The sequence below is a fragment of the Mesorhizobium sp. M4B.F.Ca.ET.143.01.1.1 genome (assembly GCF_004792275.1).
Lineage (GTDB): Bacteria > Pseudomonadota > Alphaproteobacteria > Rhizobiales > Rhizobiaceae > Mesorhizobium > Mesorhizobium abyssinicae.
Genome location: NZ_SRSR01000005.1, coordinates 388,916 through 445,600, shown reverse-complemented (window position 1 = coordinate 445,600; position 56,685 = coordinate 388,916). Strand labels below are relative to the sequence as shown.

Here is a 56,685-nt window from a genome sequence, read left to right as displayed (position 1 = left end):
CGTCGAGGACAGAGCCAGCTTTGAGTCGAACGAGTACACCGCCACCTTCAACGCGCCGGAGCCCCTCAGATGACTGCCAATGTACAAAAGCCTCGTGAATTCACCGGCAGGCACATGCTGGTCATCATCCTGGCCTTTTTCGGCGTGGTCATCGCAGTCAATCTGACCATGGCAACGCTCGCCAGCACAAGCTGGACTGGCCTCGTCGTCGAAAACACCTATGTGGCGAGCCAGCAATTCAACAAGAAGGCCGAGGAAGGACGGGCGCAGGCAGCACTTGGCTGGACCGGCAAGCTGACCATCGCATGGGGCGAAGTTCGCTATGGCCTCGCCGACGTCGCCGGCAAGCCGGTTCCCTTGCACGGCGTCAAGGTGCTGTTTCGCCATCCCGCGTACGAGAAGGAGGACAAGTCGGTCACCCTCGCACCCGCCTCGGGCCAGGAATTCGCAGCCCAGCACATGCCGAAGGACGGCGTCTGGATTGTCGAAGTCGACGCCGACGCCGGTCTGGACAAACCGTATCGCGACGTCCGCCGGATCATGATTTCCAATGGAGCGCTGCAATGAGTTGTTGTGCACCGGGCGCCGAAATGGCGCTTGATCTGGTCAACACCGGATCGGTCCTGCCGTCCAGCCAGGAGATCAGGCTGGCGAGCCGATCGCTTGGCGATGATCTTCACCAGACCGATCTTTCAGTACCGACGGTTCATTGCGCAGGCTGCATCCAGACGATCGAGACGGCGCTGGGAAAGCTCGATCGCGTCGAGAGCGCCCGCGTCAACCTGTCGACGAAACGGGTCTCTGTCCGGTGGCGTGGTGACGAGGTCCCACCGTTCGTCGTCGCGCTTGGGCGGCTAGGCTACCAGGCGCATCTCTTCCCTTCCGAGGTCGGCGACAAGGACAGGACGTTATCGGATTTGATCCGCGCGGTCGCGGTTGCCGGCTTTGCGGCGGGCAACATCATGCTGCTTTCGGTCTCGGTCTGGTCCGGCGCCGAAGGTGCTACCCGCGACCTGTTTCACTGGGTCTCGGCGCTGATCGCCATTCCTGCCCTCGCCTTCGCCGGCGGCATCTTCTTCCGTTCGGCCTGGAATGCTTTGCGCCATGGCCGCATGAATATGGACGTGCCGATCGCGGTCGGTGTTTCGCTCGCCTACGCCATGAGCCTCTACGAGACGATCAACCATGGCGATCACGCCTATTTTGACGCGTCGGTATCGCTGCTGTTCTTCCTGTTGATCGGCCGCACGTTGGATCACGTGATGCGCGAACGTGCCCGGACCGCTGTGAAAGGCCTGTCCCAGTTGGCCGCACATGGCGCCATGGTGCTGCGCAGCGACGGCGCGCGCGACTATTTGCCGGTCGGCGAGATCGAACCAGGCATGCGGTTGTTGATCGCAGCCGGTGAGAGGATCCCCGTCGACGGCAAGATCATCCAGGGAACGTCGGATCTCGACTGCTCGCTGGCCTCAGGCGAAAGCACGCCGAAAAACGTGGCGCCGGGCGAAGCAGTTCAGGCCGGCGTGCTCAATCTTACCGGCCCGCTGACGATTGAGGCGACAGCCGCCGCGAAGGATTCGTTTCTGGCGGAAATGGTTCGTCTTATGGAAGCCGCAGAGGGCGGCCGCGCGCATTATCGCCGGATCGCCGATCGCGTTTCAGCGCTCTATGCCCCGGTGGTTCATCTCACAGCCTTCGCGACGTTCCTTGGCTGGATGGCGGTGACCGGCGACTGGCACCGGGCGATAACCATCGCCATTGCCGTTCTGATCATCACCTGCCCGTGCGCGCTCGGCCTCGCCGTACCGATCGTTCAGGTGGTCGCCGCGCGGCGCCTGTTTGAGAACGGCATCATGGTAAAGGACGGTTCTGCCATGGAGCGCCTGGCGACGATTGATACAGCGGTGTTCGACAAGACCGGAACGCTCACGCTCGGCCAGCCCCGGCTGGTCAATGCATCGTCGATCGATCCGGCCATGCTGGCAGTCGCGGGAGACATGGCTACGCATTCCCGCCATCCTTTTTCAAAGGCCATAGCCGGTTTTGCCCATCCCGGCGGGCAGTACAAATTTGATGCCGTCACCGAGCATCCAGGGTTTGGAATCGAAGCCACTGGAGCCGGAAGCACCTGGCGGCTAGGCCGACGCGGATGGGCTGGATGGAGAGCCCGGACCGGTGGTGAAGGCAAACATGGCGGAACCGTGCTGACAAAAGACGGGTTCATTGTCGCGACCTTCGATTTTGAGGACGCGCTGCGCGCAGACGCCAAGGCGGCGATCGGGCAATTGAGCCATGCCGGGGTGTCAGTGGAAATGCTGTCGGGCGATACTGCGGGTGCCTGCGGTGAAGTCGCAGAAATGCTGGGTGTCAAGGACTTCGTTCCGTGCCTGCTGCCATCCGGCAAGGTCGAGCGCATCGAGACCCTGGCGAAAGACGGACACAAGGTTCTGATGGTTGGCGACGGCCTCAACGACACGCCGGCGCTCAGCGCGGCGCATGTCTCGATCGCTCCAGCTACCGCCGCCGACATTGGCCGCAATGCCGCCGACTTCGTATTCCTGCGCGAAAGCCTTCTGGCAGTGCCTCTCGCGCTGGACGTCTCGCGCAAGGCGGGACACCTGATCCGCCAGAACATCGCGATTGCGATCGTCTACAATGCGGTGGCAGTACCAATCGCCATCCTCGGGCACGCCACGCCTTTGTTAGCGGCGATTGCCATGTCTGCCTCATCGGTGCTTGTTATTGGAAACGCATTGCGCTTGCACGGCTTCGGGGCGAATGCGACGCTGCAAGTTATTCAAAAAGTCGGACGCTCCGCAGTCAGCTATTCGGCATAATCCTCGTGACGACGTTGCTCTATCTCATACCAGTGGCCCTTTTTCTGGGTGCACTGGGTGTGTCCGGCTTCGTCTGGGCATTGCGAAGCGGTCAATACGAAGATCTCGACGGAGCCGCCGAGCGGATACTAATTGATCGGGACGACAAACCGGAACGCTGATTTCAATCCGCTGTGCATAAGATGCGCGGATCGCGCTCGTCAGTCGAGCCGGCTCGGTCGGGAACAAGCTGTCCATGCTCCATGCTCCATGCTCCATGACCATCTTGACCTAAGCTGCACACTACATTTGTGAAAAGCCTCTGTCGTGCGAAGGACTGCCTCCCATTGCACCCAGTATGAGGCGGCTGATGCCACGAGAGTACCTCGCGTGGCCGGACGAGAGCTTGGCCATGTGCGCACGGGTTCCAAAGTGGAACGTCACGGTCGATCACCTGACCGTGAACCGCCAGTGCCGATTGGTCATGTCTGGCTGATCCAGATCAGGGTCATACTCATCGGTGTGTTCTATTGACCAGTCTTCGACGGAGAAATGCATGACTTACGGAAAGATTGGTCGTCATTATCAGCACCTTCACGGTTCTGGGTTTTCTGTCGTGTGGTCGGCCATGCCTTGTGCTTACGGCGCAGCCATTAGCTGACCGGCGTCGTGTGTATCTCGCTTGCTGGCTGACCATCCGCGTGGCTGCGCGGACACGGGGGCCGATCAACAGCTTTCGCCTTTGATGGGTTGTGTGCGTCGAAAGTGGCCTTCTTTGGGCTGACTTCGTAGAAATGTTCCAGGGCTCGCATCCAGCGCCGAAGATCCTCGTGATGTCAACGTGCTGCGGAGCATCATCGGGGTTGGGACGTGCGTTTTCGAGATCGATCAACCGTCCGAAGTTGATCATTGGTTCGAGTGACGCGCGCTATTTCGACGACTATGTCGCCGCGTGGGCTTTGCTCTATCGGCGACTGAATTGCAAGGACATCGACATCGAAGCCATGCAGCAGGTTCTTGATGAGATATGCGCGGTCGTGGATAAAAGTTTCCGCTACCTTGGCTGGGATGACGAGAGAGAGCGCTACGTTCGATACCCTCGCAAGAGAGCCCGCTTCGACGTCGTGGAGCGTGAGTAGTATGCGCAAGGGTTCCAGGTGGAATGTGGCGATCGATGCGGCGCGGCCGTGGCTGACCAGCGTCGCGAGTGTCTCGCTTGCTGGCGGCGATCTGCGCGGCTGCGCGGCCAAAGGGCGGGATCGGTTAGCCGCATCCACCTCTGAGCGCTTTGAGTGCTTCGTTGCCGATCGATGCGAATCTCCCGGCCCAGCGCCTTTAGGCAATGCGGCGGCCACGGAGCTCATGTCACTCGGCTCAGTTCCACCGTTACACGAGGATAGGCGACCGGATGGCGGCACGCTGATGGGCTCTGACGATAATTTTGACATCGTTGTCGTTGGAGCCGGCCCGGTCGGCCTTTCGTTCGCTGCGTCGCTTGCCCAAAGCGAACTCAAGGTGGCAGTTGTTGAACAGAACACATTCGATAGTCTGGCGAATCCGGCTTTCGATGGTCGCGAAATCGCGCTGACCAACGCTTCGATCAGAACCCTTCGCGAGCTCGGCGCCTGGGATGTCATCCCGGCTTCGGACAAATCAGCACTTCAAGGCGCGCGCGTGCTCAACGGCTCGAGCGCATTCGCTCTTCGTTTCGATCCTCCCAGCAACTCTGGAGAACCGCTGGGGGTTTTGGTTCCAAATTGCCGGATCCGCGAGGCGCTGTTCAAAATCGTCCGCTTGCAGGATCGCGCCCGGCTGTTGTGCGGCCACTCGGTCGTCGATGCAACAAACAGCCAAGAAGGAGCAGTCGTAACGCTCTCTAATGGCGCGCGTTTAACTGCTCGGCTGGTTGTTGCCGCGGATTCGCGTTTGTCCGCCACGCGTGATCTGCTAGGCATCGGCGCCGATATCAACCGGCTTGGCCACTCGATGCTGATTTGCCGAGTGAGGCACGAGCGCGCCCACCACCAGATCGCCATCGAATGGTTCGATCACCATCAGACGATAGCGATGTTGCCCCTCGCGGAGGGCATGTCGTCGCTGCTGCTCACATTGCGCTCAAACGAGGCCTATAGACTGCTTGCCTTCGATGATGATTTGTTCCTGTCGGAGTTGACGAAACGGTGTCGAGGGCGCCTTGGAAAAATGACCTTGGCAAGCAAGCGCCACACCTATCCGCTGGTCACGACCTGGGCGCACAAATTCCGGGCGCCGAGCGCCGCACTCATCGGCGACGCTGCCATCGGCATGCACCCGGTGACCGCTCACGGATTCAACATCGGTCTCAGCAGCCAGAAGCAACTCGCCCGTGGAATCATGACTGCGTGCCGCGACGGCCGCAATGTTGGCGACCCCGACATGCTGCATATATACGAAAGGCGGCTGCGCCTGTCGGCGGCGCCGCTCTACCATGCAACGAACATATTGATTGGACTCTACTCCAGAGACCACCTGGCGGCACGGCTTGCAAGGCATCTGGGGCTTCGCTTTGCCCAACATGTTCCCCTTGTCCGGCATGGGATATCGGCGGAGCTCCAGCGGTGATACTGCACCAGCAGTCGCATTTTTGCGCGTGCTGGGCGAGCGATGGGAGAGAGTGCATGATGCACCGGAGTAATCCTGCTCCCCGACGCTGATCTCCGATTGAAGAATTAACCCGTCCTTCAGGGGGGCTGCATAGGCTGCGGACAAGCAGGAGTAAGCAAGCTGACCCGTCCAGCCTTGGAAAAGAAGATCCGCTGGAGGCGAGAATCCTTCAGGACCAGCTCGCTGATCTGAGGGCAGGCCTTTTCGTCTCAATGCCGATAAGCATTGTGCTGTCCGGGCTGATTTTGACCGTGCAGGCCCTTTCCGGGAACGGTCTTGCTGGCGCGGCCTGGTTTTCGGTCGTTAATGCGATAAATGCCGCCCGCCTTGCACTCGCCCGTCATCAGCTGAAGGAACCCGGAGTCCAGGATGATCTGACACGGGTTTGGCTGCGGCTTCGCTGGTTTGGCAGGCTTGCTCTTCTGGCGGGATTCACCTGGTCATTCCTTGCCATCCTAACGGCTGGATACACGACGTCTCAAGCATCGCTGCATCTAATAATTCTGGCGGGCATTTCAGCTGGCGCGGTCACGTACGGCAGCTCATATGCTGCGGCAGCGATATGCTTCATCACACCGCCACTCCTCATTGCCGCCGCATGTTTGCTGACGAAGGGAGCCCCGGAAAACTACATTCTGGCTTTTGCCGTCCTGCTTTTCGAGGGCGGCCTGGTTCGATCCTCGTTCGTTGGACAAGCGCGCTTCCGTGACGCGAGCCGCCTGAGACATCAAGCCGAGCGGCTTGCCGCGGAAATGGAGCGCAATTCCAGGGAGGACCATCTTACCGCGCTCCTCAACAGGCGGGGCCTCGAACATGCAATCGATCAGTTTGAGAACACCGATGGACCCTTTGTGGCCATGCTGATTGATCTGGACGGGTTCAAATCTGTCAACGGTACCTACGGTCACAGAACGGGTGACGAGCTGCTTGCCAGGATCGCCCGCCGAATAGAGGAAGAAGCACCGGAGGGCTCAACGCTCGCCCGCATCGGTGGGGATGAATTCGTGCTGGTTTTTTCTTCGCGAAAGAATTCTCCTTCTCCCACCAATCTCGCGTCCAATCTCATAGCCAAGCTTGCTCGCCCCTATCCTGGGATCGCATCCGTCCGCATTGGAGCGTCTATAGGAATCTACTTGGCTGAAAACCCCGGACTGACGGAAATGTTGTTGCGGGCCGACATCGCCCTTTACACAGCTAAGCGCCGCGGCAGGAATGAATTTTGTCTGTTCGGTGCCGAGCTAGCCCGGGAACTGCAACGCCGCCAGTCAATCGAACGCGATCTTCATTCGGCGATAACGATGAGAAGCTTGGTCGCTTGGTTTCAGCCAATCGTAAGACTCGAAACTGAAGCGTCGTCGGTTTTGAAGCCTTGCTAAGATGGTCTCACCCGCTTCACGGTCCCATTTCTCCGCCCGAGATCATGACAGCGGCACGCGAAACTGGAATGCTTCAGCTGCTAACTCAAACGGTATTCGCCGACTGTTGCGCTCTTATCGAGGGCTTGGTCAAAGCTGACCGTCGTGATGTTCGTGTGGCGATGAATGTTTCACCGCGCGAGTTGGAAGCTGGCGATATTGACGAGATGATTCTTAATGGTCTGGCGGCAAAAGACCTCCCTGCAACGATGTTCGACATCGAGATTACCGAAGAAGCCCCAGTGGATCCGGACAGAGTGGATGAAAAGCTCGGCCAGCTTTCACATGCTGGCATTTCTATCGCGCTCGAGGACTTCGGCACCGGTTTTTCGACGTTGGCATCGCTCAAGGACAGTCGGATCAGGAAAGTGAAAATAGATCAGGGCTTCATTCGCGGCTTAGCCAAGTCCCGGGAGAATCGGCTGCTTGTCAAAGCGGTGATTGACCTTGGTAGGACGCTCGGGATCGAGGTCATGGCCGAGGGCGTTGAAACAGAGGCAGATCGGCAAACTCTGTACAAGCTTGGCTGCAGAACCGCGCAGGGCTTCCTGTTCTCTAAGGCAGTGCCTCTCCATTTGGCACTTGATTCGGTAGTAAAAGAGCACGCGAAGGAGTTGTGACCGGCCTCTCCGTCCGTGCTGCTCGCGGAACTTTCATGTGGGGTGGACCTGACGCGCGAAAGCCGTTTCGGACGGTAGAGTTATTACGGGGGCGAAACTGAGCACGTGGTTTGGATAGCAGCAATCCGGTCCACCGGCGCACATGCAGCGGCTTCATACAAGCGTTCAAGTTGCGAGATGAGCTTGAGTGAACGACGTCGGAGAATTGCGTCCCTTGGACGCTGGTTTCGCGGTTCCCGTAGGATTCGATTACGGGAAGCGTTCTTGGCTGCTTCTCGGCTCAGCGCTCATCTGGATGAACAACGTACCCGCGGTCAAGGTTTTCGCGACCTCAACCCAGTCACCATCCCGCAACAGCAGCGGTCGGGTCCTGATCAAGCGCTCAGCCTCAGCACAGGTGCTGGAGCAACGGTAGAGCGCGGAAAACGTGTATCGGAATGCGCTGGCTCACCATAGGAAGCTGCCACGGCATGTCGAATGTCCCCAGGGGGCGGGACCGTTCCCTTGCATTTGTCTCGATGACGGGCTCTCAAAGCTAAAGCCAAGAGAGCTTTATAAAAATCGCACCCGATCGGCTGCGCAACGACGACCAGCTGAGGCCCGATCGGGTGCTAAGGTCGTGCCAAAAAAGGCGCGTCACTGTCGCATTTCTAGCCGGCTTGCGATCGGACGTCATCTCTTGGCGATCGTTGCCCCTTCTCTCAAATGCGCTTAGCGGCGCCGACGGCGAATAGCGCAAGCTTTTCCACCCGTTTCTACTCCACTACCGAGACTCGTCACCAACCTCCTTTTATTCGCTTCCATATGGCCCATCCTGTCTCCAATCGAGGAGGAGCGCGAACATGGGCCAAGCCGTAGAACGTCTCAGTCTCGGGAATTCTTCTGCTCGCCAAACTGCCGTTGTCACCGGCACCATATTTGGCAGGGTGACAGTGAACGACAAGATATCAGGCGTTCTTGTCTGGGCTGAACTATGCTTGCAAGCCATAACCCAAAAATCGCCGATCCCTTTGAATTCGAGCCGGATGAATGGGTGTTTCAAAATTTTTGGCGGTTTTAGGCAGAACCCTCCGATGGCCCGCGTACCGGTCAAGCTTCGTGAGCACTTTAGGTTCGTCGATCAGGCATAGGTTTGTATCCCATGCCACATGCTGGCCGTTTGCCTAGTTCGGAAGCCCTCGAGAGGCGTTGCTCGTCTTGGTATGGCGTCGCCCCTTTTTCCGATCCATCGGCCACGGAGCTAGAATGCTGTCTAGCTGTTGCCGCCTACTTGGTCATCCGGCATGGAGATGCCTATATACCGACCTTCGAAAGGCTGGAATACGAGGTCGAACAAATGCGGCGGAAGCTCGGAAATCGCGAGCGAGCGCAGCGCGTGCTGGCCACGCTCAACCTAAATGGCTCGGACAGCTGGAGCCGTGAGGTTGGTTCTCAAGGCCTGGATGGCGCCGCAATCACATTCGCCCGGGCGGGGTAAAAGCGATTTTTTGAAGCCACTCGCGCTTTTGCGCTAACGAAGGTCCCGCGCCGTATTTGGGCCGGATCCATTTGTGGCCCATCAGAGAAGCAATTACCTTCTCCGGCGCCTCAACTGCCGTCAGCCGGTCCTCGAAAGTGTGTCGCAGGCTATAAAGACTATGCTCGGAAGTCGGCAGAAGTTCCTTGCTGGCGAGCACCTTGTTGACGAGCGCTGAAAGTGACGCGGCCTTGTCGCGATAACGAGGAAAGCCGTCCGGATGGAGCTTGATGGCTGCAAGTGCGCCGCCAACCAAGGGAATGTCACGGGCTGAATGACCGGTCTTCAAGCGACGGCCATTGGGGCGCACCCGCACATGCGGGATTTCTTGATCGAGGTGGATTGTTTCGGTGGTGAGGTTTGCCGCTTCAGAAAGCCTGAGTCCGGTATCGGCAATCACATAGATTAGATGGCGGGCTTCGTCATTGAGTCCGTCGAGCGCGCCTTCAGCGAGTATCTTCTCCTGAATGAACTCCGCTGTGAACGCAGCGCGTTGCCCGGGGACGGCGCCGGAAAGACGCAGGTTTCGAAAAACCGGCTCCAGCTTGAGCTGGTGAGTCAGATCGACGACGCGCAGCATTTTCGAAACATGGCCGATGTCCTTGTTGGCCGTACCGATATCAAGTCCATCCTCAACGATCCGCTTTTGCCACCACTCGCGGAACGCGATTGCGTCGTCCCGAGTGAGGCTTGCGATCTCCTTGTCGCCAATGACTCCAACCAGATTGGCAACTGCGCGCTTTTTGGGGTTACGCCATTTCTTGATTTGGTTAGGCGACATGGTCAGCAAGTTCTGTTGCTCGATCGTCTCGAATTCCTTGATAAGACCGCTCAGGCGGACCGCTGGCCGCTTCTCCCCACCCATGACGGCCGAGACGTCCTGCGCGTCCTCGATCGATTTTTTGTCGAGGAGCAGCTTGATACGGGCCATGAGTTCGTCGAGCGGCCCCGCTGCTAGTTCCTCGTTAGAGCGATAGGCCAATCCAAATGACCGCGCGCGCTTCCTCGCGGCTTCGAAACGCAGCCCCGCCTCGGCGGATTGGCCTTCCCGCAGTCTACGCCAATACGCCTCCAGCCCCGCGCCGAGGCTTTGCACTGCATCTCGCGCCCGTACACCGCGGGGATCGTCAGCCACGGCGACGCCCGTGGAAATGCGTACTAGGCAGCGGCGATCAAACGCCGCGAATTCCTTCGGCACCCTGCGGACGAGATACCAGATGCCTTCACGTTTATGCGGCTTTGGCGCTGCGGAACGTCGCATTATCTTTCTCTAATGTTACACAGTTTGTTACACAGTCTAAGATAAGTTTCGCTTCGCGCTGGTCAAGCGCAACAAGGAAGCTTTTGAAAGGAAACGATTATTATGGAAGCTAAATGGCGGAGAGGGAGGGATTCGAACCCCCGATGCCCTTGCGAGCATGCCGCATTTCGAGTGCGGTGCATTCGACCACTCTGCCACCTCTCCGCGGTCATGGTCGGCCGTTGCCGGCGCGGCGCACTAGATAACGACTGGACGTAAAGGTTACAAGGCCAAATCTGCCGGATGTCAGGCTTCTTTGACGTGGTGTCGATTTGGTCACGGCCAAGCGCTTCCCGCGGGGCGGCCAGGTGGCCAGTCGGCGGCGTCAACGTTCGCCTATCACATGGACGACGGCGGCCGGCCTGGGCGCCGCTAACCGCCCGACGTTCATGGTGTCGGCCACTGGCCTTGACTTTGACCGGACCTTCGGTTAGGGAACGCGCGCAATCGGCGTGGAGGGGTCTTCCGCGCCGCTTGTTTTTTGAACCCGCAGACTGACAAAAAGACGGCCGAACCGCTCGATGCGGTTCATCGAGGCCGACCGAACAGCGAAAGGCAAAAAATGTTCGCAGTCATCAAAACGGGCGGCAAGCAGTATCGCGTCGCCGCCAACGATCTCCTGAAGATCGAGAAACTCGAAGCCAAGGTCGGCGACATCGTCGAGATCGGCAATGTGCTGGCGCATGGCGAGGGCGAGAACGTCACCTTCGGCGCGCCGTTCGTCGATGGCGCTCTGGTCACGGCGGAAGTCGTCGAGCAGGGCAAGAACCGCACCGTCATCGCTTTCAAGAAGCGCCGCCGGCAGAATTCACGCCGCAAGATCGGCCACCGCCAGCTTCTGACCACCGTCAGGATCGCCGAGATCCTGCTGGGTGGCGCCAAGCCGTCAAAGAAGGCCGCCGCCAAGCCGGAGACCAAGGCAGAGGTTGCCGCCGAGGCGAAGGCCGAAGCCGCTCCGAAGGAGGCCAAGGCCAAGAAGGAAGCCGCTCCGAAGGCGGAAGCCGCTGCCGAGGCCGCCGCCGCGCCGCTGTTCAAGGCGCCGAAGGGCGAGCCGGACGACCTGACCGTGATCAAGGGCATCGGCCCGGTCGCCGCCAAGGATCTCAACGAGCAGGGCATCATCACCTTCGCGCAGCTCGCCAAGCTCTCCGACAAGGATGTCGCCAAGATCGACGAGCACATGCCGTTCAGCGCCGACCAGATCAAGGACTGGCGCGAGCAGGCCAAGGAGCTGGCGAAGAAGTAAGGCGGAGCCGGCGAAACGATCGCCGGATCGGACTTGAAACGGAACGCGAACGCGTTCATAAGACCATTCAAACGCCCCTTGAGGCGTATCGGAGTTAGTTAGATGGCACACAAGAAAGCTGGCGGTTCGTCGCGCAACGGTCGCGACTCGCACTCCAAGCGGCTCGGCGTGAAGAAGTTCGGCGGCGAAGCCGTGATTCCGGGCAACATCATCATTCGTCAACGCGGCACCTCGTGGCATCCGGGCACCAACGTAGGCATGGGCACGGACCACACCCTGTTTGCGCTCGAAGCCGGCGCAGTCGCCTTCAACAAAAAAGCCAACGGCCGAACCTACGTCTCGGTGAACCCGATTACCAAAGCAGCGGAGTAGCCGGTTCCGCACCACAACACCGGCACCCATCTCGGGAACCGGTGTCTGGCCAGGCCAGGAAAAGGATCAGGGGAGATGGGTTTCCATCTCCCCTTTTTCTTTGCCTGGAGGACTGAAAATCGTTGCCGAAGCGGAAGACACGGACGACGAAAGTTACGCGATAGACTGCCCGGTGCTGGCCACCGAGCGGCTGGTGATGCGCGCCCCGCGCGACAGCGATGTCGGGCAACTGGTGGCGCTCGCCGACAACCGTCACGTGGCCGAGATGCTGGCCCGCATGCCGCATCCCTATGGCGAGGCCGAGGCTCGCGCCTTCCTGGCCATGGCCTCATCGCGCCGCGCGGGCATCGTCTACGCGCTGACGCTTGCCGGCACCGGCACTTTCGTCGGCTGCGCGGGGCTCAACACCACCGATCGCGGGCTGGAGCTCGGCTACTGGATCGGCGAACCCTACTGGAAGCGCGGCTATGCGACGGAAGCCGCGCACGCGCTGGTCGACCTCGCCTTCCAGAACACCTCGACCCAGGTGCTGCACGCCTCGACCCGGGTCATCAATCCGGCCTCGCGCCGGGTCATCCACAAGTGCGGTTTCCAGTATGCCGGCCAGGGCATGCTCAACTCGATCGTCGCCGGCCAGGTGCCGGTCGAGCGCTACCGGCTCGATCGAAAGACGTGGACCAGTCTGCGCAACTGGGTCCACTTCTAAAGATGGGCCGATATTCAGGCGAGGCTGGCCTGCGAACGGCGACTTCCTGCGCTTCCGGTGCTCACGTGCTTCAAGCACGCTCCGCTCCGGGTCTCGGAAGTCACCATTCTCGGCGCAGCCTGACCTGAATCTCGACCCATCTTGGGCGCATCTGAGGGCGCTCAGCCCAGCTCGACCCATACCGGCAAATGGTCCGAACCCACCGCTTGCCGGTCGACCCACGAGCGCTTCAGCGATCTGGCGAGCGAGGCGCTGGTGAAGATGTAGTCGATGCGCTTGTGGCGGCTCGCATCGTCGGGCCGTTTCGGGTCGACCCAGGTGGCGAGATCCGGGACGCCGAGGCGCTCGGCGACGTCGACGGCGAGGTCGGCGGTCAAGGGCATGCCGAATTCGTGGTCCGGGCGGCCGGCAAGCTCGGCATATTCCGCCGAGCCGGGCAGCATGTTGAAGTCGCCCATGACAATGAAGGCTTCCGGGTAGGGCAGGTCCGGCAGGCCGATCTCGGGAATGCCGGAAAGACCGCCGCCCTCCAACGCATAGTTCAACAGGCGCTGGCGCAGGAAGCGGATCTGGCTCTGGCGCTCGACGGGGCTGCGATGGTCGAGGTGGGTGGAGTAGAAGCGGATGAAGCCGAGCGGTGTCTCGATCAGCGCCTCGAGCGCGCCGCGCTGGAAGTTCATCGCTTCCAGGCTGCGGCTGCGCGGCAGAAGAAGGTTGCGCGACAGATGAATGGGTGTCTTCGACAGCACCATGTTGCCAAGCTGGAAGGTGGTCGTGATGGCGCGGCCGGCCTCCAGGCGCGAGGAGATGTTGACCTCGAAATTGCTGCCATAGGCGGCAAAATAGTCGGGCAGCGCCTCGCCGAGCTCGGCCACCATGTCGCGGTTGTTGTTCCTGGGGTTGTTGCGGGTGACCTCCTGCAAGGCGATCACATCGGCGCCGCGCACGGCGTCGGCGATGCGGGAGACATCGTAGCTGCCGTCGAGACCTATGCCGTACTGGATGTTGTAGGTGACAAGCTTCATTCCCGCGCCCCTCCAGCTCCGCCCGCCAACAGTGCTACCGCGTCCCTGGCAAAAGGGCATCCGGCGCTTTAGTCGCAAACCGCCCTCGCCCTTCGCCTCGCTTGATTGGACCGGGTCTGCGTTTCCCGGAAACGGCGACCCGCCCTATCTCGTTCTTCCTACGCAATTCCGGACGGAAAACCGCTCACACTTTTCCTGGAATTGCTTTAGAGCAATCCCGCAAGCGCAATAGCAGAAACCCGAAGATCCGATGAAATTTCTCGACCAGGCAAAGGTTTATATACGCTCCGGCGACGGTGGCGCCGGCTCGGTGTCGTTCCGGCGCGAGAAATTCATCGAGTTCGGCGGACCGGATGGCGGCGACGGCGGCCGCGGCGGCGATGTCTGGGCGGAGGCGGTCAACGGGCTGAACACGCTGATCGACTATCGCTACCAGCAGCATTTCAAGGCCAAGACCGGCATGCACGGCATGGGCCGCAACATGACCGGCGGCAAGGGCGCCGACGTCACGCTCAAGGTGCCGGTCGGAACCCAGATCTTCGCCGAGGACAATGAGACGCTGATCTGCGACATCACCGTCGTCGGCCAGCGCTTCCTACTCGCCAAGGGCGGCAATGGCGGCTTCGGCAACCAGCATTTCAAGACCTCGACCAACCAGGCGCCGCGCCGCGCCAATCCCGGTCTGCCGGGCGAGGAGCTCAGCATCTGGCTGCGGCTGAAGCTGATCGCCGACGCCGGCCTGGTCGGCCTGCCCAATGCCGGCAAGTCGACCTTCCTCGCGGCCGTCACCGCGGCCAAGCCGAAGATTGCCGACTACCCCTTCACCACGCTCTATCCCGGCCTTGGCGTCGCCCGCATCGACGGTCGCGAATTCGTCATCGCCGACATCCCCGGGCTGATCGAGGGCGCGCATGAGGGCGTCGGCATTGGCGACCGCTTCCTCGGCCATGTCGAGCGCACGCGCGTGCTGCTGCATCTCGTCTCCGCCCAGGAAGAGAATCCCGGCAAGGCCTACAAGACCGTGCGCGCCGAGCTCGAGGCCTATGGCCATGGGCTGGCCGAGAAGGTCGAGATCGTGGCGCTCAGCCAGATCGACATTCTCGACGCCGAGGCGCGCAAGAAGAAGACGGCGTCGCTGAAGCGCGCCGCCGGCCGCGCGCCGCTGCTGTTGTCGGCCGTCACCGGCGAAGGCGTGGAAGCGGTGCAGCGCGCGCTGATGGCTGTCGTGGCCGAGGCCCGCGACGCGGTTCCCGCGCCCGTCGACACGCGCTGGCAGTGACCATGCAATCGCTGAAGAAATACCGGCGCATCACCGTCAAGATCGGCTCGGCGCTGCTCGTCGACCGCGGCACGGGGCTGAAGCGCGACTGGCTGGATGCGCTCGCCGACGACATCGCCGGGCTTGCCCATGGCGGCGCCGAGGTGCTCGTCGTCTCGTCGGGCGCGATCGCGCTCGGCCGCACGATCCTTGGCCTGGGAAAGAGAGCGCTGAAGCTTGAGGAGAGCCAGGCGGCGGCGGCCGTCGGCCAGATCGCGCTGGCCGGCGCCTGGTCGGACGCGCTCGGCAAGGGCGGGCTGAAGTCCGGCCAGATCCTGCTCACGCTCGGCGACACCGAGGAGCGGCGGCGCTACCTCAACGCCCGCGCCACGATCTCGACCTTGCTCAAGATGAAGGCGGTGCCGGTCATCAACGAGAACGATACGGTGGCGACCTCGGAAATCCGCTATGGCGACAACGACCGCCTGGCGGCGCGTGTGGCGACGATGATGGGCGCCGACCTCCTGGTGCTGCTCTCCGACATCGATGGGCTCTACACGGCGCCACCGGCCAGGGACCCGCAAGCGAAATTCATCCCGGTGGTCGACCGCATTACCCCCGACATCGAGGCGATGGCGGGCGCGGCCGCCTCCGAGCTGTCGCGCGGCGGCATGCGGACAAAACTCGACGCCGGCAAGATCGCCAACGCGGCCGGCACCGCCATGGTCATCACGTCGGGCACCAGGCTGTCGCCGCTGATGGCGATCGAACGCGGCGAACGCGCCACTTTCTTCAAGCCGAGCGCCAATCCGGTGAAGGGCTACAAGACCTGGATCGCCGGGCAGCTCGAACCGGCGGGGCGGCTCACCGTCGATGCCGGCGCCATTGGCGCGCTGCTATCGGGCAAGTCGCTGCTGCCGGCGGGCGTCAAGCTGGTCAGCGGCAATTTTTCGCGCGGCGATACGGTGGCGATCCTATCGCCCGAGGGCCGCGAGATCGCGCGCGGCCTGGTTGCCTACGATGCCGCCGATGCCGTAAGGATCGCAGGCCTGAAGACGGCCGAGATCGAAACCGTGCTCGGCTACGAGGCGCGCTCGGCGATGATCCACCGCGACGACCTTGTGGTGAGCCATTCGAGTGATCAAGTATTGGCCGTTGATCAAGTATTGGCCGGCCGAAGCGGAGGATGAGCCATGCTGAAGCTGCATGAGAAATCCCGAGACGACACTGCGGCGCTGATGGCCGATATCGGCCGCCAGGCGCGCGCCGCAGCCCGACCGCTGGCCATTGCCACCACCGCCGCCAAGAACGCCGCGCTTGTCGCCATGGCCGAAGCCATTCTTCGCAACGAGCAGGCGATTCTCGACGCCAACGCCATCGATGTCTCGAATGGCGAGGAATCCGGCCTTTCCGGTTCCTTCATGGACCGGTTGAAACTGACACCGTCGCGCATCGAGGCGATGGCCGACGGCATTCGCGAGATCGCCGCGCTAAAGGATCCGGTCGGCGACGTGATCGCAGAATGGGACCGGCCGAACGGACTCCATATCGAGCGCGTGCGCACGCCGCTCGGCGTCGTCGGCGTCATCTATGAGAGCCGGCCAAATGTGACGGCCGATGCCGGCGCGCTCTGCCTGAAGGCCGGCAATCCGGTGATCCTGCGCGGCGGCTCGGATTCGCTCAACTCGTCCGCGGCGATCCATGCCTGCCTGGTCGAGGGGCTGAAGGCGGCCGGCCTGCCGCAGGATGCGATCCAGCTGGTGCCGACCACCGACCGCGCCGCCGTCGGCGAGATGCTGAAAGGCCTCGGCGGCAATCTCGACGTGATCATTCCGCGCGGCGGCCGCAGCCTGGTCGAGCGTGTGCAGAGCGAGGCGCGGGTGCCGGTCTTTGCCCATCTCGAAGGCATCTGCCATGTCTATGTCGACCGCTCTGCCGGTCTCGACATGGCGGTGAAGATCGCCGTTAACGCCAAGATGCGGCGCACCGGCGTCTGCGGCGCGGCCGAGACGCTGCTGGTCGACCGTGCTGCGGCGGGAACGCATCTGGTGCCGATTCTCGAGGCGCTGCGCGCGGCGGGATGCGAAATCCATGCCGATACCGAGGTGCTGAAGGCGTTCTCCGAGGCCAGTCCCGCGACCGATGCCGACTGGGTGACCGAGTATCTCGACGCCATCATCGCGGTGAAGCTGGTCGATGGCGTCACCGGCGCGATCGAGCATATCGAGCGCTTCTCCTCGCACCATACGGAGGCGATCCTGGCCGAGGACGCTGAAGCGGTGGAGCGCTTCTTCAACGAGATCGATTCGGCGATCCTGTTGCACAACGCCTCGACGCAATTTGCCGATGGCGGCGAGTTCGGCATGGGCGCCGAGATCGGCATCGCCACCGGCAAGATGCATGCGCGCGGACCGGTCGGCGTCGAGCAGCTGACCTCGTTCAAGTACCGCGTGCGCGGATCGGGACAGGTGAGGCCTTGATGCTATTTGCCGCTAGAGGTTGAAGCTTGCGCCCAGGCCCCCCTCTCTGGCCTGCCGGCCATCTCCCCCTCAAGGGGGGAGATCAACTTGCGCATAGGGCTTCGCCAATCGCCTACGTCATAAGATTTGCGCCTGCGGACAATCTGCCGATCTCCCCCCTTGAGGGGGAGATGCCCGGCAGGGCAGAGAGGGGGGCCTAGCACCGTGCTTTCGTCGCCTCAGCCCGCCGTCCCCGCGCACTATCTGCGCATGCCGCATGCCGGCAAGGGCGTTGCCGTCGGCCTGTTCGGCGGCTCGTTCAATCCGCCGCATGCCGGCCACGCGCTGGTCGCCGAGATCGCGCTGAGAAGGCTGGCGCTCGACCAGCTGTGGTGGATGGTGACGCCGGGCAATCCCCTGAAGAGCACGCGCGAGCTGGCGCCGCTGGCCGAGCGGTTGCAACTGTCCGAGCAGATCGCAAAAAATCCGAAGATCAAGGTCAGCGCTTTCGAGGCCGCTCACCACATCCGCTTCACCGCCGACACGCTGGCGCTGGTCAAGGCGCGCAATCCCGGCGTCGACTTCGTCTGGATCATGGGCGCCGATTCGCTTCGCGACTTCCATCGCTGGCAGCGCTGGCGCCAGATCGTCATGACCTTCCCGATCGCCGTCATCGACCGCCCCGGCGCGACGCTGTCCTTCCTCTCCTCGGTGGTCGCCAAGACCTTCGACTACGCCCGCGTCGACGAGGGTGACGCGCCGCGCCTTGCCCGCATGAAGGCGCCGGCCTGGACCTTCATCCACGGCCCGCGCTCGTCGCTGTCGTCGAGCGCCATCCGCAAGGCGGCAAGGAGCTGAAACGTCCCTTTTCCCCAGAAGGGGAAAGTTCGGCCATGTCGCTTTTGCGGCGGCCTTTCGCCGGCAGGTCGGCGATGCTGCGTGAATGCTGGAGAAGAACCGCACCACCATCGAGCCAGATGACGGCAAGCAGCCGGCGCCGCTGATCGCCATTGCCAGCGTCGTGGCGTCGATGGCGCTGATCGCGATCGGCAACGGGCTGATGTTCGCCTTCATCCCGGTGCGGCTCGGCGCCGACGGCTTCGATCCGACCTGGGCCGGGCTCATCGTCACCGGGCTTTCGGCCGGCGGGCTCGCCGGCTGCATCCTGACCGGGCCTCTCGTCCGGAGAGTTGGTCACGCCCGCGCGTTCATGGTGCTTTCGGCGCTGATCGCGCTCTCCAACGCGGCGATCGGCGCCGGCCCGATCCCGCTCATCTGGATCGCGGCGCGCGCGCTCTACGGTTTCGCCATCTGCGGTCTGTTCATCGTCGCCCAGAGCTGGCTGAACGATGCCGTCCCCAATGCCATACGCGGCCGCGTCATGGCGGTGTTCTACGTCGCCTATGTCGCCGGCCTCGGCGTCGGCTATGCGACGCTCGCCGCCATCGACATCCGCACCGCGGCAGCGCCGCTGATCGGCATTACCTTCACGGCGCTGTCGATCCTGCCGGTCGGCATGACGCGGCTGGCGCAGCCGCCGCCGCCGCAGGCGGCTTCGGTGGCGCTCGGCCGCGCCTGGCGGATCTCGCCAGTCGGGGTGGCGGGCATGCTCGCTGTCGGCGGCCTGTCGATGATCATTTCCGGTTTCGCGCCGATCCATGCCACCGCCAAGGGCTACAGCCAGGCGGACGTGGCGCTGCTGTTGTCGGCGATGCCGGTCGGCACGCTGATCCTGCAGATACCGCTCGGCTGGATTTCGGACCGGACCGACCGGCGCTATGTGCTGATCGGCGCGGCACTGCTTGCCCTCGTTGCCAGCCTGCTCGCCATCGCCTTCGACGGCGGCGCGCTGGCCGTTCTGCTCGTGGTCTATCTGATCTGGGATGGCGCGTCGGAATCGATCTATTCGCTGTCCAGCGCGCATGCCGCCGACCGCGCCGGCAAGGACGATCTGCTCGCCCTGTCGAGCTCGATGCTGTTTGCATGGTCGCTGGCGGGGTTTGTGGTGCCGGGCATCGTGACAGGGCTTTCCGCGGTCTACGGCACCGGGACGTTCATCTATGTCGGCATCGTCATCGCCTCGGCGTTTTGCCTGTTCGTGTCGTGGCGGGTGCTGGCGGCACGGCCGGTACCAGCCACCGCGACAGGCAGCTTCGCGCCGATGTGCGCGCAGGCGCCGCTGCCGGTGGAACTCGCCTTCGCGCCGGACGAGCAGCCTCGCCCCGGCAATTGAGGCGCGTTGTCGACGGCTTGCGCTACTGCCTGGTTGAGGGCGGTTCCTGGTGCGATGCTTCCGGTGGCGGCACCGGGACGGAAATGCCTTCGGTGTCGAAGGCCTGCTTGGCGCGTTTCGTGAGATCGATCTGGGTGGCGAAGAAATCGGCGGACGAAGTCCAGTAGCGCAGGCTGATGGCGACGCCGCTGTCGCCGACCGTGGCGACGAAGGCGATTGGCGCCGGCTCGCGCCTGACGCGCCGCTCGGTGGCGGCGACGGCGAGCATCGTCTTTTGCGCGAGGTCGATGTCGTTCCAGGAGCCGATGGTCAGTGTGACGTCGCCGCGGCGGACGCCGTTGCGCGTATAGTTGCGCACCGGCTGGTTCCACAGCGTCGAATTGGGCGCCAGCACATAGACGCCGTCGACCGTCCGCAGCCGGGTCGCGAACAGGCCGATCTCCTCGATGGTGCCGGAAATGGGGCCGACCTCGACATACTCGCCGATGCGAAACGGTCTCAGGGCAAGCAGCATGATGCCGGCGGCGATGTTCTGCAGCGTGCCCTGCAGCGCCAGGCCGATCGCCAGGCCGATGGCGCCGATGGCGGCTATGATCGAGGCGGTCTGCACGCCGAACTGGCCGAGCACCATGATGACGACGAGGATCAGGATGGCGTAGCGGACGATCTTCGAGAAGAAATGGCGCAGCGTCGCGTCGAAGCCGTGGATGTGACCGAGGCCGGCGAAGATCGAGCGCTCGGCAAGGCCGGCGACGAGATAGCCGACGACCAGCAATATGACGGCGCCGACGGCCGAGAAGGAGTAGGAGACGATCAGGCTGCTGAGTTGCGCGAGGCCAGCCTGCACGGAGAGGAGCGTGTCCTGGGGATCGATCGGCATTGTGGGAAATCCGGTTGGTGGGCGAGCCGATAACCCATGTGGACGCCATGGGTTCCCGACTTTTTTCCCGCTTTGCGGAACCAAGCGGAGGGGGTCGCGTTGGCGAGCGCGGGGCCACCGTCTTGAAACTGCAACGGAACTCTGCCTATCTAAGTGGTGTCACCTGATGTCACGGGTGATTTGGTTGTTCTTGCTGCGAAAGGAAAGACACTGAGAACAGCACTGCGGAAGAAGGCCGACATCGTGCCTTCGCCGGCCGGGATCAGCGGAAATGACGCCGTGTCCCGCGCCATCAAGACAGTCCTTGCCAGTCTGGAAGACTCCAAGGCCGAAAACATCGTCTCAATCGACATCCAGGGGAAATCGAGCCTCGGCGACTACATGGTCGTAGCGTCGGGCCGATCGCACCGTCATGTCTCGGCTGTCGCCGATCATCTCCTCAAGGCGCTCAAGGATGCCGGCCTCGGCATGGCGCGCGTCGAGGGGCTGGCCAGCGCCGACTGGGTCCTGATCGATTCGGGCGACATCATCGTCCATGTCTTCCGTCCCGAAGTCCGCGAATTCTACAATCTCGAAAAGATGTGGCAGGCGCCGGACCTCGAGGAAGAGACCCTTCACTGAGCCGTAACCGTTGGGGTTCGTGTCCCCGAATCCCTGGGTGACATGCACTAGCGGCTCTTCGAGGCAAGGATGAAGATCACCGTTCATGCCGTGGGCCGGATGAAAGCCGGCCCCGAGAGAGAACTCGCCGACCGCTATTTCGAGCGCTTCGCTAGGAGCGGCCCGGCGGTGGGGCTGGAATATGCCGGCCTTGTCGAGATTGCCGAAGGCCGCGCCCAGACCGCCAACGAGCGCCGGCGCGAGGAAGGCCAGAAGCTGCAGACGATGCTGCAGCAAGGCACGGCGCTGATCCTGCTCGACGAGCGCGGCAGGAGCTTCTCCTCCGAGGAATTCGCCGGCCGCCTCGGCCTGCTGCGCGACAGCGGCCGCAAGGCGCTGGTGATCGCCATCGGCGGCGCCGACGGCCACGACCAGTCGCTGCGCGACCAGGCCGATCTGGTGGTCTCGTTCGGCGCGCTGACCTGGCCGCATCAGCTGGTGCGGGTGATGCTGGGCGAGCAGCTCTACCGGGCCGCGACGATTCTTGCTGGACACCCCTACCATCGTTCCTGACGTCGCGGCCAAAGGACACGCCAGGGTCAGCACGCTCGGCCCAAGCTTTCCGGCGGCCGGATCGGCGTCATGAGCATCCTGCATGATCGGATGGACGTGCCTGTACGCCTGGCCGAGGAACTTGAGGACCCTGGAAGCGCGATCGGAAGATGCGTAGTTCTCCGAATTTCCGCCTCAATGGCCCGACATCACGGTAGTTGTGGGTTCTCCATCATGGTTGATGGTTCGTTAACGAAGCGGCGGATAGAGTCTGGGCCTGATGTCTGAAGGCTGGAATTCGAGAACGCGCGCCTGGCGCAGCCGCTGCGGCCTGACATTTGTCGCCGCGCTGATTGCGTTCCGTCCGGCCCTGGCGGCGGAAAACACCCGTGATCCAGCGCCCGATCCCGACCGGAGCCGGGCCGAATACGAACAGGTCTCGAAGGAAATCACGCTCTCGTCCGAGCGGCTGGCCAAGCTCGCCGCCGACATTGCGGCGGTCAAGAAGGACCATGCCTCGATCACCGCGGCGTTGATCCAGTCGGCGATGACCGAGCAGAAGCTCGGCCAGGACATCGAGGACATCGGCGCCAAGCTGGAAGGCCTGAAAGCGGAAGAGCAGAAGATACGTGCCTCGCTGGCGGCGCGGCGCGACGTGCTGGCCGAAGTGCTGGGCGCGTTGCAGCGCATGGGGCTCAATCCGCCGCCGGCGATCCTGGTCAAGCCGGAGGACGCGCTGTCGTCGGTGCGCAGCGCCATCCTGCTCGGCGCGGTGGTGCCGGAATTGCGCCAGCAGACCGAGGTGCTGCTCGCCGACCTCAAGGAACAGACGCGGGTGACGACCTCGATCGAGGCGGAGCGGGCCAGGCTGACGACGGCGGTCGGCGAACAGGCGGCGGAAAAGAAGCGGCTGAGCATGCTGCTCGAGGCCAAGCAGAAGCTTCAGGCCGACACCGAGACGGAGATCGCCGCCGAGAAGCAACGCTCACAGGTACTGGCCGCCAGGGCGGGCAGCCTCAAGGAACTGATCGCCTCGCTGGAGGCCGACAAGGCACGCAGGGCGACGGACCAGGCCAAGGCGGCCGAGCGCAAATCGGCCGATGGCGACAAGGCTCCGGGAGGAGACGGCAAGACGCCGGCGCCGGCGGAATTGGCCGCGCTGCCGGTGCCGGAAGGCAACCGGCTCACGGCCGCAGCGCCGTTCTCGGCGCTGCAAGGACAGATCGCGCTGCCGGTGACCGGCAAGATCAAGCGGCGCTTCGGCGCCGATGACGGTAACGGCGCGGTGATGCAAGGGGACATGGTTGCGACACAATCGGGAGCCATCGTCACCGCGCCGGCGGATGGAAATGTGCTTTATGCGGGGCCGTTTCGCTCTTATGGTCAACTCTTGATCCTCAATGCCGGCGACGGGTATCATGTCGTCTTGGCTGGGATGAGCAGAATCAGCGTCGCGACTGGCCAGTCGGTGCTCGCAGGAGAACCGGTCGGCGCGATGGGAGAGGCCCGGGTGGCGAGCACCTCGGCCTCGCAGAATGGAAATGCCACGCCGGAGCTCTATGTCGAGTTCCGCAAGGATGGAAAACCCGTCGATCCGACCCCATGGTGGGCGGACCGTTTTTCTGGAAGGACGTGAAATGATGCGGAAACTTTCGCTTCTGTTCGCCGGCGCGCTGATGGGCGCGTCAGCGATGAGCCTGGTCTACGGCGCGCCAGGCTCGACGGCGAACGCTGCGGGCTCCGAGACCTACAAGCAACTGGCGATCTTCGGCGACATTTTCGAGCGCGTGCGGGCGCAGTACGTGACGCCGCCGGACGACAAGTCGCTGGTCGAGAACGCCATCAACGGCATGCTGGCCTCGCTCGATCCGCACTCGTCCTACATGAACGCCGAGCAGGCGCAGGACATGCGCGTGCAGACCAAGGGCGAGTTCGGTGGCCTCGGCATCGAGGTCACCATGGAGAACGACCTGGTCAAGGTGATCACGCCGATCGACGATACGCCGGCCGCCAAGGCGGGCGTGCTGGCCGGCGACTACATCGCCAAGATCGACGGCGAGGAGGTGCGCGGCCTGACCCTCAACGACGCCGTCGAGAAGATGCGCGGACCGGTCAACACGCCGATTAAGCTGACCATCCTGCGCCAGGGCGCCGACAAGCCGATCGAGCTCACGGTGGTGCGCGACATCATCAAGGTCAAGGCCGTCAAGTTCCGCGTCGAGAACGACGTCGGCTACATGAAGATCACCTCGTTCACCGAGAAGACCTACGACGATCTCGAGAACGCCATCGACACCATCAAGAAGCAGGTGCCGGCCGACAAGCTCAAGGGCTATGTGCTCGACCTGCGCCTCAATCCGGGCGGCCTGCTCGACCAGGCGGTGAGCGTGTCGGATGCCTTCCTCGACCGCGGCGAGATCGTCTCGACGCGCGGCCGCGATCCGAAGGACGTCACCCGCTTCGACGCGAGGGCGGGCGACGACATCGGCGGCAAGCCGCTGATCGTGCTGGTCAATGGCGGTTCGGCGAGCGCGTCGGAAATCGTCGCCGGCGCGCTGCAGGACCTGCGCCGCGCCACCGTGGTCGGCACCCAGTCCTTCGGCAAGGGTTCGGTGCAGACCATCATCCCGCTCGGCGAGAACGGCGCGCTCAGGCTGACCACGGCGCTCTATTACACGCCGTCCGGCAAGTCGATCCAGGGCAAGGGCATCACGCCCGACATCAAGGTCGAGCAGCCGCTGCCGGCGGACCTGCAGGGCAGGGACCTGACGCGCGGCGAATCGGACCTCAAGGGCCATATCAAGGGCGCCGACGAGAGCTCGACCGGCTCCGGCTCGGCCGCCTATGTGCCGCCGGATCCGAAGGACGACCTGCAGTTGATCTATGCCGAGCAGTTGCTGCGCGGCCAGAAGACTGATCCGGCGTTCCCACCGAATCCGCAGAAGGCCGTGCTCAACCAGTAAGGATTCGGCGGACCAGGCCAAGAGGTCTGGCCGCCTGATCGAAGCAATGCGATGCTGCCGGGACCGCGAGGTTCCGGCAGTTTGATTCGGGGGTCGCGGCCGGCGCGCCGCGCCCGAGGCGTGGCAGGCGCCGAGGAGACTTGGATTGGCGTGGCGTTCCGGGAGGTGAGCCCACCTGCCGGTCCCAACGCTTCGGGGTTGCGGCTTGGTGGACATCGGCAAGGACATAGAACGACCGCTCGGGCAGGCTCCCAGGCCGCAGCGTGTTGCCTCGCGCGGCATCAGCACCGGCGCGGTCGCGGCGACGCTCGCCGTGCTTGCGGTGATCGGCGTCTCCGGCGCGATCGCCTTGCGCGAAAAACCGTTCCGCAAGCCGCAAGAGGTCGCGGTGTCGACGCCGAAGGTGACGCCGGCCCCGGCCGCGACGCCTGCCCCGGCACCCGCCGCGGAGACAGCGACGGCGGCACCCAAGGTCGAAACGCCCAAGGCCGGCGGACCGCAGATCATCCATGTCCAGACCGAGGAAGGCGACGGCCCGCCCAAGGCGGCCATCGTCATCCGCGATCCTTCAGCGATCGGCCAGAACCTGAAGATCGCGCATATCCCCGACAAGGCGTTGATCGAAGCCAGCGACACCGGCCCGCTGCCGGTCCGCGCCGCCGACGGCAGGCGGCCGTTCGACGTCTATGCGCGGCCATGGTCGGGATCGCGGGGCGCGCGCGTGGCGATCGTCATCGGCGGGCTCGCCGTCTCCCAGACCGGCACGCAGGCGGCGATCGCCAAATTGCCGGCCGAGGTGACGCTGGCCTTCGCGCCGCAAGGCAACAGCATCGGCCGCTGGATGCAGGCGGCGCGGCAGAGCGGGCACGAGATCGTCATGCAGGTACCGCTCGAGCCGTTCGACTATCCCAACGTCAATCCCGGCCGCAACACGCTGACGGTGGCGGCGAGCCCGGACGAGAACCTGAAGAACCTGCACTGGGCGCTGTCACGGACGACCAACTATACCGGCGTCATGAATTACATGGGCGCACGCTTCTCGGCCGATCCAGGGGCGATGGCGAGTTTCATGGCGGAGCTCGGCAAAAGGGGGCTCGCCTATGTCGATGACGGCTCGTCGGCGCGCAGCCTGGCGCCCGACCTGGCACTGAAGGACGGCGTGCCCTTCGTCGCCGGCGACACATCGATCGACGCTGTGCAGGATCGTGGCGCGATCCTGAAGAAGCTGGACGAACTGGAAGCCACCGCGCGGGCGAAGGGCACGGCCGTCGGCATCGGCTCGGCCTTCGATCTCACCGTCGATACGGTTTCGGCCTGGGTGGCCGAGGCGAGGAAGCGCGGCATCGAGATCGTGCCGATTTCGGCGGTAGCCATCGATCCGCAAAAAGGGTGAATAGTGAATAGTGAATAGTGAATAGTGAAGGGTTTCGGTGCCGTGATCTGATTCTGCCAGCTATAGGTACTCACTACTCACTACTCACTACTCACTACTCACTACTCACTACTCAGACGTCACGCCGCAGCGCAGAAGGTCCGACGATGGCCAAGAATATCGATCCCGAGACCCTGCCTTACCGTCCCTGCGTCGGCCTGATGATCCTCAATGGCGACGGGCTGGTCTGGGTCGGCCATCGCATCGCCGAGCCCGACAGCGAGTTCGCCGGCACGACGCAGCTCTGGCAGATGCCGCAAGGCGGCATCGACAAGGGCGAGGAACCGCTCGATGCGGCGGGACGGGAACTCTATGAGGAAACCGGCATGCGCTCGGTCTCGCTGCTCGCCGAGGCGCCGGAATGGATCAACTACGATTTGCCGGCGCACCTGGTCGGCGTTGCCTTCAAGGGGCGCTATCGCGGCCAGACGCAGAAATGGTTCGCCTATCGCTTCCACGGCGACAGCGGCGAAATCCAGATCAACCCGCCGCCGGGCGGCCACACCGCCGAGTTCGACAAATGGGCCTGGCGGCCGATGCAGGACCTGCCCGGGCTGATCGTGCCGTTCAAGCGCAAGGTCTATGAAGAGGTGGTGGCGGCGTTCCGGCATCTCGTCCCGTAGAGGCGCGTTCGATCGCACTGTTCGGGATCGGGCACTCTTGATATTGATGCCGGTACGCCGCAAGTACCAGAGGCTGACATGAACCATGCATGGCAAGAGCATCATAGGGGAGCGCCGGCGCTGCCCCTCACCTGCCTGCCGGCATCCTCTCCCCGTATAGTGACGGGGAGAGGGAAGCTTTCCGCGCCGATTTCGCTAATCGCCAACGCTAGAGGTAGACAACCGAGGCTGCGGCCAGCCCCTTCTCCCCGTTACTATACGGGGAGAATTGCCCGGCAGGGCGATGAGGGGCGGCGCCGGCGTCGGCAATCGCGCGTCTTCGCAACAGGCGCAACCCTGGCGCGGTCGCCTCGATGAGTGGCGACAAGGCGCCTTTGCCGCAAGCGCCTGACGCGGGTAGCTGCATGCCTAGCGAGGCCACAGCCGGGGCGATCCTGACCATCGATCTTGGCGCCATCAGGGAAAACTACCGGCGGCTGCAGGCGCGACTCGGCGCCGCGCAATGTGCCGGCGTGGTCAAGGCGGACGGCTATGGGCTGGGCGCCGCCGAAGTGGCGCGGGCGCTGGCGGCGGAAGGCTGCACGAGCTTTTTCATTGCGCTGCTCGCCGAAGGCGTGGCGCTGCGCCGGGCGCTCGGCCCCGGACCGGCGATTTATGTGCTGAACGGGCTGCCGCCCGGCTCGGAAAACGAGGCGGTCGAAGGCGAACTTGCTCCCGTCATCAACAGCACCGCGCAGCTCAAGGCCTGGGGCGAGGCCGGCCTGGCTGCCGGCCGCAAGCTGCCGGCCGCGATCCAGGTCGACAGCGGCATGTCCAGGCTCGGCATGCCGCCGGCGGAGGTCGAGGCGCTGAGCCGTGAGCCGACTTCCTTCGACGGCGTTGCGGTCACCCTCGTCATGAGCCATCTCGCCTGCGCCGACGAGCCGGCGCATCCGGCCAACGAGCGGCAGTGGCTGGCCTTCGAGCGGTTGCGCAAGATGCTCCCCGAGGCGCCGGCTTCGCTCGCCAACTCCTCCGGCATCTTCCTCGGACCGGCCTTCCATTTCGATCTCGTGCGCCCCGGCGCGGCGCTCTATGGCATCAATCCGACGCCGGCGGAGCCGAATCCGATGCTGCCGGTGGTGCGGCTGCAGGCCAAGGTGGTGCAGACGCGAAGCGTCGAGAAAGGCGCCGGCGTCGGCTACGGCCACACCTATCGCGCGGAGGATCCGCTTGGGCTGGCGACGATCTCTCTCGGCTATGCCGATGGCTGGCATCGCCGCGCAGCCTCGGCCGCCTGGTTCGAAAACGTGCGGCTGCCCTTTGTCGGGCGGGTGTCGATGGATTCGATCATCCTCGACATTTCCGCGCTGCCGCAAGGCAAGCTCGGCGCGGGCGACCTGGTCGAGCTGCTCGGACCGTCGCAAAGCGTCGACGACGCGGCCGGCCATGCGGGCACGATCGGTTATGAGATCTTGACCAGCCTCGGGCCGCGCTTTCACCGGCGCTATACCGGCTGAACGAGTGCCTTGCTTGACAAGCAGGCGCTTCTCGGCAAGGGTTCCGGGATGAGCAACCTCGCCCATACCAGAACCTTTTTCAGGGTCTGCCCCATCGCGGGAGCGTAGCCCCGGCCCGGCCACCAAGCTGGCGGCCGCCTGAACCGGGGCATTTGAATTCCATACATCGCCATTGAGTCGGCCGGCCTTGTGCGGCTGCCGGCTTTGTCCGCCGCCCCTGATCTGGCGCCAGCGCAGTCGTCCTGCGCCGAGCCATGAGGTTTGCCATGCCTGCAACAACTCCATCACGTTACCGAAACCTGCTCCTCGCAGCGACGCCGATCATAACAGGCTGACCGGCCTAGCCAGAGCCTGTCTCGACCGGGCGCCCGACATTGCCGAGGGTCTGCTCGCGGAAATGGACCGCGCCAGGGTCGCGGCAGCGGCGTCCATGCCGGCAGATGTAGTGCGGATGGGCTCGACAGTGACTATGCGCAACAGCGATGGAAGTTGCCAACGCGTCACGCTGGTCTATCCGGGCGAAGCCGACATCGCCGAGAAGCGCATTTCGGTGCTGACGCCGCTCGGAACAGCGCTGATCGGAGCGCGTGCCGGCGGGTCGGTGCACTGGCAAAGCCGTGACGGCCGGGTCCTGTCGGGCACAATCGACGCTGTCGAGCAACTCCCGTCCGGGAGGCCGTCATGACCAAGACCATCTACTGCGTCACGACGAAGGATTTGGGGATGATTGAGGTGATGCTGTTGCGCAGGCGCGCCTTTGCCGATCCGATCGTGCCAGTGCTCGAGCGCAAGCTCTCGCAGAGCAGCATTGTTCCGGTCGACCTGGTCGGGCCCGACTTGGTGACGTTGGCCAGCCGCGTGACTTTTTGCATAGATGGCGGCCCGGCGGAGACGCGAACGCTGGTGCAGAGCGAAACATTCGCTTCCATAGGGGCCGGCCTCTCCGTCAGCACGTGGCGGGGCCTCAGCCTACTCGGCATGAGGAAAGGCCAGAGCCTACTGGTCGAACGGCCCGACGGCAGGAACGAGTGGATTGTGGTCGAAGACGTACCTTACCAGCCTGAGGCTGCGCGACGAGCAGCTCGGAACGTCGGCGGACGTCTGTCGCAGGGCCTGACCCTTGTCCACAGCGCCTCAGCGACCAGCAGGCCCCTTGGCGAGACGGGCAAAATCCGGCAGACAGAGGAAGACGATCCGGGCCCTTCGGCGGCATGATCGGCCTTTGAGGGAGCAAGCGATGAAGATCTTCGTGCTGGGCGGCGGCGTGATCGGGGTCACCACCGCCTACTTCCTCGCCGAGGCCGGCCACGAAGTGACGGTGTTCGACCGCCAGAAAGGTCCGGCGCTGGAAACCAGCTTCGCCAATGCCGGCGAGGTCTCGCCGGGTTATGCCTCGCCCTGGGCCGGCCCCGGCATTCCGCTGAAGGCGATCAAATGGCTGCTGATGAAGCATGGTCCGCTGGTGGTGCGCCCGGCCTTCGACCCGCATATGTGGACCTGGCTGCTGAAAATGCTGCGCAACTGCACGGCCGAGCGTTATGCGCTCAACAAGTCGCGCATGGTGCCGCTTGCCGAATACAGCCGCGACACGCTGAAGGCGCTGCGCCAGGCGACCGGCATCGCCTATGACGAGCGTTCCAAGGGCACGCTGCAGCTTTTCCGGACGCAAAAGCAGCTCGACGGCACCGGTGGCGATGTCGAGGTGCTGAAGAAATACGGCGTCCCCTATGAAGTCCTCGATCCCGAAGGCTGCATCGCGGCCGAGCCGGCGCTGGCCAACGTGCGCGGCAAGTTCGTCGGCGGCCTCAGGCTGCCGGGTGACGAAACCGGCGACTGCAAGATGTTCACCGACCGCCTTGCCGAGCTCTGCGTGGCGCGCGGCGTGACCTTCGAATACGACACGCTGATCAGGCGCATCATCCGCAGCCGCAACCGCGTCCACAACATGCATACCAGCACGGGCTGGAGGGCGGCGGATGCCTATGTGATGGCGATGGGCAGCTACTCGGCGCAGGCGATGCGCTGGCTGAAACGGCCGATCCCGGTCTACCCGGTCAAGGGCTATTCGATCACCGTGCCGATCAAGGATGCCGAGGCGGCGCCGGTTTCGACCGTCATGGACGAGACCTACAAGGTGGCGATCACCAGGCTCGGCGACCGCATCCGCGTCGGCGGCACGGCGGAGATTTCAGGCTTCGACATGAGGCTGCACGAATCGCGCCGGCGCACGCTGGAGCATTCGGTCGGCGATCTCTTTCCGGGCGGCGGCGATCTCAAGGCCGCAACCTTCTGGTGCGGCTTGCGGCCGATGACGCCGGACGGGCCGCCGCTGGTCGGCCGCAGCGAGCTGTCCAACCTCTATCTCAACACCGGCCACGGCACGCTCGGCTGGACCATGGCCTGCGGCTCGGCGAAGGTGCTGGCAGACATCATCTCCAGCCGGGTGCCCGAGATCAACGCCCACGACCTCGGGCCGGAACGCTACCTGAAGTAGGGCAACTGCTCCTTCAGGTGTCCCCAGGACCGCAGCGCGCTTTTGGGGCGACCTGCCTTAAAACGCCTGCTTCACCCAGCCCTCTCTGAACAGCAGCCGGTAGGCCCAGGGGATGGTCACGTTGGTGGCGACCGGCTTTGCATGGGCAAGATAGTCGTCATAGACCGGTTTCATCCTGGCGTAGAAGGCGGGGTCGAGAACGGTCATGCCGTTCTCCGAATCGTGGAAGAAGCTGCGGTTGTTGAGGTTGACCGATGAGATCGTCACCAGCCTCTCATCGATCATCATGATCTTGGAATGCAGCACCACGTCGGGCGCCTTGAATTCGCGGATGTCGATGCGGTCGCCATACTTCTCGACGAACAGCTTGTTGAGTGCGGTGAGGAACTTGCCGCCGATGTCGCCCTTGAGGTCGATGCGGCCGACAATGTCGATCTTCACGCCTCTGGCCAGCGCCCGGTCGAAGGCCAGCGCGAGCTTCGGCGTCAAATTCAGGTAAGGGTTGACGATCTGGATATGGTGCTCGGCGGTGTCGATCAGCTCGACGAAATAGCTCTCCAGCGCATGCCCGTCCTCATAGGGCACGGAGATGAAGTGTCGGGCGACGCCTTGCGGCGGCCGGCCGCTGGCGCGGACCGGGATCGAAAACGGTCGCGAGATGTTGGTGTCGGCGTCGCGCAGCCACACGGTCGAAAGATGTGCAGCCAGCGTCTCGACGGTCGACGGATCGGCGATCTCGACGTCGAAATCGCTCCAGTTCGAATAGTAGTTCAGCGAGAAGCCGTCGGTCCTGCCGTATTGCTGCAGGTCCGGATAGCGCGACAGGTCGACCGGCTTGTGGAACAGGAAGCCGTCATGGATGTTGCGGCCGCCGATGATGACGCGCGAGCGGCCGGGATCTTCGGCCAGCGTCGCCAGCATCTTGACGTGATGGGTCTTGTGCAACTGTGAGATCTGCTCGTCGATCGGCGCACCATGGTCGGCCCGCCAGCGGTATTCCTGAAGCTGGACATTGGGGAATTCGGCCGCCAGCCGGTGCAGCAGGGCGTCGTCCTTCTCGCGCTCCAGCACATCGGTCACCAGGATGCGCACCTTGGTGCCCGAGGCGGCATGATGGCGGATCAGCCGCTCGATGATGCGGCCGGAAAAGTCCGCCTTGAACTCCAGCGACGATAGATAGATCAGCCTGAGTTTCGGCGCGTGCGAGAAATCGAGCGGCAGCTCGGGATCGGCCTTGTCGAACGCGCTGTCGGGAAGCCGCTCTCCCAGCAGCGCCTCGACCTTGGCGTTGAAGCCGTCGCGCGACTTGCGCAGCAGCAGCGGTTTGCCAAGTGGCAGCGCGCAAGTCTGCGACAGCCAGCGGCCGGCGTAGAAAACGCGGTCGAGCTCCTTGAGCCCATCGGGATCGGGCACCGGGCAGCGGTCGTAGCGGCTGTCGAGGCCGGCGACCCAAGGGTCGGCAACCTCCTCGCGGAAAATGGTCAGCGGCGCGCCTGCCGGCGCCAGGCCGGAGCTGACGCTGAGGTCGCAGCGGCTGAGCGCCTCGCCGGGATAGAGGCTCGCGGATGCCTCGCCCGCCGGCAGGGTGAGATGGAATGCCGAGCCCGCGGCGATGGTGCTCGATCGTCCCGACGCGCGGATCGCCAACGGCCCGTCGCAGGTGCCGCCGATGTCGAGGGGCTTCTGGCCGGCCTGGCTGAGCACAATCTCGACCGAGCGCGCCTCCAGTCCGGAAAAGCTGAATGTCTTGGGCCCGGAGGGCCGGGCGGCGGCATCGAGATAGAGTGTCTGCCGCGACATGCGCCAGCGCCCGGTGAAATGACCCTCGCCGGGTTTGCCGCGCGCCGGCGTCAACGCGGTCGTGTCGAGCGGCTTTGCCAGCTGTTGCAGCGCCCGGTAGGTCGCCTGGAAACGGCTGTTATGAATGTCGCGCCAGTCATGCCCGAAACGGCCGGTGCCGTTCGTGCGGTCGAGCGCGTCGAGCCGGCTTTGGGCCAGCAGCGCCTGGAAGCGTTTCTCGTAGGCGCTGTCGCCGGCATTGAAGTAATGCGTGGTGGCGATCGCGGCGCCGGTGCTGTCGGCCGAGATCGGCGGCCGGTCGCAGGCATCGTCGCCCGGAAAGAAAGCGCAGGCGGAGCGGCCGGGCATGCCGGCGCAGCCGGCCATCGCCGCGAGCGCCAATCCGAACAGCGCTTTTGTTGCCGCGGACCTTACGTTCACCCGGTCGCCCCGTTCATCGCCTTGAGCTGAGCGGGGTCGCGCGGCGGCATGAAGCCTTGCGGAAAGACCTTGCAGACCGGGACGGCGAAAGTGGCGATCAAAAGCTCGGCCTCGTTGCGCATCGTCCTCGGGGCGGTCTTGTCGTCGCGGATCACTTTCGCCGAGGCGACAAGCGCACCGTCGCAGTCGCAATGGTTGCGGCGGGCGATGTAGCAGGCGTCGTGGACCTGGCAAGCGGCGTCGAGGCGGCCGACCGGCCGCAGCGACAGATCGCCGGAGCGGGTCCCCGGCCCGCAATAATTGCCGAAGACGAAAGCCGAGGGGCGCGCCATCGCAGTGCGGATCGGCTTCGGAAGTTCAGCCTCCGGCACTTTCGTCCACGGGTTGGCGCAAGCCGAGAGGAAGGCCAGCGGCAGGATGGCAAGAACGGCTCGCATTTTATCCGCGCCAGCTTTCTGAATGACTTTCCCACGCGGGCTATCGTTCCCGCGCCGACGGCCGCGTGCCTGATGCCACACTGGCCGGTTTTGTGGCAAGTAAAAGGCCGCGTGTATCGCCCGATTGTGATATGCCGCCTTGTCCCATCCACCCGGGCATAGCTCCCGTCTTGGCATTTCGCGAGCATCGTGATGCGTTTCTGCTTTCTGACTACCAGTGTTGGATTTCTGTTCTACGCCTCCGTGGTCAGCGCCGCGGACAAGACCGTCCACGACCAGCAGAACGGGTTTTCTCTGACCTTTCCAGAGGAATGGATCAACGAGCCGCTCTCCGAAGAAGAGATACGGCTGAGCGTGAAATTTGCCGATCTCATCTGCATGGTATCGGCTTCATTTTACGATCAATCGGCACCGGGCTCGCCGTCCGATACGGGCAAATTCATGGAGGGCTGGTCGATGAATAATTGGGAAAAGACAATAGGCACCTCATTCAGCACAGCCGATTTCAGCAATGATAGCCTTGCAAGGTTTCCCGACGGCTACCCCGTCCGCCTGGCCGACGTGGACTTCACGGTTCTCAGCGGGAATGCCACCTTTTATGGCCATTCCAGGTTCGCGTTCTCCGTCCGGGCGCGCGCTACGGTTATGTGAACTGCGGCGTGATGGGCGAGAGCGCCGAGCAGGTGGCGCGGATGTGGGCGCCGCTGGCGGACAAGGCTGAACGAGTGGTGAATTCGTTCATTCTCGACACGCCTTGAAACACGAACTGCGTTGCAGGCTTGTGAAATCAGCTAAACAGGCCGCGCTCCCGCTCCACCGCCCTGTTGATGAAATTGGCGACGAGCTGGACGCGACGCAGCGGCCTCACCGATTCGTGATAGACCAGCCAGTAGGCGCGGCGGATCGGCGCCACGATATCGACCGGCACCAGCTCCGGCATCGAGCGGGCGACGAAAGTGTGCAGGATGCCGATGCCGGCGCCGGAGCGCACCGCTTCGGCCTGGCCGAGCGCCGAGGAGATGGCGAAGCTCGAACTCCAGTCGGCGCTGAACTCGGCGGCATAGTCGAGCGAAGGGCTGACGATGAGGTCGGGCACGTAGCCAATCAGCGTGTGCCGGCCGAGCTCGGCCGCTGTCGCCGGCAGACCATTGGCTTCGGCATAGGCGCGCGAGGCGAACAGGCCGAGCGTGTAGTCGACCAGCTTTCCCGCCACCAGCCGGCCTTCGGTCGGGCGTTCCACGGTAATGGCGATGTCGGCCTCGCGCCGCGACAGCGAAAACGAGCGCGGCACCGGCACAAGCTGGATGGTGAGCTCGCGGTGGAGGGCGGTCAGTTCTCCCAGCCGTTTTGCCAGGAAGGCGACGCCAAAACCGTCCGGCGCGCCTATGCGCACCGTGCCCGAGACATCGTCGCCTTCGCCGGCAATGGTCGCACGCGCTGCGATCATGTCGCTTTCCATGCGCTCGGCAATGTCGAGGAAACGCTCGCCGGCCGGCGTCAGCTCGCTGCCGGTGGTCAGGCGGCGGAAGAGTTTTGTGCGCAGCGCGTCCTCGAGCGCGGCGATGCGGCGCGAGACGGTGGCATGGTTGAGCTCCAGGCGTTTCGCCGCGCCGAGGATCTGGCCGGCGCGCGCCACGGCGAGGAAGATGCGGACGTCATCCCAGTTCATGGGAGTGACCTTGATGACAACTCACCCTGAAAAATCCTTCACGACACGGCAGCTCGCTATTTGCGAGAATTAATGCACAGTCGGCTGCCGTTGTCCATTTCCTGCACAACGGTTGCGATTCCGCTCGCGTTGCCATCGCCGCCGCAAAGGCGGACAATGCCTCATCACCAAAACAGGGAGAGAAACCATGATCGACTACGGTCATTTCATCGGCGGCAAGCGTGTCGCCGGCACCAGCGGCCGCAAGCAGGACGTGATGCAGCCGATGGACGGTTCCGTGCGCGGCACGGTGGCGCTGGCTTCGCAGGCGGAACTGCGCGCCGCTGTCGAAGACGCCAAGGCGGCGCAGCCCAAGTGGGCGGCCACCAACCCGCAGCGCCGCGTGCGCGTGCTGATGAAGTTCCTCGAACTGGTCCAGCGCGACTATGACGAACTGGCCGACATCCTGGCGCGCGAGCACGGCAAGACCATCGCAGACGCCAAGGGCGACATCCAGCGCGGCCTCGAAGTGGTTGAAGTCTGCATCGGCGCGCCGCACATGATGAAGGGTGAGTTCACCGACGGCGCCGGCCCCGGCATCGACGTCTATTCGATGCGCCAGCCGCTCGGCGTCGTCGCCGGCATCACGCCGTTCAACTTCCCGGCGATGATCCCGCTGTGGAAAATCGCGCCGGCGATCGCCTGCGGCAATGCCTTCATCCTGAAGCCGTCGGAGCGCGATCCTGGCGTGCCGATCCGCATCGCCGAGCTGTTCATCGAGGCTGGCCTGCCTGCCGGCATCCTCAACGTCGTCAACGGCGACAAGGAAGTGGTCGACGCCATCCTCGACGATCCCGACATCAAGGCCGTCGGCTTCGTCGGTTCGACGCCGATCGCCCACTACATCTATTCGCGCGGCACCGCCGCCGGCAAGCGCGTGCAGTGCTTCGGCGGCGCCAAGAACCACATGATCATCATGCCCGACGCCGACATGGACCAAACTGTCGACGCGCTGATCGGCGCCGGCTACGGCTCGGCCGGCGAGCGCTGCATGGCGATCTCGGTGGCGGTTCCCGTCGGCAACGATACCGCCAACCGGCTGATGGAAAAGCTGGTGCCGCGCGTCGAGAGCCTGAAGGTCGGCCCGTCCACCGATTCCTCGGCCGATTTCGGCCCGCTGGTGACGGCGCAGGCGCTGGAGCGCGTCAAGGGTTATGTCGACATCGGCGTCAAGGAAGGCGCGAAGCTCGTCGTCGACGGCCGCGGCTTCAAGATGCAGGGCTATGAGAACGGCTACTATATGGGCGGTTGCCTGTTCGACAACGTCACCGCCGACATGCGCATCTACAAGGAAGAGATTTTCGGCCCGGTGCTCTCCGTGGTGCGCGCGCCGACCTACGAGAACGCCATCAAGCTCGCCAACGACCACGAGATGGGCAATGGCGTCGCCATCTTCACCCGCGACGGCGACGCCGCGCGCGACTTCGCATCCAGAGTCCAGGTCGGCATGGTCGGCGTCAACGTGCCGATCCCGGTGCCGATCGCCTACTACACGTTCGGCGGCTGGAAGGCCTCGTCCTTCGGCGATCTCAACCAGCACGGCCCGGATGCGTTCCGCTTCTACACCAAGACCAAGACGGTCACCTCGCGCTGGCCGTCCGGCATCAAGGACGGTGCCGAGTTCGTCATCCCGACGATGAACTAGCCGGACGGTTTACTGCTTGCGCGTCCTCGCCGCGATGCGGCTGCGGGCGCGCGGGCAGGCATCAAGGATGGTGCCGAGTTCGTCATCCCGACGATGAACTGATCCAGATCCGACGACCGACTGATAAAGGCCCGGCCATCGCCGGGCCTTTACGCTTTCCGATCGCGGCCGGTATCCGCCAAAACACCGATGTGATGGAACCAAGCGGGCTCGATCCGTCTTAGGTTGTATTCCTGCAAACTTGCAGGCCAATCCAACAGCGCCGGTGGCTGCCGGGGTTCTCGTCTGGCGCAAGGAGTTGTCAGATGACACGACGTCTTTTGGCGGGAACGTGCTTTGCGGTGTTTGCGATATGCGGTGGTGTCGCGCAGGCCGTTGCGGGGGGACAATGCGCCGCGCGTGCCGACGTCATCAAGGCGCTCGGCGAGAAGTTCCATGAAAGCGAGGCCGCGCGCGGTCTGGTCAACCCGAATGTGATTCTCGAAATCTTCGTGTCGGAAAAGGGCACTTGGACCATCCTGGCCACCGACACGCACGGCCTGAGCTGCATCATCACGGCGGGCGACGGTTGGGACGGAGCCATGATGGCGGCTGCCCTGCCGGGCACCTGAGCGGACGTCGTTCCCGCTGTCGTAGGGAGGCGGCCCGCGGCCGGGTCTTTTGGCATTTCGAATGGATTGCGGGCGCCCGAAAGGGTGCCCGCTTGTGCTTTGCCTTCGCCGTCACCATATATGGAACATAATGGGAACATCCGGAAGGTTCCCATTGGTGGCAGACCGGAACGCAGAAAGGAACGACGCGATGATGACGTCGGAACCGGGCTGGGCCGCTCCGGCAAAATGAGGCTGTCTCCTTTTGCCGGGACGCGATGGCAAAAGGAGGTGCCCCATGGCACGCAAATCCCTGTTGGGTTGGGTGAGAAACCTGGTTCTTGCCAGCGCGCTGGCGATGGGTACGAACAGCGCCGGCGCTCAATATCAAAACTGTGCCGAACACAGCGCTCTGGTTACCCACCTGAGCGAGAACTTCCAGGAACGGCAGTTTGCCTTCGGGCTGATCGGCCAAGTCGCGATCATGGAAATGTTTGTCGGCCAGAGCGGAACGTGGACCATCATCGTCACTGACGTTACCGGCACGAGCTGCATAATCGCCGCCGGCAACAGTTGGGAAAGCGTGGCGGCGCCGGCCGACCATAGCGCGCGATACTGAGATCGAGCATCGCTCAGCGGGTGGCGGCCACCTCGGCATGGCTGCGCAGCAGCGCCATCAGCCGCTTGGCATCCTTGGCCGCCCCCTCCTCGTCGCCGTCGAGGATCGAGCGGATCAGCGCGACATGATGTTCGGCCGATTCGGCCAGGCCGGTATCCGACTTGTAGCGGAACCAGAAGCGGCGGCTGTGGGTCTGCAAGGGCGCCGCCAACCGCGCCGCGAAGGGGTTGTCGGCGGCCAGTGCGAGCGCCTCGTCGAGCGCCTTGTCGGCCTGGATGAAGGCCAGCACATTGCCCGAGATGACCGCCTTCTGCATGGCAAGGGCGGCGTCGTGAAAGAGGTCGGCTGCCTCGCGGGTGACGAAACGCGCGGCCGAGCGGGCCAGCACCACCTCGACGCCGCGCCTGGCATCGAGGACACGCAGCCAGTCGCCGGGATGGAGCGGCGCAATCGCGATGCCGGCGCGCGGCCGGACATCGAGCAGGCCCTCCCAGGCCAGACGCTGGATCGCCTCGCGCACCGGCGTGCGGCCGAGCCCGAGACGCTCGATCAGCGCACCCTCGGTGACAAAGCTCGACGGCGCCAGTTCGAGCGTGACGATCATGTGCTCGAGCGCGCGATAGGCCTTCGCAGCCGCCGGCTCGAAACGAGATATATCTTCCAATAGAGCCATTGGGCCTCCTGATATATTTTCCATATATCATAGCAGATTCCGCATTGACAGCCGGTTTCCTGTTAGATATATCACTGATATATCAGATTGGAGATGATGCCATGTGGACTGGAGTTTTCCCCGCCGTCACGACCAAATTCACCGAGGACGACCGTCTCGATCATGCCGAGATGGAGCGCTGCTTTTCGCTGCAGATGGAGGCCGGCTGCGACGGCATCATCGTCTGCGGCTCGCTCGGCGAAGGGCCAATGCTGTCGCATGACGAGAAGATCGAGGTGCTGAAGACGGCGCAGCAGGTCGCCGGAGGCAAGCCGGTGCTGCTCACTGTGAACGAGCCCGGCACCCGCGAGGCGGCAAGCATCGCGCGTCGCGCCGCGCAGGCCGGAGCCAGCGGGCTGATGGTGGTGCCCAGCCCGATCTACCATACCGACCCGGCAGAGACGGCCGCCGCCCTGCGCGCCGTGGCCGAGGCCGGCGACCTGCCGGTCATGATCTATTCGAACAGGCTGGCGTACCGCGTCGACGTCACCGTCGACCTGATGGAGGAGCTGGCGTCCGACGCGCGCTTCGTCGCCATCAAGGAATCCTCCGACGACATCCGCCGCTCGACCGAGATCATCAACCGGTTCGGCGACCGCTACGACCTGTTCACCGGCGTCGACAATCTTGCCTTCGAGGCACTGTCGGTCGGCGCCATCGGCTGGGTGGCGGGGCTGGTCACCGCCTTCCCGCGCGAGACGGTGGCGATCTACCAGCTGATGAAGCAGGGCCGGCGCGAGGAGGCGCTGACGATCTATCGCTGGTTCCGGCCATTGCTCGACCTCGACGTCTCGACCTATCTGGTCCAAAACATCAAGCTTGCTGAAGTGCTGGCGATCAATACCAATGATCGCGTTCGCATGCCGCGCCGGCCGCTGTCGGGCGAGCGCCGCAAGGCGGTGGAAAAGATCGTCATGGATGCGCTGGCTGTGCGGCCGAAACTGCCGGCGCTGCAGGCGTCTCCTCGATCGGCGGACAAGCTGGTGGCAGCCGAATAGGGGTAGCATCGCGTGCAGGAAAATTCCGATGAGACCGAGGAGGGACGCCGCCCCTCATCCGCCCTTCGGGCACCTTCTCCCCGTGAACGGGGAGAAGGGCAAGACATCGCCATCATCGGCGGCGGCATCATCGGCATCTGCGCCGCCACCTACCTGACCGAGGCAGGGCGAAACGTCACGATCTTCGATCGCACGGGCATCTGCGAGGAAACGAGCTCGGGCAACGCCGCCGCCTTCGCCTTCACCGACGTGCTGCCGCTGGCGCATAAGGGCATGGTGCGGCAATTGCCGAAATGGCTTGCCGATCCGCTCGGCCCGCTCACCATTCCGCCCGCCTATCTGCCGAAGCTGCTGCCCTGGCTGATCCGCTTTTGGCGCGCCGGGCGCGGCGCCCGCTACGAGACCAGCCTTGCCGCACAGGCCGCGATGATGAGGCTTGCCGAAGCGGAGTGGATGGGCCTGCTCGACCGCTCCGGGACGAGGCCGATGCTGCGCGAGGACGGCTCGCTCGAACTCTACGAGAGCGAGGCCGAGTTCCGCGCCTCGCTTTCCGGCTGGGCGGCACGTGAGCGCTACGGCATCGGCTTCAACCATGTCGAGGGCGCGGAGATGGCTGCCCTGCAGCCGGGGCTTTCGCCGCGCTTCATCAAAGCCACCTTCGTGCCGGGCTGGAAAACGGTCTCCGACCCCAAGCTGCTCGGCAAGGCGGTCTGGGCCCACGCCGCACGGCTCGGCGCCCGCTTCGAGCACGCGCTCGTCGCGCGGATCGTGGGCGGCGCGGATGGAGCGACGATCGTGCTTGCCGACGGCTCGACCCGGAAGGCGAACCAGCTCGTCATCGCCGCTGGCGCATGGTCGCATCTTCTGGCCAGGGACCTCGGCGAGCGCATCCCGCTGGAGACCGAGCGCGGCTACAACACCACGCTGCCTAAGGCCGCGTTCGATGTCAGGCGGCAGCTGATCTTCTCCGGGCACGGTTTCGTCATCACGCCGCTGGAAACCGGCCTGCGCGTCGGCGGCGCCGTCGAACTCGGCGGCATCGAGCGCCCGCCTAATTTCGCGCGGTCGAAGGCCATGCTGGAAAAGGCCAGGCGCTTCCTGCCGGGGCTCGATCCGTCGGGCGGGCGCGAATGGATGGGCTATCGCCCGTCGCTGCCGGATTCGCTGCCCGTCATCGGCCGGGCGCGCGCGCCGAACGCTTTCTATGCTTTCGGCCACGGCCATCTCGGCCTGACCCAGGCAGCGGCAACCGGGCGCTTGATCCGCGATCTCGTTCTCGGGCAGGCTCCGCCCGTCGATCTCGCCCCCTTCAGTCCGCAGCGGTTCTGACCGGTCTCTCTTGTCTTGACGCAATTGCGGACGGAAGGTTACGGCGAAGGCGCCGAACTTAACCGCTTCACACTTTTCCTGAAATTGCTTTAGGAAGCATCATCATGGCCAAGAAAACCTTCTCCTGCATCGACGGCCACACTTGCGGCAATCCGGTCAGGCTGGTCGCCGGCGGTGGGCCGCTGCTCGAGGGCAAGACGATGATGGAGCGGCGGGCGCATTTCCTCGCCGAGTACGACTGGATCCGCACCGGGCTGATGTTCGAGCCGCGCGGCCATGACGTGATGTCGGGCTCCATCCTCTATCCGCCGACGCGCGAGGACTGCGACATCGCCATCCTGTTCATCGAGACGTCGGGCTGCCTGCCGATGTGCGGCCACGGCACCATCGGCACGGTGACGATGGCGATCGAGCATGGGCTGGTGCAGCCGAAGACGCCGGGGATCTTGCGGCTCGACACGCCGGCCGGCCTGGTCATCGCCGAATACAAGCAGGTCGGCGAGTATGTGGAGGAGGTGCGCATCACCAACGTGCCCTCCTTCCTCTATGCCGAGGGGCTGACGGTCGAGTGTCCCGGCCTCGGCGAGATCAGCGTCGACGTCGCCTATGGCGGCAATTTCTACGCCATCGTCGAGCCGCAGGCGAACTATCGCGACATGGCCGACCATTCGGCCGGCGACCTCATCGCCTGGAGCCCGGTGGTGCGGCAGCGGCTCAACGAGAAGTACTCCTTCGTGCATCCGGAGAACCCCGGCATCAACCGGCTGTCGCACATGCTGTGGACCGGCCAGCCGACCAATCCGGAAGCCGATGCGCGCAATGCCGTTTTCTACGGCGACAAGGCGATAGACCGCTCGCCTTGCGGCACCGGCACCTCGGCGCGCATGGCGCAGCTGCACGCCAAGGGCAAGCTCAAGGCCGGCGACAGCTTTGTCCACGAATCGATCATCGGTTCGCTGTTCAAGGGCAGGGTCGAAAAGGAGGTCGTCGTCGCGGACAAGCCGGCGATCGTCCCCTCGATCGGCGGCTGGGCGCGGATGACCGGGTTGAACACCATCTTCATCGACGACCGCGATCCGTTCGCGCACGGGTTCGTCGTCACCTAGAGCAATTCCAGGAAAAGTGTGTAGCGGTTAAGTTCGGCGCCTTCGCCGTAACCTTCCGTCCGGAACTGCGTAAAAAGCAAATAAGGCGACGCCGTCGCTGCTCGAGGGCGTCAGGCTTCCTCGCCGTTCGTCGAGACCTGATCGCGGAACCAGTCGGCGAAGGTGATTTCGGCGGCCGAGGGTTGCGCCGACATGGTCAGATAGTAGCCCTTGTCCGTGTCGGTCGCGATGTCGGAGACGACGACGAGATCGCCGCGCCGCAGCTCCTCGCGAAAAACCTCGATCGGGCAAAGGGCGACGCCGTGACCGGCGATGACGGCCGTCGCCAGTATGTTGAAATCGGCAAAGACAGGCCCGGTGCCCACGTCGGCCCCGGCCATGCCGGCTTGCGAGAACCACTCGCGCCAGCCCTGACGGGTCTCGTCATGCAGAAGGTCCGCCGCGGCAATCTCCGCCGGCGACCCGAGCCGGCCCTTGCGCGCCAGATAGTGCGGGCTGCAGGCGGGCCGGCTCATGCGCGAAAACAGCTTGAGGCTGGCGGCGGTGGGAGACGGGTCCGCGCCAAGCGTGATGAGGACGTCGTTGTCGTCGTCCTCGAGCCGGTCTTCGGCTTTCGCGTAGGCGACGCGGATGGCGATCTCCGGGTGGCGTTCGGTGAAGTCCGGCAAGCGCGGCACCAGCCATCGGCTGGCGATGGATGGAATGCAGCCCACCGACAGCGATGCTACGGCCGCGTTCCTGCGGATGCGCCGGCAGGCGGCGGCAAGGTCGGAGAGCGCGGCGTTCGCCGAGAGCTGCAGGGTCAGGCCGGCATCGGTCAGGCGGACCTTGCGGGCATCCCGGTGGAACAGTGGCACGCCCAACCATTCCTCCAGCCGCCTGATCTGATGGCTGATCGCCGGATGGGTGACATGCAGCTCCTCGCCGGCGGCCGAGAAGCTGAGATGGCGCGCGGCGGCCTCGAAAGCGCGGATGGCGTTCAGCGGCAGATAGTCCATTTGTAAATTTTTCTAATGTGTCTAACGAAAAACGGTCATTTGAAACCCGCCTCGGGTCGCGACATGCTGAAGGAAGCTTCGAATGTTGATCCAGAAAATAGCAGCCAAAACAGAGCGAAGCCAGATCATTCCGTCGTCGTGGTCGTCCCACGCCCCTTTCATAGAGAGAGATACCATGTTCACCAGGCAACTGGCCGATGTAGAAAAAACTGACTTCTTCGTCGACTGGGGCAACGGCACCAGCCACCGGCTGCTGACCCAGCGAGACGGCATGGGGTTCACCGTCTGTCATACAGTCGTGCGGGCAGGGAGCGAGTCGCGCCTGCAATACCGGCGGCATCTCGAGGCCTGCTATTGCATCTCGGGCCAGGGCGAAGTCGAGGATATGTCGGGCGCGATCCATCGCATCGAGCCCGGGACCATCTATGTGCTTGACGCGCATGACGATCATTACCTGCGCGCCGATGCCGCCGGCGACATGGTGCTGGTCAGCGTCTTCAACCCGCCGCTGAGCGGCACCGAGCGGCACAGCCTGAGCGGAGAAGGCGGCTCCGCCTACTGAAACTTCATGCCCCGCAAGCAACCCCAACGAGCAGGCCGGCGCTCGCCCACGGCCGAGCCGTCACACGAATGTCATATGTCAAAGAATCCCGACCTGGCGAAAGGCGAAGGAGCGCGAGACGGGCGACCTTCGCCGACGCAAGGAATCGCTCCATCACCTAATCTTGACGGCGATTTCTTCGAAACGAAGCGCATCATACGGCCGAATCGTCAAAGACATTGCGTTATGCCAATGATAGGGTCCGCGATAGTCCAGGGGTCGGACGGCGTAAAACGGGCAATCGGACGGCGTGCTTCCAAAACACGCGAGGCGATTGAAAAATCACGTTGCAATCCGGGCTCGAAACTTTACGACTAGGGGAAATACGAAAAGGAGTGCGACCCGAAAGCGGGCGACATTCCAGGGGAGCCACGGCAGTATGCAGTACTTCGTCCAGCAGCTTATCAACGGGCTGACGCTGGGATCGATCTATGGCCTGATCGCGATCGGCTACACGATGGTCTACGGCATCATCGGCATGATCAATTTCGCCCATGGCGACATCTTCATGGTCGGGGCCTTCACCGCCCTCATCGTCTTCCTCATCCTCGGCGCCCTGTTCTATTCGGTGCCGGTCGTCATCGCGCTCTTGATCATGATGATCGTGGCGATGCTTCTGACCAGCCTCTACAACTGGACGATCGAGAAGGTAGCCTACCGGCCACTGCGTGGTTCGTTCCGGCTGGCGCCGCTGATCACCGCCATCGGCATGTCGATCGCGCTGTCCAATTTCGTCCAGGTCACGCAGGGCCCCCGCAACAAGCCGATCCCGCCGCTGGTGTCCAAGGTCTACAGCTTCGACGGGATCAGCGTGTCGCTGAAGCAGATCATCATCGTGGTGGTCACCGTGGTGCTGCTGGCGCTGTTCTGGTACCTGGTCAACAGGACGGCGCTCGGCCGGGCGCAACGCGCCTGCGAGCAGGACCGCAAGATGGCCGCGCTGCTCGGCATCGACGTCGACCGCACCATTTCGATCACCTTCATCATGGGCGCTGCGCTGGCCGCCGTCGCCGGCACGCTGTTCCTGATGTATTACGGCGTGGTGGTGTTCTCGGACGGCTTCGTGCCCGGCGTGAAGGCCTTCACCGCCGCGGTGCTCGGCGGCATCGGCTCGCTGCCCGGCGCCGTGCTCGGCGGCCTCTTGATCGGCTTCATCGAGAGCATGTGGTCGGCCTATTTCTCCATCGACTACAAGGACGTCGCCGCCTTCTCGATCCTGGCGATCGTCCTGATCTTCCTGCCTTCCGGCATTCTGGGCCGGCCTGAAGTCGAAAAGGTCTGAGCTCATGGCCGTTACCGTGTCCCCGGAGAGCGATACCGTCGCCACTCCCATCCAGCGCGCTTTCCGCGAGGCGCTCTATGCCGGCGCCGTCTCGCTCGGCCTGTTCGTGCTGTTCATCGGTCTCAGGACCGACCAGAACATCTCCAACGAACTGATCCTGGTGCAGCGCTGGGGCCTGCTTGCCCTGGTGGTGATCCTCACCGCCGTCGGGCGCTTCCTCTATGTCGGCTTCGGGCAGCCGGCGCTGGAGCGCGCCAAGGCGCAGAAGGCTGCGGCGCCCGCCGTCGCGGCTGAACCCAGCTTCGTGCGCCGCAACTTCAACAAGATCGGCATCGCCGTGCTGTTCCTGTACCCGATCGCGATGGTCCTGCTTTTCGGCTTCCAGGGCTCGCTGAAATGGGTCGATAATTTCGGCATCCAGATCCTGATCTACGTGATGCTTGCCTGGGGGCTGAACATCGTCATCGGGCTGGCCGGCCTGCTCGACCTCGGCTACGTCGCCTTCTACGCGGTCGGCGCCTATGCCTACGCGCTGCTCGGCACGCATTTCGGCCTGTCGTTCTGGATCCTGCTGCCGGCCGCCGGCTGCATGGCCGCCTTCTGGGGCGTCATGCTCGGCTTCCCGGTGCTGCGGCTGCGCGGCGACTATCTGGCCATCGTGACGCTTGCCTTCGGCGAGATCATCCGCCTGGTGCTGATCAACTGGCGCGAGGTGACCAACGGCTCGGCCGGCATTTCCGGCATTCCGAAAGTCTCCTTCTTCGGCCTGATATCGTTCAACGTCTCGGATCCGAACTACATCTCCAAGGTGCTGGGCATCGCCCAGTCGGGCGCCTACTACAAGATCTTCCTCTACTATCTCATCCTGCTGCTTTGCCTGCTCACCGCCTTCGTCACCATCAGGCTGCGCCGGCTGCCGGTCGGCCGGGCCTGGGAAGCGTTGCGCGAGGACGAGATCGCCTGCCGCTCGCTCGGCATCAACACCACCACCACCAAGCTGACGGCGTTCGCCACCGGCGCCATGTTCGGCGGCTTCGCCGGGTCGTTCTTCGCTGCCCGCCAGGGCTTCGTCAGTCCGGAGTCCTTCGTCTTCCTGGAATCGGCGATCATCCTTGCCATCGTCGTGCTGGGAGGCATGGGCTCGCTGGGAGGCATCGCGGTCGCGGCGGCGGTGATGATTGGCGGCACCGAGATCCTGCGCGAGCTGGACTTCCTCAAGACCGGCCTGAGATGGGGCGACACAACCCTCATTCCCGGCTTCGGTCCCGACTTCACGCCGGAACTCTACCGCATGCTTTTGTTCGGCGTGGCGATGGTCGTCGTCATGCTATGGAAGCCGCGCGGCTTCGTCGGCAGTCGCGAGCCGACAGCCTTCCTGAAGGAGCGAAGAGCGGTCTCAGGCTCCTTCACCAAGGAGGGTCACGGCTGATGAACGCGACCCCTTCCTCGAGCGACTTCATCCTGCAGGTCGAGCACCTGTCCATGAAGTTCGGCGGCCTCATCGCCATCGGCGACCTGTCCTTCCAGGCCAGGCGCGGCGAGATCACCGCGCTGATCGGCCCCAACGGCGCCGGCAAGACCACCGTGTTCAACTGCATCACCGGCTTCTACAAGCCGTCGGAAGGCATGATCACGCTCAACCGGAAAGACGGTTCAAGCTATCTGCTCGAGCGCCTGCCCAACCATGAGATCCCGGCGCGCGCCAAGGTGGCGCGCACCTTCCAGAACATCCGCCTGTTCTCCGGCATGACGCTGCTCGAGAACCTTCTGGTCGCTCAGCACAACAAGCTGATGAAGGCCTCCGGCTACACGTTCCTCGGCCTGTTCGGCTTCTCGAGCTACCGGCAGGCCTCGGCCGAATCGATCGAGCTTGCCAAGCACTGGCTGGAGAAGGCCAACCTGGTCGATCGCGCCGACGATCCGGCGGGCGACCTGCCCTATGGCGCGCAGCGGCGCCTGGAGATCGCGCGCGCCATGTGCACAGGCCCCGAGCTTCTGTGCCTCGACGAGCCGGCCGCCGGCCTCAATCCGAAGGAATCGGCGGCCCTCAACGAGCTGCTGAACGACATCAAGGACAACACCGGCACCTCGATCCTGCTCATCGAGCACGACATGTCGGTGGTGATGCAGATTTCCGACCATGTCGTGGTGCTGGAATACGGCCGCAAGATCTCCGACGGCAGTCCGCAGTCGGTCAGGACCGATCCACGCGTCATCGCCGCCTATCTCGGCGTCGACGACGAGGAGGTCGAGACGGTGCTGACCGAAGTCGGCGACGAGGCCGTGATCGAGCAGCTCGACACCGGCCCCGATTCCGCGCACGGGCCAGGAAGCTCGGCTTCGATGATGGCGGGCCCGGTTTCCGATTCTGTCGAGCATGCGGACCAGGGCGAGCGGGTCACGGTGTCGAGGGGCGCCTCGAAGGCAGCTCAGGTCGATGCGCGCGCGCGCGCCGCCGTTGCGAGCAAACCTGTGAAGCCCGTTGCCGCCGCGAAGCCCGCTTCGCCGGCCCCGGCCAAGCCGACCGGAAGATCCCCGACACCCAAGCCGCGTGGAGGGCGCAAGTAATGGCCGGCACAACGCTGCTCGATATCAAGGGCGTCCAGACCTACTACGGCAACATCCGGGCGCTGAATGGCGTCGACGTCACCGTCAACCAGGGCGAGATCGTGGCGCTGATCGGCGCCAACGGCGCCGGTAAGTCGACGCTGATGATGACCATCTTCGGCGCGCCGCGCGCCCGCGCGGGCACCATCACATTCGCCGGCACCGACATCACACAGTTGCCGACGCACGAAATCGCCCGCATGCGCATCGCCCAGTCGCCGGAAGGACGCCGCATCTTCCCGCGCATGACGGTGATGGAAAACCTGCAGATGGGCGCCAGCCTCGACAACCTCAAATACTATGACGAGGACGTCGAGAAGGTGTTCACGCTGTTCCCGCGGCTCAAAGAGCGCATCGGCCAGCGCGGCGGCACGCTGTCGGGCGGCGAGCAGCAGATGCTGTCGATCGGACGCGCGCTGATGGCGCGGCCGAAGCTGCTCCTGCTCGACGAGCCGTCGCTGGGCCTGGCGCCGCTGATCGTCAAGCAGATCTTCGACGCCATCCGCGAGCTGAACCGCATGCAAGGGCTGACCGTGTTCCTGGTCGAGCAGAACGCCTTCGGCGCGCTGAAGCTCGCCAATCGCGGCTATGTCATGGTCAACGGCAATGTGACGATGAGCGGTTCCGGCAAGGAACTGCTCGCCAATCCGGAAGTGCGCGCCGCCTATCTCGAAGGCGGCCACCACTGAGATTGGAGCGGAATATGTGCATCCGGTATTCCGCTCCACCTTGTTTGTTTGTCGCATGATCGTTGTCCGAAAAGTCTGCACCTTTTCGGGATCGTGCTAGGGAGACTTCATCATGCAGGGCATTCTCTACGAGGAACCCTCGATCTTCCAGTTCCTGTTCGTCACCTGCCTGCTCGGCGGCTGGGCCGCCTGGATGACCGGCAAGGCCAGCGCGCAGACATGGCGCAGCTTCTTCCAGCTGTTCCTCTACATGCTCGGGCTCGGCATCGGCATCCGGTTCATCCATCATGCGCTGTTCGACGGCACGATGTTCTCGCTGCATTACTATATCGTCGACACCATCGTGCTGATCATACTGGGCTTCCTTGGCTATCAATACACGCGCACCAACCAGATGGTGACACAGTATAATTGGCTCTACGAAAGAGCCTCGCTTTTGAGCTGGAAGCCGAAAGGCTGACGTTCATGATTAACGCCGTCTCGGGGATGAAACGGCGTGACAAGTGCCTGAAAATCGGCAAACTATGCTTTCTGCGATAAGGGTGGGCATCGCATGAAAGTATCATCCACGCCCACTCCGTAAATGGGAGCGTTTATATGAAAAAGTCACTCTTGTCCGCCGTGGCTCTGACCGCGCTTGTCGCGTTCAGCGGCAGCGCGTGGGCTGACATCCTGATCGGCGTCGCCGGTCCGATCACCGGCCCGAACGCCGCCTTTGGCGCGCAGCTGCAGAAGGGCGCCGAGCAGGCCGCCGCCGACATCAATGCTGCAGGCGGCATCAACGGCCAGCAGATCAAGCTCGAGATCGGCGACGACGTGTCGGATCCGAAGCAGGGCATCTCGGTCGCCAACAAGTTCGTCGCCGACGGCGTCAAGTATGTTGTCGGTCACTTCAACTCGGGCGTCACCATCCCGGCCTCGGAAGTCTATGCCGAGAACGGCATCCTGGTGATCACGCCTTCGGCCACCAACCCGCAGCTGACCGAGCGCGGCCTGTGGAACACGTTCCGCACCTGCGGACGCGACGACCAGCAGGGCAAGGTCGCCGGCGACTATCTCGCCAAGAACTTCAAGGACGCCAAGATCGCCGTCATCCACGACAAGACGCCTTACGGCCAGGGCCTCGCAGACGAAACCAAGAAGGCGCTGAACGGCAATGGCGTCACCGAAGCCCTCTATGAAGGCATCAATGTCGGCGACAAGGACTTCTCGGCCCTCATCGCCAAGATGAAGGAAGCCGGCGTCTCCGTCGTGTACTATGGCGGCCTGCACACCGAAGCCGGCCTGATCATGCGCCAGCTGGCCGACCAGGGCCTCAAGGCCCAGTTCATGTCGGGCGATGGCATCGTCTCGAACGAACTGGCCTCGATCGCCGGCGACGCCGTCAACGGCACGCTGATGACGTTCGCTCCGGATCCGCGCAAGAACCCGAACGCCAAGGAACTCGTCGAGAAGTTCCGCGCCGCCGGTTTCGAGCCGGAAGCCTACACGCTCTACTCCTATGCCGCCCTGCAGATCGTCGCCGCTGCCGCCGCCAAGGTCGGTTCCGCTGACGACGCGCAGAAGGTTGCGGACGAGATCAAGAAGAGCGGCCCGTGGAAGACCGCCATCGGCGACATCGGCTATGACGCCAAGGGCGACATCACCCGCCCTGACTACGTGCTGTACACCTGGAAGAAGGGTGACGACGGCAAGTACACCTACTTCGAGCAATAAGCCGGCAAAACGGCCTCAATTGCGAATGCCCGGCGCTACGCGCCGGGCATTTTCTTTTGTTCGAACAAGGTTGGCGCGAACGAACTATTTAAATCGGTTTAGGTGTCGCGCGAATCCGTTTGCACTGCAGCATTTTCACGCTAATCATTGCTCCAGCCCCCATCCTCCCAGCCTTTGGAGCCCTGTCCTTGGCCATCACGAAGATCCTCGTCGCCAACCGATCCGAAATCGCCATCCGCGTCTTTCGCGCGGCCAACGAGCTCGGCCTCAAAACCGTGGCGATCTGGGCCGAGGAGGACAAGTACTCGCTGCACCGCTTCAAGGCTGACGAAAGCTACCAGGTCGGGCGCGGACCGCATCTTGCCAAGGACATGGGGCCGATCGAAAGCTACCTGTCGATCGACGAGGTGATCCGCGTCGCCAGGCTGTCGGGAGCCGACGCCATCCACCCGGGCTATGGCCTGCTTTCGGAAAGCCCGGAATTCGCGGAGGCTTGCGCCGCCGCCGGCATCACCTTCATCGGCCCGAAGCCGGAGACGATGCGCCGGCTCGGCAACAAGGTCGCGGCGCGCAATCTGGCGATCGAGGTCGGCGTGCCCGTCGTGCCTGCCACCGATCCGCTACCGGACGACATGGAAGCGGTGAAGAAGCTTGCCGAGAAAATCGGCTATCCGGTGATGCTTAAGGCCTCGTGGGGTGGCGGCGGCCGCGGCATGCGCGCCATCCGCGCCGAAGCCGACCTTGCCCGCGAGGTGATGGAAGGCAAGCGCGAGGCCAAGGCCGCCTTCGGCAAGGACGAGGTCTATCTCGAGAAGCTGATCGAACGCGCCCGCCATGTCGAGGTGCAGGTTCTCGGCGACACGCATGGCAATGCCGTGCATCTGTTCGAGCGCGACTGCTCGATCCAGCGCCGCAACCAGAAGGTCGTCGAGCGGGCGCCGGCGCCTTATCTGAGCGAAGCGCTGCGCCAGGAGCTGTGCGGGTACGCGCTGAGGATCGCCAACGAGACCAGCTATATCGGCGCCGGCACGGTCGAGTTCCTGCAGGACGCCGATACCGGCAAATTCTACTTCATCGAAGTCAATCCGCGCATCCAGGTCGAGCACACCGTCACCGAGATGGTGACCGGCATCGATATCGTCAAAGCGCAGATCCACATCCTCGACGGCTTCGCCATCGGCACGCCGGACTCGGGCGTGCCGGCGCAGAAGGACATCAGGCTGAACGGCCACGCGCTGCAGTGCCGCATCACCACCGAGGATCCGGAGCACAATTTCATCCCGGACTATGGCCGCATCACCGCCTATCGCGGCGCCACCGGCTTCGGCATCCGGCTTGACGGCGGCACCGCCTATTCGGGCGCGGTCATCACCCGCTTCTACGATCCGCTGCTGGAGAAGGTGACGGCGTGGGCGCCGACGCCGGCCGAGACGATCGCTCGCATGAACCGCGCGCTGCGCGAGTTCCGCATTCGCGGCGTGGCAACCAACCTCACCTTCCTCGAGGCGATCATCAATCACCCGAGCTTCGCCGACAATTCCTATACGACGAAGTTCATCGACACGACGCCGGAACTGTTCCAGCAGGTGAAGCGGCAGGACCGCGCCACCAAGCTGCTCAACTACCTTGCCGATGTCAGCGTCAACGGCCATCCGGAAACGCGCGGCCGGCCGATGCCCAAGGCCGATGCGGCGGCGCCCGTGGTGCCCTATCTCAACGGCAAGGTGCCGGACGGCAGCAAGCAGCAGCTCGATGCGCTCGGCCCGGAAAAATTCGCCGCCTGGATGCGCGCCCAGACCCAGGTGCTGGTCACCGACACGACGATGCGCGACGGCCACCAGTCGCTGCTCGCCACCCGCATGCGCACGCATGACATTGCCGGCATCGCCGGCACCTATGCGCGGGCGCTGCCGCAGTTGCTGTCGCTGGAATGCTGGGGCGGCGCCACTTTCGACGTCGCCATGCGCTTCCTCACCGAGGATCCCTGGGAGCGGCTGGGCAAAGTGCGGGAGGCCGCGCCGAACCTTTTGCTGCAGATGCTTTTGCGCGGCGCCAACGGCGTCGGCTACACCAACTATCCCGACAATGTCGTGCAACATTTCGTCCGCCAAGCCGCTGCCGGCGGCGTCGACCTGTTCCGCGTCTTCGACTGCCTGAACTGGGTCGAGAACATGCGCGTCGCGATGGACGCGGTCGGCGCCGAGGGCAAGCTGATCGAAGCGGCGATGTGCTACACCGGCGACATCCTCGATCCGGCAAGGGCCAAATACGACCTCAAATACTATGTCGGGCTGGCGAAGGAACTCGAGGCCGCCGGCGCCCACATCATCGCCGTCAAGGACATGGCCGGACTCTTGAAGCCGTCGGCGGCGCGCGTGCTGTTCAAGGCCTTGCGCGAGGCGACCGACCTGCCGATCCATTTCCACACCCATGACACGTCGGGCCTGTCGGCGGCCACCGTGCTGGCGGCGGTCGAGACCGGCGTCGATGCCGTCGACGCGGCGATGGATTCCTTCTCCGGCAACACCTCGCAGCCCTGCCTCGGCTCGATCGTCGAGGCGCTGAAGGGCACCGAGCGCGATCCCGGCCTCGATCCGCAATGGATCCGCAAGATCTCGTTCTACTGGGAAGCGGTGCGCAACCAGTACGCGGCCTTCGAAAGCGACCTCAAGGGGCCGGCCTCGGAAGTCTACCTGCACGAAATGCCCGGCGGACAGTTCACCAACCTCAAGGAACAGGCGCGCTCGCTCGGCCTCGAAACGCGCTGGCACGAGGTGGCGCAGGCCTATCACGACGTCAACCTGATGTTCGGCGACATCGTCAAGGTGACGCCGTCGTCCAAGGTCGTCGGCGACATGGCGCTGATGATGGTGAGCCAGGACCTCACCGTCGCCGATGTCGAAAACCCGGCGCGCGACATCGCCTTCCCGGATTCGGTGGTCTCGATGCTGCGCGGCGATCTCGGCCAGTCGCCCGGCGGCTGGCCGCCGGCGCTGCAAAAGAAGGCGCTGAAGGGCGACAAGCCGATCACGGTGCGGCCAGGCTCGCTGCTTAAAGCGGCCGACCTCAAGGCCAGCCGCAAGGACATCGAGGGAAAGCTTGAGCGCAGGCTCAGCGAGTATGAATTCGCCTCCTGGCTGATGTACCCGAAGGTGTTCACCGACTTCGCCGCCGCGCAAGAAACCTATGGGCCGGTCAGCGTCTTGCCGACGCCGACCTATTTCTACGGCATGAAGTCGGAAGACGAGATCTTCGTCGATATCGAGAAGGGCAAGACGCTGGTGGTGCGCTGCCTTGCCATCGGCGACGTCGACGAGAAGGGCATGGTCACCGTGTTCTTCGAGCTCAACGGCCAGCCGCGGCGCGTCAAGGTGCCGGACCGCGCGCATGGCGCGTCAGCCGCCAAGGCGCGGCGCAAGGCGGAGCCCGGGAACGAGGCGCATGTCGGCGCGCCGATGCCGGGCGTGGTCTCGGCACTTGCCGTTGCCGCCGGCCAGGCGGTCAAGGCCGGCGACGTGCTGCTTTCAATCGAGGCGATGAAGATGGAGACGGCGCTGCATGCCGAGCGCGACGGGGTGGTCGCCGAAGTGCTGGTCAAGGCCGGCGACCAGATCGATGCCAAGGATCTGCTGATCGCATTCAGCTAAAGTGTGTTGCCATTCAGGTGATGCCGGCCTGCGAATGGCGGCTTCCTGCGCTTCCGGTGCTCACGTACTTCAAGTACGCTCCGCGCCGGTTCTCGGAAGCCACCATTCTCGACTCGGCCTGACCTGAATCTCAACGCACCTTGGGGCGTGCCTAACCGTTCATGCCGCACCGATAATGTCTTGACCCGCCGCGCCTGCTCGGGCATCGAACCCGCTCCAATTTGCCGGCCGGCCTTCGCGAGTCGCCGGTAGCCAAACGACGCGGAGAGAAAAATGGCCGACGATATCACCGAGACCAGCCAGACTGTTGCCGCCGGCCAGCTGCGCGCCTTCATCGAGCGCATCGAGCGGCTCGAGGAAGAGAAGAAGACGATTTCCGACGACATCAAGGACGTGTTCGCCGAGGCCAAGGGCACCGGCTTCGACACCAAGGCGATGCGCAGCATCATCCGGCTGCGCAAGAAGGACCAGGCGGAGCGCCAGGAGGAGGAGTCCATTCTCGACCTCTACAAAGCCGCCCTCGGCATGGTCTGAGAACGCGGTCCGGTCCGCTTTCGCAATTCTTTCGGACTGACGCGGGCGAGGCGTCTGGAGCCTCGCCCCGTAGCTTCCTCGCTTTAGCCTGGAGGCATTGCCGCGCGCGATGGCTGGCGGAGCGGCATCGACTACATTCACCACGACATGATTGACCGGCCGCCTTGGCGACCGGGATGTATCAGTTGTGCTCCGGCCGGCTGCTGTGCTGTAAGACAGGCTCTATACCTTTGCATTGACGCAATTCCGGACGGAAGCCGTTTCACACTTTTCCTGGAATTGCTCTAGGCAGGCTGCTGCGAGCATCAGACCATGAGCGAATTCGACTTTGGCGGCCGCCGCGCCTCGGAGTTCCGCCAGCGCGGCTTCTGGACCCTGTTCGCCGAGCGGCATCCTGAGGAAAGGGCCTCGCTGGCGCGCCGCGGGCCCTGGTTCTGGCAGCGCGGGCTGCCGGATTTCGCACTGGTCCTTTCCATGTATGTCGCGCCGGCGCAGAACCATGTCGGCGTCTTCTTCGGCCGCAACGAAAAGTTCGGCGCTACCGAATCGTGGTCGCGGCTGAAGCCGTTTCAACCGGCGATCGAAGGCAGGCTGAAACTCACATCCGAACAGAGTTGCGTGGGCCTCGGCATCAATTCGATGTGGCGGGTGAATTGCTACGCCGAGGACAATTGGCCGGCGATGGCCGACTGGCTGGTGACGGAATGCTCGCGCTTCGAGCAGGCCGTCGTCGTGGTTTTGGGGGAAGCCCGGCCCTAGGCCCGACGGTCGTTCGCTCTCCCAACCTGCCTGCGCTTCAGTTTGGCCCGGCCTCGTCGCGGCCGATTTCGTCCAGATGCTGCTGCAGCGCCAGTTTGTCGAGCGAGCCCATCGGCAGGTTGGTGAACACCGCGACGCGGTTGCTCAGCATGCGATAGGCTTCGGCGAAGGCGAGATGCTGTTCGGCCTCGGTGCCGGATGCCTTGGCGGGGTCCGGGACCGCCCAAAGCGCGGTCATCGGATGGCCGGGCCAGATCGGACAGCTTTCATTCGCCGTGTTGTCGCAGACGGTGAAGACGAAGTTCATCTCCGGCGCGTCAGGTCCGGAAAACTCCTCCCAGCTTTTCGACCGGGCGAAAGACGTGTCGTATTTCAGGCTTTCCAGCAGCTGCAGCGCATAGGGGTTGACGGCTCCTTTCGGCTGCGAGCCGGCAGAATAGGCTTTGAAACGACCGGCGCCGACCCGGTTCAGGATGGCCTCCCCCATGATCGACCGGGCCGAGTTCGCATTGCAGAGAAAAAGTACATTGTAGACATGATCGCTCATTTTGAACTCCTCCATGCTGGCGCTGCAAAATGACTGGCTGGCAATGCGGAACACAGGTTTCCGGCCCGCTTGAGCATTGATGCCAGATTTCCGTGTCATATTCGCGTCACGTGTCGCGGGGGCTTGCTTTGACGGCAGGCTCCGGCATTTTCGAAGCGGCATGATCGCAAGCGGGGCTCCAACCGATGGACGATTCGCATCCGGCCGGCATGGTGTCCAGCAAGCTCGTTGGCCTGGCCGGCTTCTTCCGCTCGCGCTGGCGGGGCCGGGTGCCGCTCGACCGGCTGTTCTGGCGCGACATGGCCTTTGTCGGCACGGCCATCAACATCGCATCGTCGGTGCTGGCGCTGATCCTGCTCGGGCTGAAGCTGCCGCTCTGGCTGGTCCTGAGCGTGCATTTCGCGCCGGTGCCCTACAATCTCTTCCTGACCTTCGCCGTCTGGCGAACCGCGGAAACGTCAGGCGGTGGCAAGGCCTCGCTGATGATGCTGGGCTCGGCGCTGTGGCTGATCGCGACAGTCGTGGCTTGAAACGAAAAAGGGCGGCCGGAGCCGCCCTTGCAGACGATGAGGTTGCGACGGCCGTTAGTGCGGTTCAGCGTTTCATGAGATCGCTGACCCGCCCTAACTATTTATTTTTACGCAATTCCGGACGGAAAACCGCTGCGCACTTTTCCTGGAATTGCACTAGGCGGCCGGCTCGAATTTCAGCGCCACGCCGTTGATGCAGTAGCGCAGGCCGGTCGGCGGCGGGCCGTCCTCGAAGACATGGCCGAGATGGCTGCCGCAGTGGGCGCAGTGGCATTCGGTCCGCACCATGCCGTAGCTGCGGTCGACCGTGGTCTCGACCGAGCCCGGCACCGGGTCGTTGAAGCTAGGCCAGCCGGTGCCGCTCTCGAATTTCAGCTTGGATTCGAACAGCGGCTGGTCGCAGCCGACGCAGGAAAACGTGCCGGCGCGCTTCTCGTAAAGCAGGGCGCAACTGCCGGGCCGCTCGGTGCCATGATTGCGCATCACGGCATATTGCTCGGGCGTCAGCCGGGCGCGCCATTCGGCATCGGTACGGGTGACGGGATAGGCGTGGGTGTCCATGAAGATCTCCTCGGCCTTGGCGGCTCGTTGTTGGTTGCAAGCCATATTCGCACCAAGATAGGTGTTTGTTACACCACTGACCAGCGCATCCGTTGGCTTCGAATTGGCCTCTCCTTATTGTCGTCGGCGCTGCCCCTCACCTGCCTGCCGGCATCCTCTCCCCGTATAGTGACGGGGAGAGGGGCGCTCTCATTGATG

General features: G+C 63.8%; 53 protein-coding genes, 1 tRNA gene and 1 pseudogene (1 of these 55 running past the window's edge). 44 read left to right on the top strand and 11 right to left on the bottom strand.

Translation table 11 applies throughout. The annotated features are described in order from the left end of the window. The 8 genes from ccoG to EN786_RS38605 form a co-directional block, all read left to right on the top strand. Positions 1–73, top strand: the end of a protein-coding gene (gene ccoG, locus EN786_RS15800) for a cytochrome c oxidase accessory protein CcoG (protein WP_126057791.1). The gene continues 1,487 nt to the left of window position 1, outside the view; the window shows 73 of its 1,560 coding nt (coding positions 1,488–1,560); its start codon lies off the left edge, out of view; the stop codon is at positions 71–73. Then, entirely contained in the window at positions 70–567 is a 498-nt protein-coding gene (locus EN786_RS15795; RefSeq protein ID WP_126057792.1) for a FixH family protein, read from the top strand. Before ccoG ends, EN786_RS15795 begins: the two co-directional genes overlap by 4 nt. Beyond that, the gene (locus EN786_RS15790) at positions 564–2,837 is read left to right on the top strand and encodes a cation-translocating P-type ATPase (protein ID WP_126059322.1); all 2,274 of its coding nucleotides are present in this window, start codon (positions 564–566) and stop codon (positions 2,835–2,837) included. Before EN786_RS15795 ends, EN786_RS15790 begins: the two co-directional genes overlap by 4 nt. 5 nt (positions 2,838–2,842) lie before the next feature. Next, positions 2,843–2,998, top strand: coding sequence for a cbb3-type cytochrome oxidase assembly protein CcoS (gene ccoS, locus EN786_RS15785; protein ID WP_081714250.1), 156 nt, complete (start codon positions 2,843–2,845; stop codon positions 2,996–2,998). 612 nt (positions 2,999–3,610) lie between these two features. After that, complete coding sequence (locus EN786_RS15780) at positions 3,611–3,955, top strand: hypothetical protein (protein WP_126057793.1); 345 nt, start codon at positions 3,611–3,613, stop codon at positions 3,953–3,955. Between the two features lie 280 nt (positions 3,956–4,235). Then, on the top strand, positions 4,236–5,417 hold the full coding sequence (gene ubiM / locus EN786_RS15775) for a 5-demethoxyubiquinol-8 5-hydroxylase UbiM (RefSeq protein WP_185928959.1): 1,182 nt from the start codon (positions 4,236–4,238) through the stop codon (positions 5,415–5,417). A gap of 254 nt (positions 5,418–5,671) precedes the next feature. Next, positions 5,672–6,835 carry a GGDEF domain-containing protein gene (locus tag EN786_RS38610; RefSeq protein WP_245455339.1) on the top strand — a complete coding sequence of 388 codons (1,164 nt, stop codon included), beginning with the start codon at positions 5,672–5,674 and terminating at the stop codon, positions 6,833–6,835. Beyond that, on the top strand, positions 6,829–7,494 hold the full coding sequence (locus EN786_RS38605) for an EAL domain-containing protein (RefSeq protein ID WP_245454739.1): 666 nt from the start codon (positions 6,829–6,831) through the stop codon (positions 7,492–7,494). The genes EN786_RS38610 and EN786_RS38605 overlap by 7 nt, the downstream gene beginning before the upstream one ends. Before the next feature lie 1,454 nt (positions 7,495–8,948). On the opposite strand, the gene EN786_RS15765 is transcribed toward EN786_RS38605, so the two are convergent. Next, the gene (locus EN786_RS15765) at positions 8,949–10,271 is read right to left on the bottom strand and encodes an integrase (protein ID WP_126057794.1); all 1,323 of its coding nucleotides are present in this window, start codon (positions 10,269–10,271) and stop codon (positions 8,949–8,951) included. Between the two features lie 114 nt (positions 10,272–10,385). After that, positions 10,386–10,475, bottom strand: a tRNA-Ser gene (locus EN786_RS15760). A gap of 397 nt (positions 10,476–10,872) precedes the next feature. Between EN786_RS15760 and EN786_RS15755 the strand changes: the two genes are divergently transcribed. From EN786_RS15755 to EN786_RS15745, 3 genes are all read left to right on the top strand, one after another. Further along, the gene (locus EN786_RS15755; protein ID WP_127309310.1) at positions 10,873–11,556 is read left to right on the top strand and encodes a 50S ribosomal protein L21; all 684 of its coding nucleotides are present in this window, start codon (positions 10,873–10,875) and stop codon (positions 11,554–11,556) included. Between the two features lie 102 nt (positions 11,557–11,658). After that, positions 11,659–11,928 (top strand): 50S ribosomal protein L27, encoded by a 270-nt coding sequence (gene rpmA / locus EN786_RS15750; protein ID WP_126057796.1) that lies wholly within the window; start codon positions 11,659–11,661, stop codon positions 11,926–11,928. A gap of 118 nt (positions 11,929–12,046) precedes the next feature. Beyond that, positions 12,047–12,634: a GNAT family protein gene (locus tag EN786_RS15745; RefSeq protein ID WP_127309311.1), complete on the top strand. Its 588-nt coding sequence runs from the start codon at positions 12,047–12,049 to the stop codon at positions 12,632–12,634. Between the two features lie 161 nt (positions 12,635–12,795). On the opposite strand, the gene EN786_RS15740 is transcribed toward EN786_RS15745, so the two are convergent. Then, positions 12,796–13,659: an endonuclease/exonuclease/phosphatase family protein gene (locus tag EN786_RS15740; RefSeq protein ID WP_127309312.1), complete on the bottom strand. Its 864-nt coding sequence runs from the start codon at positions 13,657–13,659 to the stop codon at positions 12,796–12,798. 250 nt (positions 13,660–13,909) lie between these two features. On the opposite strand from EN786_RS15740, the gene obgE reads away from it, so the two are divergent. The 5 genes from obgE (at position 13,910) to EN786_RS15710 (ending at position 19,609) form a co-directional block, all read left to right on the top strand. Beyond that, on the top strand, positions 13,910–14,938 hold the full coding sequence (obgE, locus tag EN786_RS15735) for a GTPase ObgE (RefSeq protein WP_127309313.1): 1,029 nt from the start codon (positions 13,910–13,912) through the stop codon (positions 14,936–14,938). Positions 14,939–14,940: 2 nt separating this feature from the next. After that, on the top strand, positions 14,941–16,107 hold the full coding sequence (gene proB / locus EN786_RS15730; protein WP_127309314.1) for a glutamate 5-kinase: 1,167 nt from the start codon (positions 14,941–14,943) through the stop codon (positions 16,105–16,107). Between the two features lie 3 nt (positions 16,108–16,110). Beyond that, positions 16,111–17,397 (top strand): glutamate-5-semialdehyde dehydrogenase, encoded by a 1,287-nt coding sequence (locus EN786_RS15725; RefSeq protein ID WP_128274188.1) that lies wholly within the window; start codon positions 16,111–16,113, stop codon positions 17,395–17,397. Positions 17,398–17,646: 249 nt separating this feature from the next. Beyond that, positions 17,647–18,234: a nicotinate-nucleotide adenylyltransferase gene (locus tag EN786_RS15715; protein ID WP_127310259.1), complete on the top strand. Its 588-nt coding sequence runs from the start codon at positions 17,647–17,649 to the stop codon at positions 18,232–18,234. Positions 18,235–18,319: 85 nt separating this feature from the next. After that, on the top strand, positions 18,320–19,609 hold the full coding sequence (locus EN786_RS15710; RefSeq protein ID WP_127310250.1) for an MFS transporter: 1,290 nt from the start codon (positions 18,320–18,322) through the stop codon (positions 19,607–19,609). A gap of 22 nt (positions 19,610–19,631) precedes the next feature. On the opposite strand, the gene EN786_RS15705 is transcribed toward EN786_RS15710, so the two are convergent. Then, positions 19,632–20,489, bottom strand: coding sequence for a mechanosensitive ion channel family protein (locus tag EN786_RS15705; protein WP_127310251.1), 858 nt, complete (start codon positions 20,487–20,489; stop codon positions 19,632–19,634). A gap of 243 nt (positions 20,490–20,732) precedes the next feature. Here EN786_RS15705 and rsfS point away from each other — a divergent pair, with 243 nt between their 5' ends. The 10 genes from rsfS (at position 20,733) to EN786_RS15655 (ending at position 30,652) form a co-directional block, all read left to right on the top strand. Beyond that, positions 20,733–21,110 (top strand): ribosome silencing factor, encoded by a 378-nt coding sequence (gene rsfS / locus EN786_RS15700; RefSeq protein WP_127284554.1) that lies wholly within the window; start codon positions 20,733–20,735, stop codon positions 21,108–21,110. A gap of 69 nt (positions 21,111–21,179) precedes the next feature. Continuing rightward, positions 21,180–21,662 (top strand): 23S rRNA (pseudouridine(1915)-N(3))-methyltransferase RlmH, encoded by a 483-nt coding sequence (gene rlmH, locus EN786_RS15695; RefSeq protein WP_127284555.1) that lies wholly within the window; start codon positions 21,180–21,182, stop codon positions 21,660–21,662. Positions 21,663–21,921: 259 nt separating this feature from the next. Beyond that, positions 21,922–23,277 (top strand): murein hydrolase activator EnvC, encoded by a 1,356-nt coding sequence (locus tag EN786_RS15690; RefSeq protein ID WP_127310252.1) that lies wholly within the window; start codon positions 21,922–21,924, stop codon positions 23,275–23,277. Between the two features lies 1 nt (position 23,278). After that, positions 23,279–24,604 carry a S41 family peptidase gene (locus tag EN786_RS15685; protein ID WP_187331394.1) on the top strand — a complete coding sequence of 442 codons (1,326 nt, stop codon included), beginning with the start codon at positions 23,279–23,281 and terminating at the stop codon, positions 24,602–24,604. A gap of 205 nt (positions 24,605–24,809) precedes the next feature. Then, complete coding sequence (locus EN786_RS15680; RefSeq protein ID WP_127310253.1) at positions 24,810–25,997, top strand: divergent polysaccharide deacetylase family protein; 1,188 nt, start codon at positions 24,810–24,812, stop codon at positions 25,995–25,997. 146 nt (positions 25,998–26,143) lie between these two features. Further along, complete coding sequence (locus EN786_RS15675; protein WP_127310254.1) at positions 26,144–26,659, top strand: RNA pyrophosphohydrolase; 516 nt, start codon at positions 26,144–26,146, stop codon at positions 26,657–26,659. Positions 26,660–27,063: 404 nt separating this feature from the next. Then, on the top strand, positions 27,064–28,158 hold the full coding sequence (gene alr / locus EN786_RS15670; RefSeq protein WP_127310255.1) for an alanine racemase: 1,095 nt from the start codon (positions 27,064–27,066) through the stop codon (positions 28,156–28,158). 172 nt (positions 28,159–28,330) lie between these two features. Then, positions 28,331–28,843, top strand: a complete 513-nt coding sequence (gene rnk, locus EN786_RS15665) for a nucleoside diphosphate kinase regulator (RefSeq protein WP_348642240.1) — start codon at positions 28,331–28,333, stop codon at positions 28,841–28,843. Beyond that, a complete protein-coding gene (locus EN786_RS15660) occupies positions 28,840–29,373 on the top strand; it encodes a nucleoside-diphosphate kinase (protein ID WP_127310257.1) in 534 nt (177 codons plus the stop codon). Before rnk ends, EN786_RS15660 begins: the two co-directional genes overlap by 4 nt. A gap of 22 nt (positions 29,374–29,395) precedes the next feature. Beyond that, on the top strand, positions 29,396–30,652 hold the full coding sequence (locus tag EN786_RS15655) for a D-amino acid dehydrogenase (protein WP_127310258.1): 1,257 nt from the start codon (positions 29,396–29,398) through the stop codon (positions 30,650–30,652). Positions 30,653–30,709: 57 nt separating this feature from the next. Here EN786_RS15655 and EN786_RS15650 read toward each other — a convergent pair whose 3' ends face one another. Both EN786_RS15650 and EN786_RS15645 read right to left on the bottom strand, forming a co-directional pair. Further along, positions 30,710–32,872, bottom strand: a complete 2,163-nt coding sequence (locus tag EN786_RS15650) for a phosphatidylserine/phosphatidylglycerophosphate/cardiolipin synthase family protein (RefSeq protein WP_189524292.1) — start codon at positions 32,870–32,872, stop codon at positions 30,710–30,712. Next, on the bottom strand, positions 32,869–33,309 hold the full coding sequence (locus tag EN786_RS15645; RefSeq protein ID WP_127286145.1) for a hypothetical protein: 441 nt from the start codon (positions 33,307–33,309) through the stop codon (positions 32,869–32,871). The genes EN786_RS15650 and EN786_RS15645 overlap by 4 nt, the downstream gene beginning before the upstream one ends. 192 nt (positions 33,310–33,501) lie before the next feature. Between EN786_RS15645 and EN786_RS15640 the strand changes: the two genes are divergently transcribed. Continuing rightward, on the top strand, positions 33,502–33,960 hold the full coding sequence (locus EN786_RS15640; RefSeq protein WP_245511333.1) for a hypothetical protein: 459 nt from the start codon (positions 33,502–33,504) through the stop codon (positions 33,958–33,960). Positions 33,961–34,096: 136 nt separating this feature from the next. Here EN786_RS15640 and EN786_RS15635 read toward each other — a convergent pair whose 3' ends face one another. After that, positions 34,097–34,978: a LysR family transcriptional regulator gene (locus EN786_RS15635; protein ID WP_127309973.1), complete on the bottom strand. Its 882-nt coding sequence runs from the start codon at positions 34,976–34,978 to the stop codon at positions 34,097–34,099. Between the two features lie 187 nt (positions 34,979–35,165). On the opposite strand from EN786_RS15635, the gene EN786_RS15630 reads away from it, so the two are divergent. The 3 genes from EN786_RS15630 (at position 35,166) to EN786_RS15620 (ending at position 37,871) form a co-directional block, all read left to right on the top strand. Then, on the top strand, positions 35,166–36,662 hold the full coding sequence (locus EN786_RS15630; RefSeq protein WP_127282950.1) for a CoA-acylating methylmalonate-semialdehyde dehydrogenase: 1,497 nt from the start codon (positions 35,166–35,168) through the stop codon (positions 36,660–36,662). Between the two features lie 305 nt (positions 36,663–36,967). Then, positions 36,968–37,273 carry a hypothetical protein gene (locus tag EN786_RS15625; protein WP_127282951.1) on the top strand — a complete coding sequence of 102 codons (306 nt, stop codon included), beginning with the start codon at positions 36,968–36,970 and terminating at the stop codon, positions 37,271–37,273. Positions 37,274–37,550: 277 nt separating this feature from the next. Next, positions 37,551–37,871 (top strand): hypothetical protein, encoded by a 321-nt coding sequence (locus tag EN786_RS15620; protein WP_127282952.1) that lies wholly within the window; start codon positions 37,551–37,553, stop codon positions 37,869–37,871. Between the two features lie 13 nt (positions 37,872–37,884). On the opposite strand, the gene EN786_RS15615 is transcribed toward EN786_RS15620, so the two are convergent. Beyond that, complete coding sequence (locus tag EN786_RS15615) at positions 37,885–38,544, bottom strand: GntR family transcriptional regulator (protein WP_127282953.1); 660 nt, start codon at positions 38,542–38,544, stop codon at positions 37,885–37,887. Between the two features lie 101 nt (positions 38,545–38,645). Here EN786_RS15615 and EN786_RS15610 point away from each other — a divergent pair, with 101 nt between their 5' ends. From EN786_RS15610 to EN786_RS15600, 3 genes are all read left to right on the top strand, one after another. Further along, positions 38,646–39,581 carry a dihydrodipicolinate synthase family protein gene (locus EN786_RS15610; RefSeq protein ID WP_127282954.1) on the top strand — a complete coding sequence of 312 codons (936 nt, stop codon included), beginning with the start codon at positions 38,646–38,648 and terminating at the stop codon, positions 39,579–39,581. A gap of 12 nt (positions 39,582–39,593) precedes the next feature. Further along, positions 39,594–40,910 (top strand): FAD-dependent oxidoreductase, encoded by a 1,317-nt coding sequence (locus EN786_RS15605; protein WP_127309972.1) that lies wholly within the window; start codon positions 39,594–39,596, stop codon positions 40,908–40,910. A gap of 104 nt (positions 40,911–41,014) precedes the next feature. After that, positions 41,015–42,016 carry a 4-hydroxyproline epimerase gene (locus EN786_RS15600; protein WP_127282956.1) on the top strand — a complete coding sequence of 334 codons (1,002 nt, stop codon included), beginning with the start codon at positions 41,015–41,017 and terminating at the stop codon, positions 42,014–42,016. 110 nt (positions 42,017–42,126) lie between these two features. Here EN786_RS15600 and EN786_RS15595 read toward each other — a convergent pair whose 3' ends face one another. Then, a complete protein-coding gene (locus EN786_RS15595) occupies positions 42,127–43,014 on the bottom strand; it encodes a LysR substrate-binding domain-containing protein (RefSeq protein WP_127309971.1) in 888 nt (295 codons plus the stop codon). Between the two features lie 175 nt (positions 43,015–43,189). Here EN786_RS15595 and EN786_RS15590 point away from each other — a divergent pair, with 175 nt between their 5' ends. From EN786_RS15590 to EN786_RS15545, 10 genes and pseudogenes are all read left to right on the top strand, one after another. Next, a complete protein-coding gene (locus EN786_RS15590; protein WP_127282958.1) occupies positions 43,190–43,576 on the top strand; it encodes an ectoine synthase in 387 nt (128 codons plus the stop codon). Between the two features lie 418 nt (positions 43,577–43,994). Continuing rightward, entirely contained in the window at positions 43,995–44,897 is a 903-nt protein-coding gene (locus tag EN786_RS15585; protein ID WP_127282959.1) for a branched-chain amino acid ABC transporter permease LivH, read from the top strand. A gap of 4 nt (positions 44,898–44,901) precedes the next feature. Next, positions 44,902–46,326 carry a high-affinity branched-chain amino acid ABC transporter permease LivM gene (gene livM / locus EN786_RS15580; protein WP_127309970.1) on the top strand — a complete coding sequence of 475 codons (1,425 nt, stop codon included), beginning with the start codon at positions 44,902–44,904 and terminating at the stop codon, positions 46,324–46,326. Then, a pseudogene (locus EN786_RS15575) lies at positions 46,326–47,414 on the top strand (ABC transporter ATP-binding protein); the annotation flags it as partial. The gene livM and the pseudogene EN786_RS15575, both read left to right, overlap by 1 nt. A gap of 50 nt (positions 47,415–47,464) precedes the next feature. Next, on the top strand, positions 47,465–48,193 hold the full coding sequence (locus EN786_RS15570; RefSeq protein WP_127282962.1) for an ABC transporter ATP-binding protein: 729 nt from the start codon (positions 47,465–47,467) through the stop codon (positions 48,191–48,193). Positions 48,194–48,305: 112 nt separating this feature from the next. Then, the gene (locus EN786_RS15565) at positions 48,306–48,653 is read left to right on the top strand and encodes a DUF6867 family protein (protein ID WP_127282963.1); all 348 of its coding nucleotides are present in this window, start codon (positions 48,306–48,308) and stop codon (positions 48,651–48,653) included. Between the two features lie 137 nt (positions 48,654–48,790). Next, positions 48,791–49,909, top strand: coding sequence for a branched-chain amino acid ABC transporter substrate-binding protein (locus EN786_RS15560; protein ID WP_127282964.1), 1,119 nt, complete (start codon positions 48,791–48,793; stop codon positions 49,907–49,909). Between the two features lie 188 nt (positions 49,910–50,097). Continuing rightward, positions 50,098–53,556 carry a pyruvate carboxylase gene (gene pyc, locus EN786_RS15555; RefSeq protein WP_127282965.1) on the top strand — a complete coding sequence of 1,153 codons (3,459 nt, stop codon included), beginning with the start codon at positions 50,098–50,100 and terminating at the stop codon, positions 53,554–53,556. A 273-nt stretch (positions 53,557–53,829) separates the two neighbouring features. Next, positions 53,830–54,090, top strand: a complete 261-nt coding sequence (locus tag EN786_RS15550) for a DUF2312 domain-containing protein (RefSeq protein WP_127282966.1) — start codon at positions 53,830–53,832, stop codon at positions 54,088–54,090. Between the two features lie 312 nt (positions 54,091–54,402). Next, positions 54,403–54,849, top strand: a complete 447-nt coding sequence (locus EN786_RS15545) for a hypothetical protein (RefSeq protein ID WP_127282967.1) — start codon at positions 54,403–54,405, stop codon at positions 54,847–54,849. Between the two features lie 37 nt (positions 54,850–54,886). Here EN786_RS15545 and EN786_RS15540 read toward each other — a convergent pair whose 3' ends face one another. Then, positions 54,887–55,396 carry an arsenate reductase ArsC gene (locus EN786_RS15540; RefSeq protein WP_127282968.1) on the bottom strand — a complete coding sequence of 170 codons (510 nt, stop codon included), beginning with the start codon at positions 55,394–55,396 and terminating at the stop codon, positions 54,887–54,889. Positions 55,397–55,581: 185 nt separating this feature from the next. Here EN786_RS15540 and EN786_RS15535 point away from each other — a divergent pair, with 185 nt between their 5' ends. Then, positions 55,582–55,926: a hypothetical protein gene (locus EN786_RS15535; RefSeq protein WP_189524291.1), complete on the top strand. Its 345-nt coding sequence runs from the start codon at positions 55,582–55,584 to the stop codon at positions 55,924–55,926. Positions 55,927–56,082: 156 nt separating this feature from the next. Here the strand turns inward: EN786_RS15535 and msrB are convergent, their stop codons facing one another. Continuing rightward, positions 56,083–56,487 (bottom strand): peptide-methionine (R)-S-oxide reductase MsrB, encoded by a 405-nt coding sequence (gene msrB, locus EN786_RS15530; protein WP_127282969.1) that lies wholly within the window; start codon positions 56,485–56,487, stop codon positions 56,083–56,085. Positions 56,488–56,685: the final 198 nt, after the last annotated feature.

What these genes read in the sequence shown, in the direction of transcription:
- EN786_RS15795 (WP_126057792.1), top strand. Translation starts at nt 70, where the DNA reads ATGACTGCCAATGTACAAAAGCCTCGTGAATTCACCGGCAGGCACATG.
- EN786_RS15790 (WP_126059322.1), top strand. Translation starts at nt 564, where the DNA reads ATGAGTTGTTGTGCACCGGGCGCCGAAATGGCGCTTGATCTGGTCAAC.
- EN786_RS15780 (WP_126057793.1), top strand. Translation starts at nt 3,611, where the DNA reads ATGTTCCAGGGCTCGCATCCAGCGCCGAAGATCCTCGTGATGTCAACG.
- EN786_RS38610 (WP_245455339.1), top strand. Translation starts at nt 5,672, where the DNA reads ATGCCGATAAGCATTGTGCTGTCCGGGCTGATTTTGACCGTGCAGGCC.
- EN786_RS15765 (WP_126057794.1), bottom strand. Translation starts at nt 10,271, where the DNA reads ATGCGACGTTCCGCAGCGCCAAAGCCGCATAAACGTGAAGGCATCTGG.
- EN786_RS15755 (WP_127309310.1), top strand. Translation starts at nt 10,873, where the DNA reads ATGTTCGCAGTCATCAAAACGGGCGGCAAGCAGTATCGCGTCGCCGCC.
- rpmA (WP_126057796.1), top strand. Translation starts at nt 11,659, where the DNA reads ATGGCACACAAGAAAGCTGGCGGTTCGTCGCGCAACGGTCGCGACTCG.
- EN786_RS15740 (WP_127309312.1), bottom strand. Translation starts at nt 13,659, where the DNA reads ATGAAGCTTGTCACCTACAACATCCAGTACGGCATAGGTCTCGACGGC.
- obgE (WP_127309313.1), top strand. Translation starts at nt 13,910, where the DNA reads ATGAAATTTCTCGACCAGGCAAAGGTTTATATACGCTCCGGCGACGGT.
- proB (WP_127309314.1), top strand. Translation starts at nt 14,941, where the DNA reads ATGCAATCGCTGAAGAAATACCGGCGCATCACCGTCAAGATCGGCTCG.
- EN786_RS15725 (WP_128274188.1), top strand. Translation starts at nt 16,111, where the DNA reads ATGCTGAAGCTGCATGAGAAATCCCGAGACGACACTGCGGCGCTGATG.
- EN786_RS15715 (WP_127310259.1), top strand. Translation starts at nt 17,647, where the DNA reads ATGCCGCATGCCGGCAAGGGCGTTGCCGTCGGCCTGTTCGGCGGCTCG.
- EN786_RS15710 (WP_127310250.1), top strand. Translation starts at nt 18,320, where the DNA reads ATGCTGGAGAAGAACCGCACCACCATCGAGCCAGATGACGGCAAGCAG.
- EN786_RS15705 (WP_127310251.1), bottom strand. Translation starts at nt 20,489, where the DNA reads ATGCCGATCGATCCCCAGGACACGCTCCTCTCCGTGCAGGCTGGCCTC.
- rlmH (WP_127284555.1), top strand. Translation starts at nt 21,180, where the DNA reads ATGAAGATCACCGTTCATGCCGTGGGCCGGATGAAAGCCGGCCCCGAG.
- EN786_RS15690 (WP_127310252.1), top strand. Translation starts at nt 21,922, where the DNA reads ATGTCTGAAGGCTGGAATTCGAGAACGCGCGCCTGGCGCAGCCGCTGC.
- EN786_RS15685 (WP_187331394.1), top strand. Translation starts at nt 23,279, where the DNA reads ATGATGCGGAAACTTTCGCTTCTGTTCGCCGGCGCGCTGATGGGCGCG.
- EN786_RS15675 (WP_127310254.1), top strand. Translation starts at nt 26,144, where the DNA reads ATGGCCAAGAATATCGATCCCGAGACCCTGCCTTACCGTCCCTGCGTC.
- alr (WP_127310255.1), top strand. Translation starts at nt 27,064, where the DNA reads ATGCCTAGCGAGGCCACAGCCGGGGCGATCCTGACCATCGATCTTGGC.
- EN786_RS15660 (WP_127310257.1), top strand. Translation starts at nt 28,840, where the DNA reads ATGACCAAGACCATCTACTGCGTCACGACGAAGGATTTGGGGATGATT.
- EN786_RS15655 (WP_127310258.1), top strand. Translation starts at nt 29,396, where the DNA reads ATGAAGATCTTCGTGCTGGGCGGCGGCGTGATCGGGGTCACCACCGCC.
- EN786_RS15645 (WP_127286145.1), bottom strand. Translation starts at nt 33,309, where the DNA reads ATGCGAGCCGTTCTTGCCATCCTGCCGCTGGCCTTCCTCTCGGCTTGC.
- EN786_RS15640 (WP_245511333.1), top strand. Translation starts at nt 33,502, where the DNA reads ATGCGTTTCTGCTTTCTGACTACCAGTGTTGGATTTCTGTTCTACGCC.
- EN786_RS15635 (WP_127309973.1), bottom strand. Translation starts at nt 34,978, where the DNA reads ATGAACTGGGATGACGTCCGCATCTTCCTCGCCGTGGCGCGCGCCGGC.
- EN786_RS15630 (WP_127282950.1), top strand. Translation starts at nt 35,166, where the DNA reads ATGATCGACTACGGTCATTTCATCGGCGGCAAGCGTGTCGCCGGCACC.
- EN786_RS15625 (WP_127282951.1), top strand. Translation starts at nt 36,968, where the DNA reads ATGACACGACGTCTTTTGGCGGGAACGTGCTTTGCGGTGTTTGCGATA.
- EN786_RS15620 (WP_127282952.1), top strand. Translation starts at nt 37,551, where the DNA reads ATGGCACGCAAATCCCTGTTGGGTTGGGTGAGAAACCTGGTTCTTGCC.
- EN786_RS15615 (WP_127282953.1), bottom strand. Translation starts at nt 38,544, where the DNA reads ATGGCTCTATTGGAAGATATATCTCGTTTCGAGCCGGCGGCTGCGAAG.
- EN786_RS15610 (WP_127282954.1), top strand. Translation starts at nt 38,646, where the DNA reads ATGTGGACTGGAGTTTTCCCCGCCGTCACGACCAAATTCACCGAGGAC.
- EN786_RS15600 (WP_127282956.1), top strand. Translation starts at nt 41,015, where the DNA reads ATGGCCAAGAAAACCTTCTCCTGCATCGACGGCCACACTTGCGGCAAT.
- EN786_RS15595 (WP_127309971.1), bottom strand. Translation starts at nt 43,014, where the DNA reads ATGGACTATCTGCCGCTGAACGCCATCCGCGCTTTCGAGGCCGCCGCG.
- EN786_RS15590 (WP_127282958.1), top strand. Translation starts at nt 43,190, where the DNA reads ATGTTCACCAGGCAACTGGCCGATGTAGAAAAAACTGACTTCTTCGTC.
- EN786_RS15585 (WP_127282959.1), top strand. Translation starts at nt 43,995, where the DNA reads ATGCAGTACTTCGTCCAGCAGCTTATCAACGGGCTGACGCTGGGATCG.
- livM (WP_127309970.1), top strand. Translation starts at nt 44,902, where the DNA reads ATGGCCGTTACCGTGTCCCCGGAGAGCGATACCGTCGCCACTCCCATC.
- EN786_RS15570 (WP_127282962.1), top strand. Translation starts at nt 47,465, where the DNA reads ATGGCCGGCACAACGCTGCTCGATATCAAGGGCGTCCAGACCTACTAC.
- EN786_RS15565 (WP_127282963.1), top strand. Translation starts at nt 48,306, where the DNA reads ATGCAGGGCATTCTCTACGAGGAACCCTCGATCTTCCAGTTCCTGTTC.
- EN786_RS15560 (WP_127282964.1), top strand. Translation starts at nt 48,791, where the DNA reads ATGAAAAAGTCACTCTTGTCCGCCGTGGCTCTGACCGCGCTTGTCGCG.
- EN786_RS15550 (WP_127282966.1), top strand. Translation starts at nt 53,830, where the DNA reads ATGGCCGACGATATCACCGAGACCAGCCAGACTGTTGCCGCCGGCCAG.
- EN786_RS15545 (WP_127282967.1), top strand. Translation starts at nt 54,403, where the DNA reads ATGAGCGAATTCGACTTTGGCGGCCGCCGCGCCTCGGAGTTCCGCCAG.
- EN786_RS15540 (WP_127282968.1), bottom strand. Translation starts at nt 55,396, where the DNA reads ATGAGCGATCATGTCTACAATGTACTTTTTCTCTGCAATGCGAACTCG.
- EN786_RS15535 (WP_189524291.1), top strand. Translation starts at nt 55,582, where the DNA reads ATGGACGATTCGCATCCGGCCGGCATGGTGTCCAGCAAGCTCGTTGGC.
- msrB (WP_127282969.1), bottom strand. Translation starts at nt 56,487, where the DNA reads ATGGACACCCACGCCTATCCCGTCACCCGTACCGATGCCGAATGGCGC.